The following is a 51,378-nucleotide window of genomic DNA, read 5'->3' on the forward strand; positions in this document are numbered from 1 at the left end:
TGATCGTGATTGCTCTCTCACTTGATCTCGCCCATGGAGCGTTATTCAATATTGGGAAATGGTTCGGCAAGATCTCCTATAGTCTGTATCTGACCCACACGCCCATCCTGCATGCCTGCCTTATTCTCTTGTTTCCTCGAATCGGTGGCATTGCAACTGCTCTGATCGCGATTGTGTTGGCAATCGGTTTCGCGGCACTATTCAATCGCTATATCGAGCAGCCATCCATTCGTCTCGCTAGAGCAGTTGCAAGGCGAAATAGGGCTGCGCACCCGGCGAACTATCCGGCCTGAACGGAAATCACTGGCTGCGTTGGCCAGGATGGGTTCGCTGTCGTCAGATCGACTTTCGACAGCGCCAGCTTGTATGCCGCCCATGCTTTGAAGGTCTGGCTGTCCGAAGTATCGAGAAGGCCTGCGGCGTAGGCATCAGCGATGCCAAATGTTGCATTGTTCGCCACCTGCATCAGGCTGTCGCGCATTGCGGTGTTGGTGGCCGCGATCTGCTCTGCGGAAGGCGGCGCTGCCACTGGCGCCGCGAATGATTTGCCGCCGTCGGCCGTCACCCATCCCTGTTGCGGCTGGGGGCTGATTGCGGTCACATCGATCAGATTCGCGACGAATGCGGCCGTGAAACGCTGCGCTACTGGAATCTCGTCGCCTTTCTTGAAATTTCCGCTCGGATCGTCGGCGTCCCAATAAGCCGATGCGATAAGTGGCTCAATCACTGAGCCGCCGACGACATGTGCGTATAGCTTCATGGGTTATTTGCTCCCGAATTCAAAGATCAGCCCCCAACCGGCGCCGCCGTTCCCGCCGCCTACAAGCGGGCTCGATGGCCCTTGTGCAGCGCCGCGGCCACCGCCGCCGAGGATGCCCGCGATGCCTCCTGTCCCAGGGGGACCCTGCGTAGCTGCAATGCTGTTACCGAGTGGCGAAGGGCCGCCACCACCGGCGACCAGGCCGGCAGTTCCAGCGCTAACCTGTATCGCCATGCCGAACGATCCAGGCCATCCCTGCGAGTTGCAGATGTTGCCGCCGGTTGCCACTGGCGCGAGCGTTGTCCCGGTAGTCCATGGGATGCTCGTGCTTTGCAAGCCACTCGTCGATCCGCCCACGCCGCCGGGGCAGGTAATCAAAGACCCGATGGAAGTGGTACCACCGTTGCCGCCAGCAGCGCCGGCAGCAGTAACGCCTCCCGCACCAATCGTGATGGGGATGGGGGCGGCGCTCGTCAGTTGATAGATACCTTCCGCATACGCGCCGGTCGAGCCTCCGCTGGCGATCGCATATTGACCGGCACCTGTTGCAGGCGTGCTGCCACCGGCTGCGCCACCGCCCATTGCTCGCGTATAGATCAATGAATTTGGCGTGGAAGGCGTGAAAATCACGGACCCCTGCGTCGCGTACATATTGACGCTCAGAAGATCGCCGTACCCCTTCAGCGCCCGAATTGCCGTCAGCACCTGGTTGTATGCCGTCTTGCTCGGAGTAAGCCCTGCGGCTTCGACGATGTTGATGAGCTCCATCATCAACATGTTCATGAAATCGGCATCGAGGATTGTTGCCGGGATGCCGCTCACCGGATTGCCATTCGTGAAGAATCCTTGCGTGCCTGCGACAGCTGGGGCCGGAAGCGAACTCGCGGCAGAGGGTTGGTCAGTCTGGAACATTCACGCTCCACATAAATAGGAAGGCCCGCATCTGCGGGCCCAAAAAAGCAAAGCCGCCCCGCGGGCGGCCTCGTTACCGTGAAAATCCGCCTTGCGGATATGAGATACTTCTTGCCTTCCTTGGCATATTCTTACAATTTCCTTTTATATGGCAGACGAAACCAGTTCGCATAAGCTGGCCAACGGCCTGATGCGCTTCGCAGCGGCACTATCTGCGCTTACGATTGCCGCGTCGAGGGTCGGATTCCCAATGCCAGATCGAAACATCACTGTCGCATGGATATTTCTCGCCATATGGGGAGTCAGCGAGTTGGCAATGTGGATCAAGCGCACAAAGCAATAAGAAACGTCCTGATAGACCATGCAGAATAAAAATACGACACATAACGCATCACTTGATGGCCTTCGCGGTCTAGCCTGTATCTGGGTGATCCTGTCACACATGGATGCATTCGTCGGCACGGCGACTTCATCCACAGGGGCGTATAGCCAAGCATCCCTGATGTGGCGCTTTTACCGGCGCCTGATTGACGGAAATTTCCCGGTATCGGTTTTCTTCGTGCTGAGCGGATACGTGCTCTTGCTCGGATTCAATCGATCGAACGACATCGACCAGCTATCGAAGGCAGCAGTGAAGCGCTATTTCAGGCTTATGCCGATGGCGCTATTCTCTGTTCTATTGGCATGGGCAGTATCGAATTCAATTGGCTTCCATAACGTCGAAGCGGCTAAAGCCATTGGCGGACATTCCTGGCTCGCACAGTACTATCCTGATCGGCTTCTGCTCTCGCATTCCATCCGGGTCGGTCTGATCGGCGCTTTCACCGGCGACGATCTGTATAACTTCCCGCTCTGGACGATGCGCGTCGAACTCTTCGGTTCGCTTCTGCTGTTTGCGGTCGCTGCGCTCTTCTACAGCAACCGCAACTTCTGGATGGTGTGCGTCGCGGCTACTTTCGGCCTCTGCTACCTGTGCGGAAACTTTGGCGTGTACTACGCCCTGTTTCTCGCAGGAGCAGTCCTGCTGCGCTACCCATCCCTGAGGATTCCGGCATGGGGCATCTTTGTCGCTCTCATTCTCGGTTCTGAGAATATTTGGACACCCGAGGCTTTGTGGGCCGCACCTTATCTGCACTTCACCGGGATTGACTTCGATGTGATATGCCACGCAGTCGCATCGGTGCTGCTGGTGTCGTCGGTCCTGGCGTCGCCCAATGCATCACGCGTTCTTTCGTCCCGTCCAATCGCTTATCTGGGAAAGCTTTCTTTCGCGATGTATGCGCTCCATGCTGTGGTGATGCTAAGCGTAGGCTCGCATATTCTGAGTCTGGGACCGGAGTACGGACATCCCCGCCAGTTCGCCGCCATCGGCTTTGTGGTGACTTTCGCAGTCACGATCCTGATCTCGCATCTTGCATACAGCGCAATTGATGGCGGGGCACAAAGATGGTCGAGCAGGATCGCGGACGCCTTCTTGAGTGCAAGGCGCCCGCGCGCAAGTCATCAATTACCCGAGATGGAATAGGAATAGGTGTGGCCAGCAGTTGCGGTGCTGATCGTGATGCTGGTCTTGCTGACCGTGTATGGAGGTGTACTGCCTCCTGCGTTGTCCACAACAACACCGCGAGCCTGATTGGAAAAGCCGGCTCCCGCGAATGTCAGGGTGCAGGCCGTTCCGCTCGTGCCGACAGTGACCGATCCGGAATAGATCGTTGAGCCGGCTGCCACGGTCGGGCTAGTCCCGCAACTCGACGCCACGGGAGGATAGTTGAATCCGGATGGCGTTGGGATGATCAGCAGCATCGAGTGAGGGTCATTCGGCGCGCTCGAATAAACCGAACTGTCGCTCTGGTACGACTGCCACACATACGCACCTATGCGAACCACATAGGGGCCAACTGCTGACGTCTCGCGATCGAGTATGTAGAAGTTGCTAACGCCAGAGAGACCATTACCGGACGTAACCTGCGGACCATCGTTGAGGCCGTGCAGATTGAGCACCCCAATGTCCAGCATTGCTTGGTTATTGAGGCTCGAAACGCTACCGGTGAGGTTGGCGGAGTCCCATAGCCGCGCAACATACCATCCGGCTGCCTTGATCGGCGCGTAATAGACGCTCAGGGAACCGATCCGGCCGCTCGAGTTTCGCCAATCAATCAAACCAGAAAAGCCGGTTCGAAGGGTGATCTCTTCTAGGTGAACAGTTCCGGCAGATACCCCTGTCACGCCGCAGAAACGCACCGCGTTAGCAACCGTCGACCATTCGATGTTGAGCTGGTCGAGCGACAGTTCTGAGATGTCCGCACCGGAAACCGTACCCGTGCTTGAACATTGCCCGAATACCGCACCAGCATCTGCGCTCGACGTGAACAGATACGAACCGTTGTAATTCGTGACATAGAGGTTCGAGAACACCGAGCCGGTCTGCGTAGCCCCTTCGATGTCAAGCCCACGGTACGAATATCCATTCACCTCGAGGTTCATCACGTGCGCCGAAAACATGCTATCGGCAGACGCGGTAGGGTTGTACAGGCCCGTACCAACATAGCTGATGAGCACATTCTCGATACGGCCGCCGCGCTGCAATGCTAGCGACGATACTGGCGAATAGGTTTGAATACCGTTGCGCTGTCCCTGCGTTTCGGAGCCAGTGATGATCGAGGAATTAAAGCCGATGCCAAGATCGCGGATCACTGCAGCGCCACCAGCAGTGATTACGCTATCTGCCGCAGTCGAATCATAGCTAGTGATGAAGGACTGGTGAGCGCCTGCCCCCACCATCACACCAGCAGTGTTATCGATTGGCCCGCTCGTGCGATAGCAGCCTTTCGGCAGAAAGATCGCACCGTAAGTATTCAGTGCAGTCTGGATGACCGACTTGACGTCCTGAGTATAGCCGCACGTCAGCACGTCGACTACCTGCGTCGGCGTCATCGAATTGAAGACGTTGTAATAGCTGGTCGGGTAGCCCCAGACCGGATCGGCGCTCGCCCCTTGTGACTGGAAGAATTGACCCGACGTGCCCGCTCCAGGTGAAGACGACACGGCGCCCGTACCCTCTCCGATGAGCGGCGCATGCGCAGTCTGTGACGTTGCGCCCATGCCGCCCTGCGCCACGGACAGAGCCGTCGTCAGGCCGGTCAGAGACGTGATATTGCCATTCGCGCCGGCCGAGGCGACCGTGCCGCAGGTGAAGCCACTACCAGCCGTCCACTGTAGGGCGCTCGAGGACGAACTGCAGCTCGGCATCGTGAATGCTGCTGGTGATGCGGAGGATGACGTCGCATTCGCGAGCACAGTATTGGCAGCTTGCGCGGCAAGGTCCGCTGTCGTCACGAGACCGGTCGCGGTCAATCCGCCAGTAACCGTCAGGCCCGGCACGGTCAGCGAGCCGGTAAGTGTTCCACCGGCGAGCCGCACATAAAGTGCAAACTGGTTATTCAGTTGCGCGGCCGTCAGTACCACCCCCGGTGTGAACTGGGCGAAAGCCGGAAATGCAACGAGCGCGAGTGCAAAAAAGATCACACGCAGGAGTGATTTCATCGTCATTTCCTAAGCAGTACTTCAGGAGAGTGAAGATTCGCCAAGCACGAAGGTGCTATCCAGCGCCCCCGGTGTGCCATATGCGAAAGTCAAAACGGTGTTAGCAGGAATCAGTCTGCGGAGCTCACATTCGAGAACGTCAGAGCCCCAGACCGCCAGCGGCTCGCCGACGGCAGACTGTCCCAATGAGAAGTAGGTGATCGTGTTGGCCGGCGCGTCCACGCGCCACGCGAAAGCCCAGTCCTGCGTTCCAAGCGGACAGCCCATCCTTTGCTGCCCCATCCGGAACGGCGTGAACTGAGTGATCGTGACCTCGAAGCCCAGCGACTGCGCATACGCGATGAAGTACGCCGCCGACTGGCCGCCAGAATTCGTCAGGCGCGCAACGACCTGTTGCCTGCGAGCCTGCAAGGTCGGTGATTCCCCGGCGCACGGGTCCGGAAGCCCGAGTGTCGCCTCCCACTGCGGTAGCAATTCGTCCGCAGTCGCCGGAAATGCGTCGACAAGCAGATAGTTCGCGCGATCGTTATGCTGCTGGAACGGCGTCGCGAGCCCCAGCAGCACCTGCGTCTGCACCGCGTCGGCATCTTTCGGCCAGATCTTTCCCCGCGGCATGCACGCCAGCAGCGCCGCGAGGAAATCTGGCGCTTGCAAAACAAGCACATCGTTCATGGCAGCTACGAATAATTGATCGTGCCGATTGTGGGGATCTGGCCCACGATGTTCGGGATATTTGCCGCGGGCGACGTCATGACAAAGCCCTGTGTGCCAGAGATCGCGGCGATTTCCGATTCAATGAGAGAGAGATCGACTAGCGGGATCTCATTGATAACCGGAGCGCCGTACTGAAGAAAGACGCTCGCGATCGCGCTTTGAACAGCGGCCTTTGTGGCTGCGCTCCAGCCTCCCGTCCCCGTGAAGACGAAGTTGATCGGGTTCGCTATCGGCGCGCACGACCAGACGAGGGCCGTTACAGGCTGCGCGGAGAAAATTGCGTTGGCCACGGTCAACTGGTCGCCGGTTGCCGTGTCCGGACTGCGCGTCTCGCCACTGGCGACACCATTGGTTCCCTGTGGGAAACCACCATGTGCGGCTTCGGAGACATCGAACATCGTGAACACGACCACGGTGCCCACACCGAAGCCGTTCGGATTGCACCAGGCGCGCGTGACGCCAGGCACTTCCAGTGCCCAGGTCACGTAGTCCTGCGTATCGCCGCCCTGAGGCGGATTCTGGTAGGCCTGAAGCATGCGTGTCATCAGGCTGTCCGGTGATTCGATATCGGCGCCCCCGGTAAAAGCCGTAGCCGCGGTCCCGTTGGACTGGATGCCATCGATTGCGGTGGCAAGCGTGAACGTCGTGCCAGCCGCACAATTTCCAAATGCGCCTGTTTGCCCAGTCGGATCCGCGTTGCAGATTGCGGGAGCCGTCACCGCACCACCGCTTACCGTCGCGTCGGCTGTGGTCGTATAGCCCACACCATCACCTCGCGTCAGCGGCGTGCCGTCCGGCAGATCGACTCCGTTCGCGCCCGGAAAAGAGACCGTGCCAATTGCCTGCTCTGCCGGCTTCTGGAACACATTCTTCAACGCGGCCCACATGGCCGTATGTTCGCCGGTCGATGTGATTGGCACGGCCTGCTGGGAGATCCAGTCAAGGTAGCCATAGACGAGATTGAGAAGGTTCGCCAGCGCGACGCCCGTGATATTCAGGTTCGCGAAGCGCAATAGCGGATCCGAGCCCTGCAGGGCGGCCGCCATGTCCTGCAGGGCCTGCGTCTGCAGTTGTGAGAGTGTCGGTCGTGCGAAAGGCATTATTGGAACTCGCCCCAAACCCAGTTGAACTGCGGAAACTTCGTCCCGTCAGGCCGGTAGGCCTGAATCCAGATGCCAATACCCCAGGTACCCGGCGCGCCCTGCACCCATGCGAGAGTGATGTCGTGCTTCGCCACGACGCCATCGTCGAGCAACCATTGCACTGCTTCATTCACATATGTGCGGGCCCGGTTCATCGTCTGCTGGGTCTTCGTCGAGCGCTCGAGTAGCCAGAGCCGGGAGCCGATCGGATATTGCGCGCCGGCGTCGCCAATCCAGCCGCGCGCGTCGTTCGTACCGTCGGGAATCACGTCTCCAGGCTGCGCGACACGATCGGTGAAGATGCTGATCAGGTAGGCTGTCTGCAGGTCACTGCCGGTGAGCAGCGAGACGCCGGAAAGCGCCCAATCGCCGCGAGCATTGGCGACATCCCAAACTGTCGTTGTATCGGTCATACAGTGAGATTCGGCGGGGTTGTCGTGATCGTGCTGCCACCCGTTTGCACATCCACCACCTCGTGATCGTGGCCATCATGTGCGGCGCGCAGCTGCTTCAGCGTGCTCGAGTTGGTCTCATAGTTATCGACGATATCGCCCGTGCATTTAAGGACCGGCGTATCGAAGATCACTTCCGTCGACGCGCTGATCATCACGATCGTCGCGCCATTTACATTGACAGGCTGTCCGTTCGCATTGAGCACGACCTGCCCGTTCGCGAGATAGAGGCTCGTGCCGGCGGGTCCGTTATAGAGCATCGTCTCTCCGGATTTCAGGCCGGTCGGGCGCGTCTCCTGATGGTTCGTGCCCACCACTGCGCCATTAGATGTATCGCCACCGACATTGATGATCATCGCGTCGCTGCCCGCCGGGGGATTTGATGCGAGGCCGTACTCCGCCATGCGAGGAATGTTGTCGCGCGTCTCGAGACCGCTTGGCGCAAGCTGCAGCTTCTGGATCGACCCACTGTCGTTGACGAGCGAGATGCGGCCCCTGCGCACCGTCAACATCGTGCGCAGATAGTGACGTTCGGAATAGTCGTCGGTCATTGGACTGCCCCCGCCGGCACATCGGCCGGGAAAGGCTGCAACAGGATCGGCTCCGGATAGAAGGCGGTCGGCGGCATGATCATCATCGTCGCGCGCGTGCCATTCTCATCGCGCGTATAGGTCACATCGCTGATCACCCAGGTCTTGCCAGTCACCTTCAGCGTTGGCAGCGCGAGCGGCACGAGCGTATTCGGCGTATAGAGCGTGCCGCTCGAATCGCGCCAGCTATCGGTCGTCAGTGCCACCGTGAAACTGCGGCCGTAGCGGCGCGCGCACTCCCAGTTCGCGCGCTGAATCGCGACGTCCTGGCCACCGCCCCCGGCCTCCGCGATGATCACGCGGCGCCGGTGGCGCAGCACCGTCGGATCCTTGACCGTGGCAAATAGATTGCCGCCATTGCCGACATCCGTGAAAACGTCGACCGACTGCAGGAATGCGAGGTATTCCGAATAGCGCTGGTCAATCGAGAAAATCGCCCTCGCCTTCTCGACGTTCACGCCTTCAGTAAAGCCGTTCGTGGCCTGGCTCGTGCCGATCGAACCGAGGATGAGGTTGCCGTCGGTATCCTCGTATGGGAGCAGCGCGCGGTACCGGCAGATACGCTCAATCACGTCATATGCGGTCTCGCCGAGCATCAGGTTGAACTGCGGAATCGACGCGCCGGGCTCGCCCGCGCAGCTGACCGTGATGCCGTAGTAGCTGGCGAGCTTCGAGGCGATATCGAGTACCGACGATCCGAGGATCTGTCCGCCCGGCCATTCTGCCGCGCAGTCGACGAGGTCCTGACACTTTCCCCGACCGGAGACGGTGATCGAATGCGTGATCGGATCGTAGGCTGGTGACACGCGATCGACATAGCCGGTGATGACTTGGTCGTTGCCGATCCAGACGGTGCATTCGTCGCCCGGCTGGACCGTGAGATCGAAAGGCTGGCCGGGATACCTTTCCGTCATCTCGATCTGGAAATCGGATGGGCACCGCTCCACGCCCCTGCTCACACGCACGCGTGTCCACCCCGATAGCCGGCTGCCGCCGACTACCAGCGTGAGGTCATCGGAAGCGGTCATGAGGACAGTGCAGTAAAGCCCGGAGGCAGAAAAGCAGGGTGCGGCGCGCCGGATTCTGTGACGAGCTCGGCGGCACGCGTCGGATCGCGATACAGGCGTTGCGCGAGCACAGGCGCCGGCAGTGCCGCGGGCACGTTCACGACGATTGTGCCCGGCAGCCCGGCCGCGCGCGCCTGCAGATCCTGCACGACGGCAGCGCGCAGCGCGCGCAACGCGGTGAACGTGTTGTCCTCTCCCTGATTGCCAGCGACGAGGATCTCGACGTCGAGCAGCTGCGTGACAGTTGCCTGCAGGTTCGCCGCATCTGTCGTCGATGCTGGCTGATAGTTCGCGGCCGCGCGACACAGGGCAACGACGGCGGCCCGTCGAAATAGATCTCCGCACGCATCCTGCATCGCGGCCATCGACATACCGACGACAGATGCGGAAGTGATCGCGTTCGGCTCAAAGTTCGCGAGATTCGACAGCAATCGCACGCCGTCTGCCGGATCAATCGCCGAGGCGAGCAGCGCGGCCGCAAGCGCCTGAGCGGCGTTCGCGAGGTCGGATGCCTGACTCATATTCCCAGCTCGCCAGCGATGGTGTTGAGGGTATTGCCTGCATTCGCGACGGTCGCACGCAGCATAGTGCCCTGTGCGAGCAGCGAGTTGACCGTCACGTTCGCCTGCTGCACCGACTGCAGCGCCGCGCTCGGATTAAAGCCATTCAGACGCCCACCGAAGAAGCGCCCATAGTTGCCTTGGAGCGCATAGACGGTTTTGTAGACGTTGCGTGCATCATTCGAGAGCCCCTGCGCCTGCGCCGCCCACAGCGATGCCGTCGAGGCTGCCATCTTGACCACCGCGGCGCCCTGCTGCAGCGCGCTCTCAGCTCGCGTGACGAAATCCGCTGATGCTCCGCTATCGGCTGAAGATGCGGCTGCCATGACGGCATCGAGCGTGGACGTCGCCACGTCTGGAAACTGCTGCAGGCCGCTTTCGACGAACTCGAAATGGACCTCGAAAACGAGGCCTTCTTCCTTGCGCGCAATGAACTCGCAATCGGCGCACGCAACGGTCAGCGTACCCAGCGTCGGATGCACGAGCTGCCCAAGCCCCGGCGTCTCGACCGCCTGGATCATCTGCAGCTTTTGCTGGACGACTGGGCCGCCGTTATAGACCTGATCGTTCTCGAGCAGGAACCCGGTGATGCGATGCTCGCGACTGCGCCGCCCCGTGTCTTCCATCCACGGTGTATCCCGGAAAGCATATTCGTGGCGCGCCCAGCGACGGCCGAACTTTCCACCTTCCACGTAGACGCCGAAGGGCACGCCGTTGAAGCTCGCCTGCAGCAGATCTGTCCAGTAGCTCATGATTACCCCGTCGGCATCGAATAAGCGACGCGCGTGGGCCCGAGTGAATCGTTGCGCGGCGAAACCGTGACCGCTGCGCCGGCGGGCAAACCGTGCACGTGCAAATCCAGCGCAATGGGCGCCTGCTGCTGCCCCTGACCGCCGGGCTGCGCAGCGGGCGGAGCCTGGCGTTGCCCGGGTGCCACGCCGGCCTGCTGCATCCCGGCCACCGTCGCCTGCCCCATTTGAGCCGGCGTATAGGGCATCTGGCCGTTCTCCGCACGGATCATCCCTACCATCAGGGCCGATACGATCTTCGGGTCCGTCAGATCCGGCACCGCACCGGCCTGCAGGCCGGTCGCCGATGTCATGAGCCTGGTGTAGTTTGCGATCTGCTGAGGAGTATTGCCCGTGCGCGCGCCGCCCGTCCACTTGTCCTGAATCTGCGCGATCGAAAGGCGCCGGTAATTGCGCTCGAGGTTGGACACAGCCGCGGCGATACCCTGCGTGGGATCCGCATATACACGCTCTGTGCCATTCGCGAGGATATTGAGCGGATTGTTGCTGCGGATGCCGAGCGGCGCGCTCCCGGCCGGCGCCGACGTCGATCCGTTGATACCCAGCCAGTCCCCCAGCTTTCCCCATCGTCCGACGGGCTTCTGCCCGTTCGTGCCGTCCCCAAGCGCCGGGGGCGTCGCATTCGCCATCGACGCGCCGATGTCGTTCCAGTGCTTGTAGATCTCGTACGACAGGAAGCCGATCGTGCCTAGCGCGGCAAGAATGGGATTCGCCCATACCACCGCGCCGAGCTGCACGAGCGCGGTACCGAGTTGCGCGATCGCGCCGAGCAGCGGTGCGCCCATCATCGCAATCACGCCCGCCAGCGCCACCTGCCAGCCACCGATCGCATCGACGAACGATAGGACGCCTTTCACGGTATCCGTGACGTCCTGCCAGACCTTCTTGAAATCGATCTTCTTGACCCAGTCCGCGATCTGCTTCGCGTACTCGGCGACCTTCGTCGCGATGAGCTCGCGATTCGCAGCGATCCAGCCCGTCAGTTGATCGACGAGCGGCTGGAGCACAGGAATCAGCGCACTGCCGATCGAATTCTTCAGGCCGCCCACGGCGGTCTGGAGTAATAGCAGGTGCGTCTCGAATTGCGTAGCCGCCTCGAGCGCCGGACCACTCATCTCGCCGCCCAGAGCGCGCACCTGCTGCTGATATGCGGCGATTGCCTTCGGCCCCTGTCGCAAAAGCGGAAGCAGGCCGCTTACGCCGAAGGTGCTGGCGATCAGGCTCTGCACCTGCGCATTGCCTTTGATGCCCGGGCGTTGCATGACGGCCGCGAGATCCATCATCGCGCGTTGCGTGTCTACCGAGCCGTTCTTCAGCCGGTGCAGTCCGATGCCGAGACGGTTCATCAGCATCATCGCGCCCTGGTTGCGGCCAAAGCGGGCATCCTCGAGCGTATTGCCGAGCGACGTCAGGCTCGAAGCGAGCTCCTCGGAGCTCACGCCTGCGAGGCGCGCGGTGGACTGCAGGCCCATCAGTTGACTCGCCGACATGCCAATATTCGCGGCCGCATTGGTCACGTTCAACGCGAGCTTGCCCCACTCGGTGGCGAGCGCCGCAACGCCGGCGATCGATCCGACGCCAATGACGGCCGCCAGGGGCGCGAAGATCTTCCCGATCTTCTCGGCAACATTTGCCGCGGCTTTCCCGACGCCAACGAAGCCCTTGGCCAGTTTCGGCACACCGGTCGCGCGCACGAGGCCCGAGATCGAACGGTTCAGGCGCGTCACAGGCATCAGGGCATTCGCGAACGAGCGGTTGACCTTGTTGATGGTCTTCGTTGCGTTGTCGATCGCCGAAATGACGATATTGAGTTTATTTGCCATTGCCCTGCGCCTTGGTCGCTTCTCTCACCATCCGATCACTATCGACGATCCATTCCGACAGCTTTGTCCATGTCATTGACCACGCTTCTCGCGGCCCCCAGCGATAGAACCGTGTGGTCACTCGGGCGATGTATCGCCAGTCGTCTGGGAGCCCCTGAAAAAAGCAAGCAGGTATTCCTGCGCGAGCATCATGTCCCGACCGCCCATCAGGCCAATGATCGGATATGGCGTGTCAGACACTTCCGCAATGAAATGCTTCAACGCCGTGATCTCGCCCTTCTTGCGGGCCATCTGGCTGAACTCGTCGAACTGATCAAGGGTTGGCTCGTGAAGCTCGATCCGTGTGTGGATTTCGGAGTTGTCGCCCTTACCGAATTTGATCGGCTTCAGAAGCGTCAGCGTGAAATCGAGCGGCAGTTCTTCCCGCTTCATCTTCGTGAAGTTGGGTGCGTCTGACACGTTTGCATCACTCATTGAACTGCTCTCCTTAGTCTTCGACGACGGAACCCTGCAGCCCTTCGAAGCGAAGTTCGAAAGTGCCCTCGGTGGTGTCCACCTTGATCTCTTCTCCGACCTGCCACATGTTTCGGCCGATCACGTTGATGCCGTTCGCGAGCGCGCAGGACACCGTGCTGTTCGTGATGCCGTTCAGCGCCTGCGTATTGACGTTGCTGGCCGCGCGAAACGTGCCGGCGATATACGGCGCGACGGGCGTTTCTGCGTAGCCATGCACCGTGTCCTGACCGGATTTCGTCTCCCGCTTCACGAGTGCGGTGCTGTACTCGAGCTTCCCCTCGAGCATGTATTGCACGCCGTCCACCTTGAATTTCGCAGTCCCGGCGATGCGATTGGTCGTATCGGCCATTTCGGTTCCTCAAAAGAAAATGGGCGGCCATCGCCGCCCGTGTCCATCTATCCGCCGGGGTTCAGAGCATGAACTGGAACAGCAGCGCGAGGATGTTCAGCTGGTTGACGAGCGTCGGGTCATAGCCGATATCGACGCGGTTCGGATTGCTCGCATTCTGCTGAACGATGAGACCTTCCGCGAACGCCTGCGAATCCTGAACGAGGCCCTGGTACTCGAGCGTCCCATAGTTCGCGATCAGATCGGTCCGGATATCGTTCGGCGTCACGATCGGGGAGCCGGGCGCGAAGAGCGTGCCGTTTGCCACCAGAATCATGCGCGAATACTTGGAGGTCACCATCGTCTGCAGCGCGCGGATCACGGCTGTGATCAGGAACATCGTGTTCAGCTGCAGATAGCTGTTGTCGGGCTGCCCCTCTGCGTTGAGCTGATACGTCGTGATCGTGGCCTGCAGATGCACCTGGTTCGCCGTATCGACCGTGAACGTCGAAATCCCGTCGAAAAGCAGCGAATTCTGCTCGGACAGCGCGAACTGCGACTGGATCGGCGGCGGCAGAATGCCCTGCAGCACGACGCCTTGCAGCGGCACGCCCGGGTTTGCGCGAATGCTGACGGCGGCCTGCGCGGCATATGCGGCGGCCCACTCCCATGACGTCGTCGGCGAATCGTAGAAACCCATCACCGATGCATTCGGATCATTGAGCGTGGGCCCGAACGACGTGATCGCGCCATACGTGCCGCGATAGGCGTAGAACGTGTGCCCGTAAATCATCGACTGCCAGCTCCAGCGGCCAGTCGTGAAATTCAGGAACGCGGTGAGCGCGGCCATGGACGTCGAGTCGGTGAACGCGCACGCGATGAAATCGAACGGCATGCTCGACAGGTTCGCGAGCGCCGTCGTCATCGTCGGATTGACCGCGCCGCCCGACATGGCGGTGATGGTGTATGTGAGGCCTGCAGGCGTCGATTCGCCGGCGCGCACGCCGCCATAGTTCATCCGGACGTCGATGTCGTTGGCGGCGAGACATTTGTTCTTCGACGTCACTGTGACGACGCCCAGCGCGGCGGCCGCGGTCACAGGCAGCGTGTTGAGCGCGTTAATCGCCGCCGCGACGGCCGACGCGATCTGCGTCGTCGTCATCGCGGAGGTGACCGTTACCGTGACGCGCTGACCGGCGACATACAGATAGATCACGCCGGTGGCGGTCGGAGCAGCCGTGAACGAGATCGAACCTGTAGCGGCGACGGCGCTCGGGTCATCCGCGAGCGGCAGATACCAGAGCTCACCGAACGAGTCGTTGTTCCGATAGGCCTGCGTCATGATCGAGATGATCGAGCCGGCGCCGCACTTCGCGTTGGCGTCGGCCGGACCCTGCGAGATCAGCGGCACGGCCGGCGTTGCCGTACCAGCTCCGCCGCCCGTCGAGATCATGTTGCCGATCAGCAGCGCGCGCTGGTTTTGCGACGCCGTGTTCGCGTTTTGGTTATTGACCTCGGCGAAGAAGAACGGTACGCGCAGATTGCCCGGAATCTGCTGGAAGGGAATTGTGCTCACGACTGTTCACCCCCTGCATGCGTTGCGCTCGCGGATTCCTGTTCAGCCGCCGGCGCGGTGGGCGCCTCGTCCGTCTTCGGCACCGTGAGAGTGACGTCTTCATCACGCAACCGACGCGCCCAGAACAGATCTGTTTCGGGAACATCCAGACCACTTGCCGTGAGAAATTGCTTCGTCACCGGGTCACGCACTCGGCGCCCCGGTACCGGATAAACCTTCATGGGTCTTACTCCTGAGGCAGGCTGATATTCAGCCCGGGTTGAGGCGTGCCGGCGGGAACCGTCCACGTAAGTTCGACCTGCTCGAGCGGAACTCCGAGTGGCGGCAGGGCAGCTGGGCGATCCGAATAGGGATCGATATCGACGGGAAACTCGAGGCCGAAATTCATCCGCACCTCGCCGGCGTGATACTGGCCTTTCGCACTGATCTCCTGATCGGTGTCGACCCAGGCAAAGCGCTGAATGGCCGAAATCAGCGGCTGGCAGGTCGTGACCGCATACAGGATCTGATCCTCGAACTGGTCGAGGAGGGCCTGCACAGCAGGGCCGCCAGATGCCGCGCCCGTGCCCTTGACGCGGCCTGTTATCGCGAGCACCGCCGTCGCGATGAACTGCGGGATCTGGCTGCCCTTCGCGCGCGACTCCTTCTTCTCGCGATAGCACTGCACGAGAATCGCGGGATAGTCGGGATCGACAGTCGGCCAGTCGGCCGACGCGAAGACGTTCTGTCCAGCGAGCGTCGCGGAGCCCTGGAGAGCGGCGACCGCATAGCCGCGGAGCGTGGATCGGTATGGCATGTGGCTATCCGATGTTCAGATTCAGATAGGCCCAGCCGAGGCCGTCGTCATCGACATTGCCGACGGCATACGTCACGCCGCTGATCGTCGCCGAATCGCCCTGCGCAGGAGGCTTTGCGAGCTGCGAAACCTGCAGCCCGAGCGTCGCGACCGTGATGTTCTCGTTGGGCGTGCCGTCGGCGTCGAACTGCTCGTCGGTGATCAGCGTGAAGATGCCGAGGATCGTCACAGGCGTGCTCGCGCCCTGCGGCAGATAGGCGATCGCAACCTGATCGCCGAGCGTCGAGCTGATCGCGGCATTCAGCGTGCCGTCGAAGTCGATCATGCTCAGGCCGCGCCCTTCTGCAGCACTTCCGGACGCGTACAAATATGGAGTGGGTAGCTGTAGGCCTCCATCTTCCACCAGCTGTTGCGATCGCGATCGAAGATCGGGATCACATACGTCGGCTTGCCCGGGGTATTCACCCACTCGAACGATTCACCTGGCGCGTATGCGACGCGGAAAATGCCGGGCGCCCCAACGGGGAAGAAATGCACCTCGTTGTTCGGCACCTTGATCGTCACGTTGTCATCCGAGCCGCGGTAGTTCATCCAAGTGACGCCGGCGAACGGGAACGCGTCGAACGCTCCACCCTGCTTGTCATCGCGCAGGTCCGCGGCCGCCGACCAGTTCACGAACGTGCGGATCACGTCCTGGTGATTCACGAACTCGTCGTAAAACGAGTCGCCGCACAGCGCATAGATGCGCGTGTTGGGCGTGAACGAGCCCTGCGCCTTGCGCGCCATCGTCCGGCGGATGCCGTTGATGATCGGACGCAACGAGTACTCGATGTTCGCCGCAAGGTCGAACGGGACGGGCGTGGGCGGCGCAATGCCGAATTCGTCGAACCAGTCGTACAGCACGTCACCGTCGGCGTCGATCAGCTTGCCCTGCACGGCCGCGAGACGATGGAATTCCCACGTGTATTCGATATTGCGCAGGATGCCGGTCGGGCCATTCATGCGACGCGCGACTTCCACCTGAACCTGCATGAGCTCCGATTCCGTGCCGAACTGGCGGATGCTCTGGATCTCGTTCGCGTAGATCGTGTCGCTATGCATCAGGCGCGGTACATCGAAGTAACGGGCCTGGCGCTTTTCCGTCGTACGCTGGACGCCTTCGGCGCCACGCGGCGTCGTCGGCACAATGATGAGCTTGCCCTGGCGCTGCTCGACGGCCAGCGCCGTGGTCCGGATCGGATCCGGCTCGAAGATATCGAGGTCGCCGAGCCCCGTCGGCTGAAATGGATACTTGTCGACCGCAGCGGTGAGCTGGATGGTCGTGAAGGGATCCTGATGGAATACGTCCAAGCTGGCCATTATTTGGCTCCAGAAAAAATAATGGCCGCTTGCGCGGCCATAAGGACTTTTACTGCGGGTAGTACTGCAGGTGGTGACGTCTCGATCAGCGCGTAATGATGCCCAGCGCGGTGAGCTGCGACGTCGCCGCGGCGATCTGAGCTGCCGTCGCGCCGCTCGGCCAAATGAGCTCGAAGCCGTTGATCTCGCATTCACGCGTGACGACGGTGCCCGGCACGTCGTTATTGGTCGCATCGGTGAAACCGAACGCGATGCCTGCAGCGTTCTGCGAACCGTCGCTTGCAGACGGATTCAGCGGCACGAAGGCGCCGTTGATAGCCTCGACCTCGATCGAGAACTCATCGCCGGCGACGAATGGAGTCGAACCGATCGTGATCGAAAACGAGATCTGATTGCTGAATACGGGAGGCGAGCTCGATGCCGCGGTTGCATTGCCGATCAAGTTTCCATACGGGTCATTGACCGCGAAGTTCGTCGGGGACGTAGCGACCGCCGTGTAAATGCCGAGCTGCGCGCCTGCCACGAGTGGCGTCCCGGCCATGGCGATCGTGCCGTTGCCGGTGTTGTTGTTTTCCTGCGCCGGGTTGCCCGGCCACGCGGCGGCGACCCCGCCGGTCTGCAGGCCGAGCACGGTGCCTGGATAGACCTTCGTGGCGCCGCCAATGGTGCCGACGTCACGTGAACGGTGGCCGCGGGCCTCGGAAACGAGGAACCCGCCAGCGTGCCAGTTCTCGATCAGCGGCGTCTGGGTAAGGACGGGGGGATTGGTCATGATTCAATCCTTGAGGGAAAAGAGGACGGTGCCTGCGCGTGCGCGGGCGTCTGGTTTAGCTGGCGCGACGCGGCTTCGACCCAGCCTTCTGGAACGCGGCATCCCAGCTCGCAGCGACCGCCTGTTCCTGCGACATACGCGGAGCGTCGCCGGATCCGAGGCTGGGATTGCGGCGCACCTGAGCACCGCCAGTCGAGCCTCGCGTCTTGTCGAGGACGGCGATTGCCTCGCTGCGCGTCATCGTCGACTCGAAGGCGAGATTGGCCGCCAGCTCCGTATTGCGGCCGGCGCCCTTGCACGCGAAGATCGCAGCGCAGCGCGCACGCTCGCGGCGACGGGCTCGAGCAGCTGCGCTGTTGCCGCGCATCTCCTCTTCGTCGTCGTCATCCTCTTCAGCGCGCTCGTCGTCCTCGTCATCGGCGGCGCGCTTGCCCTTCTTGCCGCGCTTTCCTTTGCCGTTGTCGTTGTCATCCTTCGGCGGATCCTTGTCGTCGTCGATGTCATCGTCTTCGTCGTCGTCATCGTCGTCGTCCTGCTCGCCGCCCTCCGCGCGCTTGCCCTTCTTGCTGTCGCCGTTCTCGCGGTCCTGCTGCTCGTCCGGGCCCTCGTCATCGGCGGCGCGCTTGCCCTTCTTGCCCTTGCCGCTGTCGTCGTCATCGCTCGGACGGTCGTCTTCGGAGCGGGCGCCGCGGCCGAGATGGGCGAAGCTCAACCCACCCCGCGCAGCGAGATTTCGAAACAGATTGCTCATTGGATTTACCCTGATGGTGGGATGAATCAGCCCAGCTCTTCGAGCAGGGAAGCGAAGGCCTCGTCGGGTGCCATGACGGCATCGGCGAAGCCGATCTCGACGCCGGCGGCGCCGAGAAAAGTGCCGGCCTCGGTATCGCGCACGGCGGCCATTTTGAGATCGCGGTTGCGCGCGACGGTCCGGACGAAGATTTCGCCCATCGCGTCGACATCCGCCTGGAAGCACGCGAGCGCATCTTTCGCCAACGGGTTGAACTCGTTGCCGTCGGCCTTGCGCGCGCCGTAGTGAATGAGCGTAACGTCGATGCCCGCCTTCGAGAGCGCCTGGGACATGTCGACGTGCATGCAGATCACGCCGACGCTGCCCACGCCGCCCGTGCGCGGCACGATGATCCGATCGGTCGCACTCGCGATCGCATAGGCTGCCGAGTAGGCGCTTTCGGTCAGCACCGACCAGATTGGCTTCTGACCGCGGGCCGCATAGATCGCATCGCAGAGGTCGAAGCATCCAGCGACCTCGCCGCCAGGCGAATCGATGTCCAGCATGATCGCCCGCACCTCCTCGTCGCCCAGCGCCATGCTCAGCAACGCGCGGATGCCGTCATAGCCCGTCATGCCTGAGAACGGGTGAAGCATGCCGAGCTTGTGCACGAGCGTGCCTTCGACCGGGATCCGCGCGACGCCCTCAGCGATGTCATAAGGTCGATACTGCGCCGGCTCGCTGTCATCGAACTCCTCGAGGAACGCGCGCGCGCCACCGTCCGCGAGCGCGAGCGCCGTGCCGTCTTCGCGGAAGAGCTGCGCGATACCAAAGCGGTCGGCGAGCGCCGCCATCACGATCTCGGCCTTGTGCGGCAGGATCGCGATCGGCACATTGAAAAGGCGCGTCGCGAGGTGTGGAAAGTTGATCATGCTGCCTTGGGCTCTTCGGGAGGTTCGTCGGTGCGCGTCGCTATCTCGGCGCCGCCCCACTCGGGAAGCGGGATGTTGCGCCGCTTGAACTCGGCGATCTCGATCTGGCGCTGGTCGAGCAACTCTTCCCAGTCGGAGCCCTGTTCAGCGGCTTCCTGCTTGAGCGTCGTCAGCGCAGCATCCATCTTCAGGATGGAGCCCTGCGGTTCCTTGACCGGGTCAACCCAGCCGCGCGCGGGACCGAGCCACGAGCAACCGGCATAGGCCGTCGCTGCCTCGATGAAGTCGGGCGCACCGTCTGGGAGCGGCAGCTCGTCGTTCTCCATGGCTTCGCGCAGCCAGACCGCGTACATCGGCGTCGCGGTGCCGGCCGAGAATTCGAGACGACGGCGTACCAGCGTTTTCCAGCTCTCCAGCAAGCCCGAGCGTGCGCTCGAATACGTCGTGCGCGTCCAGTCCTGCGTGACTTGCTCGATCGACACGCCGAGCGCCGATGCCACGCACCCCTGCATCTCATGCACGAACTCTGTGAAACCGTTATGCGGATGGTCGGAGGTTACAGACTTGATGTCCTCACCCGGCGCGAGCGCCGGAACGCGCGCGCCGCTGAACATCGCCGGCCGTTCGTCGTTCCATTCCTTGCGCAGGCTCTGATAGAACTTGAGCTCGTGATTTTCACCAATCGCGTCCTGCACCTCGGCCGGGTCATATGGGCTCGTGATGTACGTCCCGATCGAGGCTGCAAGGGCTGCGGCCTGCAGTTCGATGCCGTAGTAGCGAGCGAGCATCTTCGCGTGGGCGAGCACCGGCGTGAATACGCCGATGCCGCGGTTCTGTCCCGCGCGATCGCGCTCGAAGTCATGAATCACACGCCGCCAGCCGTCATCGTCTTCGGCGATCACGCGCTCCCATTCCATCGACTCGACGGCGTTGTACCAGTCGTTCTGGTGAGCCTTCCGGATGTGATATGCCATCGGCACGCCGTCGTCGTCGATCTCGACACCGCCGCGTAGATGCCTCGTGTCAACCATCTGCATCGGATTGGACAAACGGTCCGGATCCACGACCAGATAGCAGGTCGCGTATTGCGCGGCGCCGCGCCCGATGCGTTCCGGCTTCCAGTGATTGACGATCAGGTCCTCGCCGTCGATCAGCTTGTGCCGCAGCGCAAGCCGAAGCTGCTGTGAGACGGTCAACTGGCGCGACACGTCGTTGTAACGGTTCAGGTCATTCGAATACAGGCGCCAGCGCGCCTCGACCGCGCTCGCGAACTCCTTCGCCCAGTTGATATCGAATGCAGCTCCGCTGATCAGGCGCAACGCACGATAGTCCGGTGACGCGGACAAACGCAGCGACGCGCCGCAAGTGTTATCGAGGATGCGGGTGATCGCACCGCTCGAGCGGCCATCGTTGCGTACCTGGTCGCGGGCGCGCGCGACCATGCGGTCGCGAAACTGCGTGATCTCTGCGTCTGGCGAGCGGATCCAGGGCAACCAGTTGCCCATCTCCTGCGACTGCCAGTCGGCGGCCTGATAGGGGAAGAACCAGCGGCCCACGCCGCTCGTCAGTGGCATGCCGTTCGGATACTCGGCGCGCTGACGCGGGAATGGGTTGCCCTGGGCGTCGACGATCGAAAGTTCGTTGCCCATATCAGAAGTACGGCGTAATCGGTCGACGGCGCCTGATGCGCACGCCGGGGTTGAGAGCCTGCTGCAGCTCCGCAATGAGCAGCCTCAGGTTCGCCATGTCAGTCTGCTGGAACGTCGCGCTGCGCGAACCACCGCCCTGCGCATACGCCACCGTTACCACCTTCTTGCCCGTGCGCAGCTCGATATGGGCCGCCTGAGCATTGTTGATTGCGACCATCAGCTGCGCGTCGGTCATGCCGTAGTACGGCGAGCTGATATCGGATGTGGCCATAGGGTTAGCGGAAACGGTGGACTGCAGATTTCGGATTCTTCGGCGTGGTGCCGTCATGCATCGGCGCCGGCGCGGTCTCAGGCGCACTCGCGGCCGCCTGTTTCGGTGCCGCACCGATGAGCGAAGAATTGATATCCCAAGGCGCCGCCCACGACGGCGGTTTGGTCCAGTCGATGGTCGACAGGCCGTGCAGGTGCGCCATAACGTGTGTGCCGACCAGCTGGTCGAGCGCTTCATTGCGGCGACTGGTCACGATCTTTTCCCAGCGGCCGTTCTTAGCTCGCGCTTCCGCCGTCAGCTGCTCGAACCAAACGTGAGGTTCTTCGGGAGAGCGAAGCGCGTGCGGAAAGTGCACGTACCAGTTGCCGGGCAACGCGCCCTGCAGCTGGCCCATCAAGTCATCCTTGAAGCTATTCGGATTGAACTGCGCAACCGGCACAGCGCCGCGCGCCGCCGCCTTGTTAGCCTGACGCCCGGTATCCGGATAATTCACGATTAGCTTCGGCGCATCGAGGGACTTCGCGCCTTTCGTCGGCAGCACTGTCCACGCATCGCGCCCCGCGATCTTCCCGATGAGGCGAATGCATTTTTCTTTCTTCCGCCAGCGCATCCATGCCGCGTATGCCTGTTGCGTCACGCCTGGCGAGCCGCCGCTGTCGAATCCCAGCGCGCGTATCGGCATGTGTCGGCCGCTCCCGTCGTCGAGCGGGTAAGTCTTCGCAATCAGCTTGAGCAGCTGGTCCCAGTCCTCGGCCGACGTTGCCGGGTCGGCCGGCGTACGGCCGCGATCGATGATCCAGTTTTCGCCGCCAACGCCCCACCCGCGCATGAGCCAGTCGAAGTGAGCGATCTGGACGTCGACGAACGCAGTAATGAAGCGAACGCCCTGCGGGACGATCTCGAGCTTGAGGTCCGGCTCGGCGCGCTCCGCGAGCACGTTCGCATCAACAGAGCCGACCCCACGCTTCGGCGCGTAGGGGAAGCCGAATTGCTTGACCGTTACCTGACGAAGGCCACGATCGTCGCCGCTTACCTCGAGCTCGCGCTCGGCCTTCACCTTCGCACGTGCGAGGCCCCCGATACCGCCGAGAATGAACGGTGACATCGCGCCGACGATCCAGAAACCAGCGCTCTTGCGTGCGACGAGCTCGCCGGTGACCGTGCCTTCCTGCGAGATCTCCTGACCATCACCGATCCAGCCACCGAATGGCGATCGATACGCTGCGAGATTCATCGCGCGACGGTGCCGGTCCTCAATCAGGCAACCGTTAACCGGGCACAGCAGCCGCGTCTCTTGCTCGATCTCGTCGAGCGTCCCATCCTCCGGATAGTGAAGCGTCATATGCCGCGCTGCGATCGGCACCGGGCTCGACCACACGCCGCAATGCGGGCATGGCCAGTACCAAACGCGACGATCGCTGTCGCCATACATCGCCATGATGCCGGCGCTCCAGTCGCGCTCTGGAATCAGGCCTCGCGCGCGGTCCGGGTGGCTCATCGCGAGCAGCATCGACTGGCGTCCAAACGTCTGCCGTCGCACATCGAGCAGCGCCTTGATATCGCCCATCGATTCGGGATACGCGTCGACCTCGTCCGCGACGATCCGCGGCGCCGACTTGTTGATCACGTTGTTCGGCGATGCTGAGAGGAATTCCACCCGCATGCCGTCAAAGCGCTTGAAATGCAGCGAATCGTCGACCGGGCGCGAGCCGAGGCTCATTGCCATCTCTGGGTGGCCATCGATCTGCGTGTTGATCCGGCTCTTGACGAAGGCTTCGAGACCCGGATCGGTCTGCATGTACCAGAGCATGTCGCCCGGATCGTTGGCCACCGACTTCAACATCCAGTTTTGTGCGACCTCCGTTTTGCCCGACTGGCCCGGCCCGACGATGACCGTCGTCAGGTAATCAAGCCGTGTGAGCGTCTCCATCGGCGCCACAAGGTACGGAGCCTTCTCGTGATGCCACCGGCCGACATATCCGCCGCCCTGGTTCGTCAGGCGCCTGTTCAGCGCTGCGTACTGCGCGACGGTCTCGCGCGCCGGCGGCACCAACGCTGCCAGCGCCTCGCGCACGATCTGATATGGATCGGCGTAGGCGTTCTCAAGCATCTGGGCCCATCAGCACTTTCAGTTCGTCGACCATCGTCGTGCGCAGATCGTCGATCAGCTCGCGGATCGCATCGGCACTCTCTTCCGGGAGGCCCAGCTTCTCGACCACCTGGTCCGCCAGCCGGTCCATGCCCTTCCCTAGGTGCACGAGCATCTGCGTTATCACCTGGCGCATTACCTCGGCCTGAACGAGGTCACCCCGATCCCGCCGCAGCTTGTCCTCGAGGATCTCGGCCTGGACCATGTCGCGGCGCTGCCGCGCGGTCTGCTCGCCGCTGTGCACCACAGGCTCGACGCCAGCCGGCGGAACGACGGTGTATTTGGCGCCGGGGTACGGGTTGCTGCTCTCAGGCGCTGCGGCTGATGTCGTCGAGACGCTCTTCGACGCCCTGTGCGGCGCGCCATCGAGATACGCGCGCACCGCCGAGAGATCGAACTCCCATCCGCCGGCGCGCGTGCCGCGGTGCGCGATCGGAAAGTTCTCGTCGCCCTCGAGCCGACGGTCGAGCTTCGGGCGCGTCCAGCCGAGCGCCTCGCAAAGCGCGGCCTTCCCGATCAAGCCGTCCGATCCGGCCGGTGTAACGCGCTCCTGTGTAACGTTCTTCGCTTTTTCCTGCGCCTGCGCGCCACGCTGCGTTACACGCGCTTCACCAGACGCGGCGCGCCTTTGAGCCGCATTGGATCCCGCCATAGCGTGTAACGTGTAACGTGTTTTTTTTGGTCAAAGGAACGGGAAAAACGGGCGCGGGCAATGCCCGCGTTTTCGCCCTTCCCCGGAAGGACCCTGTAAGGTTGGGGCGGCCGGCCCGCTGCTCACCCTCCACCGGGCCACCTTCAGTTCGCCGTGGCTATCGCCTTCGCGAGCGCTCGACCGAACTCCTTCTCGAAGTTGCGGTTCACGATCTGCTGCGCGCGTTTGAAGTAGTCGAGGTGCTGAGTGACGGGCAATGCGTCGCCAAAGCGAATGAGCAGCTTCAGCGCGCCGAGATTCTTGTCGTGCAGGCTGCCGCGTCCAGCACGCTTCTTTCGCTGTCCACCTGACTTCGAAACATCCAACCGTTGCCACACACCACTGATGCGTCCGTGACTCGTCTGGATGGCGCCGATGAAGATGTCCTTTCGACCGCGCAGGCGCGCCATGATGCCGCGGGGCAGCTGCCCATACGCGTTGACATCGATGTCCTTCGGATTGAACAGCGCGGGCCCGGGAAGCTTGTGCACCCCCCCGAACTCGTATGGCACGAGGTACTGCTCGGCCTTGTCCATGACGAACACGGTCGCCTCGGGCGCGCTCTTGCGCGCCGGCGTCACGCGCACCGATCGAAGCGTGAACGGCGACGGATTGCGAAACATGCTGCGCAGGTTTTCGACCTCGGCCGCCTGCACGTCGCGCGCGATCGCCGTTAGCGCAGTCGCAGTTGCGAAGGGGATCTGGGCGCGAACGAAGGTATCGAGGCTGCGCTCGATCTCCCGAAGGTTCGATCGAACCGAGATCTCGACTACGCCGGCCACGCCGCCGACCGGACACCGGCGTCCGGCTCCGAATCGAAGAATGGAATAGCCGGAATCTGCAACGAATCACGGCCGAGCGGGAACGCCTGCACCCCAATGTCGTCAGTGTCGTCCCCATACATCGCGATCACGAGAGCGACGGTTGGCTTCGCGAAAAACGGCGCGCGCACGATGACGCTCTCGCCGAGGCGCGGACGCGGGGCGCCCTTGGACTTCGGTTTGTTCATCGTGCACCTGAGAGAAGCCGGGAGCTGGGTCCAGGGTTTACGACAGCTTGAGGGTTGCACAACGAGCGTCATTTATGGAGAGATGTCCGGCGGGGCATCGCCAATCATTTTCAAAAAGGACTTGAAATGACGCGCTACATGACACGTATTGAGTTGCACGAAAACGCTAGCAAACCCACGTCGAAGGATTACGACAAACTGCACGCCGCAATGGAGGCGAAGGGCTTCGCTCGCACCATCAAGGCCGGGAATGGGACCGTCTACAAGCTCCCGACTGCGATGTACTACGCTGAATCCAGCTTGACGCCCGCAGAGGTGCTGAGGCACGCGGACGATGCAGCCAAATCCGTGTGGAAGAAGTATTCGGTCCTCACGAGCGAAGCGCCTACCAGCACGTGGGAGGGCCTCGACAAGGCGTAATCCGACGATGCGAAACAAAAAAGCCCCGGTCGGTTAGGACTCGGGGCTCTGGGGACACTTATTCACAGTGTCAGATTGGGCGCTATATTGGGAGGAAAAATCCCAACCGTCAAGCGATTTATTCTGGCTCGCCCACGAAACCGACGGTCGAAAGCAGATTGTCGATCTTTTTACGCGCCGCCGATTCAATGCCGTCAATCGCCGGCTGCGCCTCGCGCGTGCCCTTCGCGGGCTGAGCCTTTTGCCCGGAAAGCCACAGTTTGATGAGTTTCCGATGTGCGGTGACGGTGTTCTTGCTCACTGATGCCTTCTCGGCCAGCTGCTCGAGCTTTACCTTCACGCCGAATACCTCTTCGACGAGCTTGCGGCGCACCAGATAGTGCGAGAGGTGACCGCTGAGCGGCGTCAATGCCGCATGCGTGAGGTCTCGAATGGCGTCCTGCCATTCCGGATTCGGCGTATAGCCCGAGCAGCACGCATGCCGGCAATGGCACTGGAACGATTTCGGCGCGAAGCGCGCGACGACGACGGCACGCTCGACAATCGTCAGCTGCGCCAGCTCGACGTAGATTGAACTGCAGCGCCGCTGCTCTTCGAGGAAGATCAGCCCATTCTGCCCGGCCTCTTCGAGCTGCGCGATCTCCGCTAGAGTGTAGTTGGCGCGCGCCCATTCCCAGAGGCCGCGAAGATATTCGACGCTGTCTGATCCGTCGATGAATCGACGCACCATCCCAGCCTGTCCAGCGCCGTCGTTCCCCGACAGTCCCTTACCCGTACGCGGCGAAGGCGCCGCGAGACGGTCCATGAGCGGGCGCCCTTGGCCGTGCATCGAATAGTTGAATGCGAACACGAGAGCGTCTTGCGGCGTGCGGAATAGTTTTTCAGTGGTCTCGCTCATCGGCTGGCCTTTTTGAGTTGCATGTTTTTCAGTTGCTCGATTCGTTCGCTTTGCGCGTGCAGAGTCTCGTTGAGCAGCCAGAGCGCGGATGCCGAGATCGTCACCGGGTCCTCGGGACGCCCCGCACGCACGGCGCGCGAGGCCTCACGCAGTGCGCTTTCGAGATCCGTGCGCTGGCCGCGCGCCGGCTGGCGGTTCAAACGCGGAGCTCCATCACGCCTGACTCGAAGAAGTCGCGCAGCGTCTTGCGGTTCTTGCTCAGCCGCGCGATGCAGCGCAAGTACTCCTCGTCGACCCATGCCGACTTCGGCGCTTCGATGCCGGCCCGTCGATCCTCGGGCACATAAACCTCGACCTCGGCACGCTCCGGGTCCAGCGTGCCGTCCGCCAGCTGCATCCGCCTCACGACGCGCACGCGCGCGATGTATTCGGCGAAGCCGGGTACATAAGCAAGCCGACTGCGGCCGCGCCCATATGTGGTGGGCACGATTGTGGGAACGTCCGTCGTCAGCACCATCGTCATCGCGCTTCCCCGTAAAGGCGCTCGATCGTCGCGTTGAGCAGATCGATCTGTGTCATCTTCAAAATGCGTAGGTAGGTCTGGTCGCCATGCACGCCATTCCTGCCTTGATGGCAGTCGTCGTGGCAAAGAGGGATCGTGCAGAAGTCGCCGGCGCGCTGCGCACCGCCGTGGCCGATGCGGACGTGGTGCACGTCGGTCTTCGATTCTTGGGTGCGCCCGAGCAGCGTGCAGCAGATGCAAGCCATCTTCGAGACGCGACCCATGTGTGCGCTCTCGCGCTTGTTCGGACGGTGCTTCACGCTGCGATTTGCTGGCGGAGGGTTGCGAACGGATCGAAGCGGCCGCTGCGCACGCGCGCGCGGGCCCGCGTATGCCGTGAGACGACGGCCGGCGCCTTGGGCGCGGGGCGCGCGACGTCCGGAGCGCTGCCGAGCGTCCAGAGCGCCTCCAGGCCACCGCTGGCCGTGTGTCCATAGTCGCCGATGCGCGTGCGCTTTCCGTGCTGCTTGAGCAGCGCTCGCTTCGTGGCGGAGATCGACGCGTTGAGCTCAGCGGCCAGTTCACGAATGCTGGCCATCCGTCCGCCAGCCAATGCGCGCTCGGCGCGATAGAAAATCAGCGAGCGGCCGTAGACGCGATCCACGTCCTGATTCACGATTCCGAGGCGCGCCGCTTCCTGCTTCGCCGCGCTGTATGTGCGATGCGGAAGAAGTCGCCCGACGCCGTGCTTTACCGCCTCGTCCGAACTGTAGATACGGCGCAGAATCGCATGTTCGCGAGCCGTCCACGCGTCCTCGCGCAGTCTGAGTTTGAGAGCGCGCCACGCGTGCTGGCGGGCAGCCGCATGTGTGCGCCCGGGCAGGCGATGCATCTCATCGATGAGCGATACGCCGCGTCGCGCTAAGTCACGCAGCACGTCGTCTTCCTCGCGCGTCCAGAACTGCCTCACGATGCCTCCCGACGCGCGAGGCGTTCGATATCGAGATCGTCCTGCGTCATGCCGCTGACGGCCACCACGCCGCCTCCAGGCACGAGGCGTACGGCTTCGAGTTTCGCCGCCAGCGTGTCGCGGCCCCACGCCAACGCCTTCGCGACCTGCTGGCGGCCGGTCGTCACGTCTTCGAACTTGAAGCCGTCGACAGTGATGTAGATGTCGAAGCCATCGCGCTCGATCGTGATGCGCCCGAACTCGGTGAGATCGCGATAATCGGTCTCCGAGTCTTTCAGGACCATGCCGTGCGTGCGGCACCGCGGCTTACCGGACGGCGGCGCGTCGGGGGCGCCGGCGCCAGTTTCGCCCGGCACGTCTCTTTTGCTGATGTGCATCGCCAATCCTCGTTCGTGAGCTTTTGAGTACTCGCCGGCGCGCGGCCGGCGACGCTGGTTCGGCGGTCAGGCCTTCGTGAAGTCGACGTAGTACTTGTCGCCCGGGGTGAACTTGCCGTGCAGCTCGGGATTCGCCACGTAGATCGAGAGGTCTGCCTGCGGCGAAAACTTCGCGTAGGTGTTGTCCTCGTCGCCGCCGTCGTCCGGATAGGCCGTGTTCTTCGGTACCGCGCGGAACTTCAGCGTCTCGCCGCCTTGGTGCTGCGTCACGGACTCCACAACCATCTTTGCTCGCATCGTCGTCATCTGTTGCTCCTGGGGTGGTTGATCACCAGCGACGGCTGGTGAGGTCTTCTGTGCGCCAGCCGCGAGGGCTGACACGCTGAATCGATAATTGGCGTCGTGCCATTGAGAGGCGACGAGCTGCGCGGGCAGCGCCATTGCGCCGGCAACTGCGCGCGCCGCGATCTCGACCTCTTTGGCGCGCACCGCGTCGACGCGTGAGCAATGGCCGGCCGGCGCGCCCAACGCGCCCCATGCTTCTTCACGAGACATCAGGCCAGCTGCGCGCGATGCAAGCATGGAAGCGGAAAGCAGCGTCTGTATTGGCTTTCCGATCTCCGCGGGGCCCGAATCCGCCAGCGCGCGCGCCGCGTCCGCGATCTGTTTGCGGATGCGCTCGAGCCCAGCGCGGCGCGCGGTCATCGCGCTCAGGTACACGCGTGTGGTTCCCTTAGACACGGCGGTAATCCGTCCGCGTATCGAAACGCGCGTTGTCGGCATAACCCGAGCAATCGACGAACATCCTCGGGAAACCGTCGCGCGAAGGGTCGCCGGACGGAAAACTCTTGAAGCCCCACTGCTTCAAGGCATATGCCTCGAGCTCGGTCTCGGGCCGAATCTCAAGCGTGCCGTCTGAGCTGATAGTGGCTTTCATCGGAGCTGCTCCTTGATTCGCGCGAGCGTCTCGGGACCCATCACCAGCGTGTGATCGCCGATCTTGTAGATCTCGCGCTTCGTGCCGAAGAACTCGACCATCCAAGCGTTCAGGTCGTCGACGAACGCCTGCGGCATCAGCGCCGCGAACGAGGGCGAAACGTGCATGCGCGGCACGCGGTCGTATTGCTCGTTCACGATGACCTGCATGCCGTTGAGGGTGCTACGCAAGCCGGCGCCGGGAATCATGCCGTTACCTCGTCGCGTTGCTCGTCGTGCACCGGCAAGCCGCCGATCGGGCGCAGCATCGATTCGGGGATCGGCAGAGCGTCGAAGCCCGATTCCCGCATGCGCGCATTCGTGCAGTTCCAAGCCGCGCCGAACTCGGCGAACGGTGCGGCCGGCGAAACGAGCTCGACGACCTGGTCGTTGCAGCCCGCAACAGGGCAACCTTTTACGACTGCGAGAATTCCCGGTCTGAAGTTCATATGCCTCCCTTCTTCGCCGCGCGGCGGCGGTCGTCGATCGTGCGATTGATCATGGTTCCCCCGAGACCGTCAGTGGCGCGGATGCCTTCGCCGCAGTGCGGGCAACACGGCACCATCGTCCGGCTGCGCCAGGCGCGCTCGACGCGTTGTGCAGCGGTCAGATGCAGATCTCGCTCGCGCGCCTCGGCATGCTGGCGCTCGCGCGCGTTGATCTTCGCGAGCGCGCGCTCGTATTGCTCGATGAAAAGCGTCAGCGTCCAGTACGCATCGAGCTGCAGGCCGCAATCAGCGCAGCGCACGATCGAACCCACGTCGTCGAGGTCGAGGCGCATGTGCCTGCAGCTGGCCGCCGGACGGGGCGCATGGCGCGACTGGCGCTGCACGCGGAGCTCGTCGATGTCGATGACATTGCTCATACGCCGAAATCCGCGGGAAGAAGATCGTCGAAGAACTCGACGATCTGCCGGTACCGGCCGCCGCCCTGCTCGCGCTTGAGGACATATTCGATCCACGGTCCGCGGCCCGAGGCCTGCGCCACGCGCACGAGGTAATCCGGCGTCGTCTCATTCGGGCGGCGCTCGACGCAGACGCGCTTGCCCTGCGCGCCGATCCCCGAATCGCTCATGTACCAGGGTGCCGACGTGCTGGCGGACGATGCCTCGGCCACACTGGCGGTTTTGCCCTCCGCCAGCACTTCGCCGACGAATCGGTCGAGGAACTTCGGATAGATGCGGCGCGTGTCACTCGTTCGATCGCGGGCAGCCAATGCGCGCTGACAAGCGACGGCCAGCTGCTCGGGCGTCACGCCCTTCCCGACCCACGTCAGCACATGGACGCGGTCCGCCAGCGGATCGATCTCGAGTTTCGGATCGGCCTGAAGCACGGCGAGCAATTTCGCCTCTGCGTCCGGCGGCGCGACATCGCCTTCCGGGTTTTCCGGGTTGCCTATTTTTTGAGCAGCAGCAGCGGCGGTTCCATCGCGCACTTCTGCTGCTGCATTTAATGCAGGGTTAACTGCAGTATTAGACTGAACCTCGTTCAGTGCCTTTCTGTCGTCAGGTTCAGTGCCTTCTGGAACGACGTTCAGTGCCTTTTCTGAAGGTACTGAACCTCCTTCAGTGCCTTTATCCACAGGGCACTGAACGTCCTTCAGTGCCTTTTTCCCACGCCCCTTTTTCGAAGGCACTGAACCAGATTCAGTGCCTTTCGGAACGCGCTCGCGGATCTCGAAACCTTCCGGCACGCGCGGGTAGTACTGGTTCCTCGCCCACTTTTGGCCACCGTAGCCGTGCTTCGTGACCGTCAGCCAGCCGAGCGCCGCAGCGTCGCGCAGGTGCGTGACGACGGCACGCTCGGACAGGCCTGTTTCGTCCGCCAGCAATGCGGTCGACGGATACGCGGGCTCGCCGGCGTCATTGATGTGGCATGAGAGGGTGAGAAGCACGAACCGCGTCGTCGGCGGCAGCGTCGAATTGATGATGGCCTGACGCCATGTCCATGGTTTCATGAGGCGGCGCCTTCACGGATGTGGCGCGGGATGCGGCGCTGGGCGTCCATGCGCTGCTCCCAGTAGCGGTAGTAGAGGTTTTTGTGCCACTTGCCGAGCACGGCCGCCGGCAGCTTCTCGCGCCCGAGCACGTGCGGTGCGCGTGCGACGACGATCTCGAAGCTGTCAGGCCGGGTCGGCCCAGACCACGATGCGTAGTCCGGCCGACGCGCTCGCACGTGCCAGACGCCGGCCGCCGCGGGCACCCATTCGGGAATGCCGAGGTGCTCGGGAACAACGTAGACGAAGCGCGTGATCCACGCGGGCATGCCCACCCACTTCGGCTTCGAGAGATCCTTGCGCCAGTCCGCCAGCGAGATCTTTACCTCGAGCTCAGTGGCATAGCCTGCGCGAGTGACCATCACGAAGTCGGCGCGATATTCGCCGAGCCCGCGGCCGCCCGCGCCGAGCGAATAGCGGACTGAGGCCTCAGGAATGAGCGTGTTCGCGCGGTGGTCGACATGGCGCTGAATCGCCGCCTCGATGAGGCCGGCGTTGAACTGCGCAGCGCGAGCGCGCGCAGCAGCGCTATCAGGCTTCGCCATCGGTTGCTCGCGCGACGCCAACGTTGACGCGGTAATGCACGAGACGGCCGTCGCGCAGCTCCTCGACAAGGCCGAGCCCGACGAGCGTCGCCAGTTGCTGCCGCACGCCGCTGGTCGAGAGGCCGCAGAGATACGCGAGGCGCGCGATCGACGGACTGCACTCGCGCGTGGTCTGCACGCTCAGATGCGACAGACAAAGCAAAACGAGCTTCTGCATGCCGCGAAGCTCGATATCCCAGGCTTGATTGGTCAGGTGGTGAGACATCCAGTCCCCATGGCTTGTTAACCGCTTCGGCGATCGGACTTCGCTGGGTGGGCGGCGCGGGCAGCGAAAGGTCGCGCCTGTCGATGGCATCGCGGTCGGTTTCCACGCGACGCAGGTTGACGTCCGGAATCACGCCCTCTTCCTGGACGGTCTTCGGGATCTTCCCGGCGAAGCCGAGCATCTTCACGCCGCGAACGACCCAGACCGGCTTGTGCATGATCTCGGTCCACTGGCTGTCGAGCTCGACAACGCTGACGACTGCACCGTCGTTCGCGGTGCCAGTGTTCACGACACGCGCGATGTCTCCCGCTTCAACGTTCATTGGCATCCCCGAAGCCGTGAACGGCGCGTTACGCGGCCGCGCCGCATGCACCCATGTTCATCCGCGCGCAACGGCAGTTGCTGCCGATGACGTTGCCCTCAGCGAGGTAGTCCATGTAGCCCACGGTCGTCACCACGAGCCCGATCGCACGAAAAAGCGTGTCGAGGTGCTCGAGCGTGATGCCCGCAGTGTTCGAGAGGATCTTCGATGGCATCGACGTGTCCCAGCCCGTCGCATCGAGGATCGCCTGCTTTCTCTTCGGGTCGGAAATCGCCTCCCGAAGCAGCTTTTCGACGATCGGCATGCGCGCTGGCATGAGCGGGACCGTCTGAGCATTGGCATTCATCTTGTTAACTCCGTGTTCAAAAATTCAGGAATGCGCATGAACGCACTGCCAGATACAGTCGCCTCATGTTCCTCACGTGTACGCGAGTCCTTATGTCCAACAACTACATCTGCCGCCGGCAATACCATCTCCGGCATAACGCCGCGGCTAACCGCGTGCGCGAACTGCAACAGCCATTCACTCGGCCAGACCTTCGCGACGAGCGTGACCTGCGCGCCGCCGCGCGCCGGGCGCGAAACTGCGTCGCACTCGACGCGAAACAAGCCGTCGCGCACCTCGCCGCCATCGAACAGGCAATGGAAGACATGCGCATACAGTGCCGGGTAGCGACGGCAAGCATCGACGATCTCGGCGAGGACTTTGTGCAGCGTGCGTTCGCTCATTCACGCCCCCGCCGCCTTTTTTTCGCCGTCAGCAACGATCGCGAGCGTGAGCTTCGAGAAAAGCCAGCCGGTCATCGACAGGACCGCCAGCGAGGTGCACCCAATTGCGACCTGCGCGACCACGCGCGCGAAGAAAAGCGTGCGCAGCCAGTATCGAAGCGCGCGGGGCGTCGGCGCGCTTTCCGGAAATGCGCAAGCCGCCATGCGAGCAACGATAGCGAGCAGCGAGAACCCGAGCAGCGCAGCGACGATCAGCCACCAGTAGAAAGTCAGAAGGCGACCGGCCCAGTCCTGGCCGCCCGCCAGCCAGCAATAGCCGATGACGAGCTCGGCAACGGGGCCGACGACGCCGAAATACAGGCTCGATTTCATTCACGCGCTCCCGCTGAAATGGTGGGGATTCGCACCCCGTTTAGAATCGGAGGTTCCTACGCCAACCGCTTCCAAACGAGAGGAATCCCCGTGGACGTTAGCTCGATCAGCGCCGCAGTCAGCAGCGCCAAAGCCGCATTCGAAATTGCGAAGCTCGCAATCGCCACACGTGATGATGTCAAGCTCACCGAGGCCAAACAGATACTCAACGACCGGATCGTCGATATACAGTCGGCCGCGCTTCAACTGCAGGAGAAGATGTCGGCGATGCGCGACGAGGTTGAGATGCTCAAAGACGAGAAGCGACAACTCAGCGCACGTATCGCTGAATTGGAACAGCGGAGTGCGGAAAGGGCGCAGTACGAACTTGAAGCAATTCAGCCAGGCGTCTTCGTCCTCGCGCATCGAGAGCGCGGTCAAGGTAGCGTTCCAATGCACTACCTTTGCCAGTCCTGCATGGACAACTCGGCGAAGAAGGTAGTACTGCAGGAAAAGGCCAAGGGAATGGTTGGCGCAATCTCCCTCTGCTGCCACGAGTGCGAAGCGACCTTCTTCACCGGGCGTTACTCGGAGCGCCAACGGCCGTCTCCGCTCCAATATCGCTGACATGATGCGAAGCATCTCAGACGCCCTCCTCGGAAGCAGACGCAACATCCCCTGCCGCCGAAGCTTCGCGGCCGCGATGAAGCAATTGAGAGCGCGTTACCGCCCCGGCCGTTAGATCCTCGATCGCAGCCGAATAGCTCGTTTCACCGGTCCAATCGGTTCGAGGAAGCTGCCCACGCTCAGCCCACTTTCGAACTGCTTGGTACGTGACAGGCCGGTCGATACGAGCATTGAGAGCCTTCGTGAAGGCCGTAATGCCACCAGCGTGAGCAATAGCGGTTGCGATCGGGTTCATGCGGGGCATTTTAGAACCCACGGTTACCTTTTTGCAAGAACTGATTTCCTGGCCGGTGACGGGGACAATAGAACCTATGGTTATTGACGACACACGGCAGGCCTTTGCGGCCCGGTTGAACGAGGCCCTCGACGACATCGCCTTCCCTCCTAAAGGAAAAGGAAGGCAGCAGGCGCTCGGGGATAGGATGGGTGTTTCGCAGAAAGGCGCCCGAAAATGGCTCGAAGGAGAGTCGAAGCCTGAACAGTCCAAGGTACTTAAGCTGTCAAGCTGGCTCCAAGTCAATTTCGAGTGGCTCGCCACCGGAAATGGTGAGAAGCGCACAGTGCTTTACGACTCCCAATCCGGGGAAAGAGTCGAAACATACAAAGTGACAGAGCAACTTGAGGAGGTCATTCCGGAAAATGAATTCACCTCCCCAAAAGACGTCGCAATTCAACGCATCATTAGTGCAATTGATATCCAACTGCGCGCCGCACGAATTTCCCAGACCGACGCCACGTTATTGAAAGCTGCTGCGGAAGCCGTTCGCAACTCAATAGATCCAACCGTTCAGGCTGCGGTACTCCTCATGCTTAGCACTCAAAGCCCGAGAGAAAAGCCAAAAGCTCCCTCTAATCCGGAAAGTGTTAAGTCAACGCCGGATACAAACTCGGATTCTGGTCAAAAATCACGGTCGCCACAGGCCGAATTCGCCAGGAGCGCGCGATCCGACACTCGATCGGCGGCGCAGACCGAGGGTAGCAACCAAAATGAAAAAGGTAAGAACGGGACCTGACGTTGTTTCGCTTGATGCTTACCGTGCGACACGAAAACAGAGCCCAAAGAGATCTCGGGACGATATTGTGACCGACGTGCGCTTCTCAGTAACTCGCGGCGGAAGGATCGTTCCAACAGCACCCGTTGTAGCTGAACTTCATCTGCTCGCAGTACTCGGTTGGTGTCTCGAAATCTCATCAAATATGCTGAATGCATATATCAACAGTTAGCTGACAAAGCGCTCCCTTCCTTCCTAGCCCGCTCCAAGCGGGCTTTTTTGCGTTAAGCCGTAACCACGGTTACGAAAAAAGTAACCTTTGGTGCTTGATAAAAGTAACCGGCGGTTCTATTATCGCTCCATCAGATCGCAACTTGGAGCGAACGATGTCCCAGCAACAGCAAGCCAACCCCACCGCCAGCGCCCAGCGCACCGGCGCGCGCGGCGTCCGCGTGCTGGTCCGGACGCTCCGCATCCTGCGTAACGTGCTCGCCGTCTTGGGCGTCCTGTTCGCCTACCTCCTCTATACGGGCTGGCAGCAGTATCAGGACCGCGTCGACGCGGGCGACACGTCGTGCTCCTTCACCCGTTGCCTGTGAGACGGCGATGGTCTGCTACCACCTCTACTGCTGGATTTGGATCGATCTCGCATACGCGATCGACGATTTCGGTTCGGAAGTCCAGCTTTCCGATTCGCAGTTCGAGCGCGCCGTCTCGTTCAAGCTTTCGGAGGTGCACTGATATGCGCCCCACGCCAACCCGCCTCCCCGACGAGCTCCTCGCTCGCGCGTGCCCCACGCTCGGCGTCGAAGGCACGCCAGACGAAGCGCTGCTCAATCCAGCCGTCCGCGCTGTCGTGCAGGCAGCGGTGCGCGCGCAGATCGTCGGCCGTCCGCAACGCCATGTCGGCCGCCACGTGGTGCCGCGCGACGCTCACCTCACACAGACGTGTTTCGCGTTCGACGACAACGTCGTCGACCTGAAGAAGCGCGCCGCCAACGACGGTGACGAGGAATGAACATGGACACTGTCGGATTCCTCAGCACCGCGACGCTCGCATTTGGCTGCGCCGCCTGGTCGGCCGTCGCCGTCGCTAAACGCTTCGAACGTCACTTTCCCGCCCCCGCGAACGATTCATCGGGCATTCACGGAGGCGCGGCCGCGGCGCGTCTTCCGCGTGGGGTCTCCATGACTTCGACCGCTCTCCGGCAAGGTCTGCCGGAGCTCCCGCAGCGCATGCGCGCGCTGCCCGTCGACTCGCGCGGCTACCCGGTGCCTTATTTCGTCGACTGGATCGACGGAAAGCCCGACTTTCGCGTGATGGATAGCCGCAAGCTCGCCGCGTGCGTCTACTACAAACGCTGCTGGATCTGCGGCGAGCCGCTCGGCCAGTACAAGGCATTCGTCATCGGCCCGATGTGCGCCGTCAATCGCGTGTCAGCCGAGCCGCCCTCGCATACCGACTGCGCGAAATTCGCGGCGCAGGCCTGTCCCTTCCTCGCGCTTCCGAAAGCGGCGCGCCGAGAATCGAATATGCCGGTCGACCTGCAGGTCAGCGGGATCATGCTCAAGCGCAACCCTGGCGTCGCGCTTGTCTGGGTGACGCGGAGTTATCACGCAGTGGCCGTCGACAACGGAGTGCTCTTCGATATCGGCGAGCCGGAACAGACATTCTGGTACGCAGAGGGCCGTCTCGCGAGCCGCGAAGAGGTTATGGCGTCTGTCCAGTCTGGCTTGCCCGCACTGTATGACCTCGCGCACGCCGATGGCGAAGCCGCAGTGCTCGAGCTCGACACGATGGTGGCGCGCGCCACGCGCTACTTCCCACCGCACGCGGCCGGCGCAATGGTTGGGCGGCCAGCATGAGCGGCGTCGCGCACCCGAACATGTTCCCGGTCGCCGGCGAGAGCGTTGCGATCGAGGCCAGTGCCGACGCTGAGCCAGATCAAACCGCCGAGCAGCCCGCTGAGCCACCGCGCCCCGCCGACCCATGGGCGAACCCCGTGGGGCGCCTCCAGCGCGCGGCAGCGCCGAAGGCTGAGGAACCCAAAGCAAAGCGCCAGACGCGCGCTGATCAGGTTGTCGAGTTTCTCAGCGCCAACGGGCCGACTGGCAGCAAGCAGCTCTGCATGGCCCTGGGCCTTTCGACGAGCGCGGGGATTACGCCGCTCATTGACGCCGCGCTGAAGACCGGACGCATCGTGCGCGTGAACCACCTTTACATGCTCCCAGACCAGCGTCCAAAGAACGAAATCCAGAAAGAGCCCGAACCGGCATCGCTCGAGCTAAAGGCGGAGGCGCCGGCGTCGCCAGCGATGGCGCGCGGGATCACAACGCAAGTTACGGAGACCGCTCCGCCAGCGGCTGAGACTGCGCGCGCAACGCCAAAGGCGCGCACGCCCGAGTTCACGATCTCGGCCGGCGACGCCCTGCTTATCGCGTGGCCGGACGGCGGCGTGACGGTCCAGCGCGGAGGCACTTTTGTCGAGCTCACGCCGATTGCGGTGCGGCTATTACGAGCTTTCATCGAGCTGCGGACATAACCAGGCTCTCAGGCGCGCGGCATTGACCCCGACCGCGCGTTTTCGGTGGGCGGCTTTCAAAGCGCCCCATTTTTTAAGGATTCGAGATGGACGAGCAGAAATTCGAGCAGTGGGCCTTAGTTGAATTGTTCGGACACCAACGCATTGCGGGCCGAGTTTCCGAGCTCACGATCGGCGGCCAATCGCTCGTGCGCGTCGACGTTCCGGAATGCGAGGCGACCGAGGACGAGCCCAAGCTGCAGGCATTCACGAAGGCATTCGGAAACGGCGCGATCTACGCGATCACATTCCTCGACGAAGCCGCGGCACGCATGTACGTCCGCCAGCTGCGCATCCAGCCGATCAGCACATGGGATCTGAAGCGTGCGCTCCAGTCCCTGCCGGCGGGCAGCGCGTCGCGCCAGCTGGAGTTCGCGGATGAAGACCCGCGGTACTAAAAGGCCAGAACCGCGCCCCACCCTCTTCCAGCTCTTCGCTGACGTCGACAGCGGAAACATGGATTTCAGGGACGCATATCGAATCGCACGCGCGCAGCTGCGCGCCGCCAAGCGCCGGCGCACGACGCACCACACGAAAAGGCCGAAACCATGAAAACGATCTTCATCTTTAACGATTCCCGGCCCACCGATCGCAGGCCGTGCATTGCCGCACTAGGCGAAGACGCTTGCCTTTTCGCACGCGTCGAATTCGACGGCCGCACGCGAGAGCACATCGATTACGCCTTCGGCTGCGCACATTCGCTTCCCGCGGCTCTCGAAGCGAGCGTCGCCGACCCGCTCAACGCCACACGCACCCGCATGTTCGCGGCATATGACCGGATCTATGGCAGCGGCAACTGGATGCCTCTGTGGCTCGACGCGCCAGCGAAGAACGATGCGTGGCTGAAGGCGATCTCGATCTTCCATAGGCACCCCTCGAAGCCGTGCCTCTCCGACGTGAATTTCAGCGACGCGGCGCTCGCGAAGATCCTCGACGCGATCGCCGGCGCGCCGGTCGCGCCCATCGCACGCATGGTGCATTGAACGCTGCTGAATGCGCTTGAACGCACCCAATAGACAAGGAGATTTTCCCGTGCAGAACGAACAGGCATCCATCGAGTTCAAGCGTCTCGGCGATATCCGTCCGTCGCCCACGAATCCGCGCAAGCGCTTTCCCGAGACCGAGCAGGCGGAGCTCGTCGAGAGCGTGCGCAAGCACGGCGTTCTGCAGCCGCTCCTCGTGCGCCCCTGGCCAGATGACGATACCTTTCTTTTCGAGATCGTCGCCGGCGAGCGCCGGTTCCGCGCGGCCAATACTGCAGGCCTGTCCGAGGTACCGGTGCTCGTGCGCAATCTGACCGACGACGAGGTCCTCCACATCCAGATCGTCGAGAACCTCCAGCGCAAGGATCTCCATCCGCTCGAGGAAGCCGATGGCTATAAAGTGCTCTCCGATCGCGGACACACGCTCGAGCAGATTGCGGCTGAGGTCAGCCAGACGAAAACCTACGTCGCGCAGCGACTGAAGCTGTGCGGGCTAAATAGCGCGACGCGCAAGCTGTTTTACGACGAAAAGCTCAATGCGAAGACCGCCCTAATGATCGCGCGCTTGCCGACGAATCTGCAGGATAAAGCAGCGAAGGAGCTCACGGCGGCGTACATCAATGGAGAGCCGCGATCGGTCAAGGCTGCATCCGAGCATATTGAGCGCACTTACATGCTGCGTCTCGACCAGGCGCCGTTCAAGACCGCCGACGCTGCCCTTGTCCCGGCCGCCGGCGCCTGCGGGCCGTGCCCGAAGCGCACAGGCAACCAGCCCGAGCTCTTCGACGACGTGCGCAGCAAGGATGTCTGCACGGACCCAGCTTGCTATGGAAAGAAGCGCGACGCAGCTGCAGTGCAGAAGCGCGCTGAGGCCGAAGCTGCCGGGCGCACGGTGATCACGGGCAAGGAAGCCAAGGCAGCATTGCCCAACCAATATAGCCAGCTGCAGGGCGGCCTCGTGCGGCTTGATGACACGTGTTACGACGATCCGAAGCACCGATCGTATCGGCAGGTGCTCGGCGCCAAGGGCGTCAAAAGTGCCGCGCTACTCGAGAGCCCACACGACGGCAAGCTGATCGACGTCATGCCGAAGGCAGATCTGAAGAAGGCGCTCGCCGACAAGGGCATTCAGGTGCGCAGCACCGGCACGTCGAATCCTTCGCAGTCCACAGAGCTCGCGAAAAAGAAGGCGGCCGATGCGTACCGCGGGGAGCTCTTCACGCAGGTACGCGACAAGCATGAAGGCACCGGCCTGAGTGACTTCGATCTGAAGATCGTCGCTGTGACGTTCTATCGGCGCCTCTGGAACGAGAACCAGAAGCGCATTTGCAAGCTGTACGGCTGGGGCAACAAGGCGATCACCGAGGCGGAATTCGCGAAGAAGGTCGATGCGATCGAGGGCGCGTCGCGCGAGGACCCCGAAGGCCTCGGGCGCCTGGTGGTGGATATCGCGTTGATCGACGAGTCGGTCGCGGCCACCTACTCGACCGGCAAGCCCGAGCTGCTTGAGGCGACTGCGCGCGATCGCGGCATCGACCTAGGCGCTGTGCGCAAGCAGGTTGAGACCGACATGCGCCCTAAGCCGAAAGAAAAGCCGGTGCCGGCGAAGAAAGCGCCCGCGCCTTCGCCAAAGCCGACTGCGAAAGCCGCGAACGTCAAGCGCGTAGCCGCCAAGAAGGCACCGGCGAAGAAGGCGCCCGCGAAAAAAGCAGCGCCGAAGCCTTCCTCGAAGGCGAGTTCGGGCGCCGCGTCCACGCAGCCGGACAACGCCAAACCCTCCCTGAAGCGCGATCCGAAAGAGCCGTGGCCGTTCCCGAACACGAGCCGGCCATGAACGAATACCTCATCGCGCTGGCGCGCGCCGCGGGCCTGACGATAAAGCTCGACGGCGTGATCGGCAACCAGCAATACATGAGCGTCACGGGGACGCTCGACGCCCTGCGACGCTTCGGCGACGCATACAGCGCTCGTCTGCAGGTCGAGCGCGTCGAGGCGCAGAGCACGGAAAGCAAGATTTGAAGGACCGGGCGCGGCCGGACCACCGCGCAAACCAACCTACGGAGATCTACATGAAGAACATCACCATCGCAATCGCTGCAGCTCTCGCACTCGCCGCCGCGCCCGCCGCATTCGCCGGCAACGGCAATAGCAACTCGTTCTCGGTGAGCGGCGGCTTCGGCTCGTCGGTCAGCACGTCTGGCGGCTCGCAGGCCGAGGCCGGCCAGAACGGCAACGGCTATTCGTCGCAATGGAGCAATTCGAGCGGCGGCGGCTATGCCATCGGCGGCACGGCGCTCGGCGCGGGCGTTGGCGGCTTCGGGGTTGGCGCATTCGGCGCCGGCGTGTCTGGCTCGCTCGGCTATACGGGCAGCACGTCGAGCGCGAATGCCGGCGGCTATACGAATGGCAGCGGCTATGGCGACAGCAAGTCGGGGGTGGGCACTGACGTCTCGTCGTACGGCTATTCGAACGTCTACGGCAGCTACTCCTACAGCTACTGATGAGGAGGGCCTTCGGTACGGCTAATACCGAAGGCCCCATACAACCACCGTTGGGGGTGACAACAATGAAACAGCTTCTCATCGTCGCGGCATCGATTCTACTCCTGGGAAATGCCGCCAGTGCGATCGCGCAGACATCGACGTCCGCGAGCGCAACGCAGAACTCTGCGGCCACGTCGACAGCGCAAGGGACGATCCAGTTCAGTCAGGAACCCGAGCATACGACCCAGACCGTGCGCAACGTCTCGGCGCCCGTGCTCGGCGCATACGCCGCGAGCTTCTCGCAGATGAACTGTGGCCAGACGGTCCAGTTCGGCGGCGCGATCGCCGGCGTGTCAGTCGTCGGGGGTGCCTCGCACAGCCTGCTGGACTGCAAGCTCGAGGTGGCTGCAGCCGAGACCGTACGGCAGGCAACCGTTACTGAAGATGCGACCACAAAGGCCAACCTACAAAAGGCCGCGATTCTCATCCGCTGTCAGGTTAGCGCAGAAGTCTATGACGCCTACCGTGCCGCGGGCTTCGACTGCTCTCTCAAGCCGGCCGAACTTCAATCGCGCACCGACACGCAGCCGCCGTCGACTCGCATCGCATCTGGAAATTGAGCATGAACGCGCGCACTCGCTTCCGCGAGGCATTCCTTCAGGACTCGCGACGCTACCTGTTCGCGAAGGAGCCCACTACCGAGCAGCTGCACGCGTTCGTTCAGTCATTCGCTGACATGGTTTCCAGCGACCGCGGCGAGCCCGTGACGGTCCTGATCGGCAAGGTTCCGATCAGCCGCGCGAGCGGCTCTCTCTAACTTTCAAGGACGGGTTCATGAACACGCGAAGCGAAGGTAACCACGCCACCATAAGCGGTGACCTCGGTACGCATTTGACGGCGTCGCCGACCGACGTCATCGCCACGATCGCTGGTGTCACGATCTTCGGGGCGTCCGACGCTGTCGCCGCGGCTCGCGCCGCGCTCGAGGCCGGTCCCCTTCCCGCCTATCCCGACGAGCTCACGCCCGAGCTGCGCGAGGTGCTCGGCTGGATGTGCTTCGAATGCGCACCGATCGCTCATGCAATGCGTGCGGCAGGCATCGACATCAAACCGAAGGCCGAAGACGAACAGGCGCATGTGCTGCATTGGCTCGTCAAGCTCGTGCTACGCCACGGCGCCAGCTGGCGAAAGGCTGGAACTGAGGACCTCGACGCGTGGCGCGCGCGCCTGCGCGAGCTCGCCAACAAGTCCGAGGGAGTATCGACATGATCACTTCCGAGCGCAGGTCGTTCCATATGTGCCTCGACGTGCGCGGCGCACTGATGAACTGGCACAAGAAGGATTTCCGCAACATGTTCAAGCACGACGACGGCCGCACGATGACACCGGACGAAGCGAGGGCCGAGCTGCTCGAGCAGCTGTCGACGGGCCACAACTTCATCCCGTTCGGCAAGTGCGACAACTTCGACCACAAAGAGCACGGCTGCATGGGTCATTCCGTCGAAAAGACCGAGGGCGGCGCTTCATGAGCGCGAACAGCAAAATCGAATGGACCGACCACACGTTCAACCCATGGGAGGGCTGCACGAAGGTCGGTCCCGGCTGCGATCACTGCTACGCGGAGGCGCGCAATGCACGCTTCGCGGGCGGAAAGCCGGTCAACTGGGGCCCGGGAGCACCCCGGCGGCGCACCTCGGCTGCGAACTGGCGCAAGCCGCTCCAGTGGAATCGCGAGGCTGGCGTCTTCTACGCGAAGCACCGTCGGCGCCAGCGCGTGTTCTGCGCGTCGCTCGCGGACGTGTTCGATAACGAGGTCGACCCGGCATGGCGGCGTGATCTGTTCGACGTGATCGAGCTCACACCGAATCTCGTCTGGATGCTGCTCACTAAGCGCATCGGCAACGCATTTCGCGAGATCTCTCGCGCGCGCACGCACGACTGGCTGATGGGCCGCGACAACGTCTGGCTCGGCGCGACTGTCGCGAACCAGGCAGAAGCGGAGCGCGATATTCCGAAGCTGCTGCAAGTGCCCGCACGCGTCCGTTTCCTGAGCATGGAGCCCCTGCTCGGGCCGGTGCACCTCGACCGACTTGTGGTGGGCGACAAACGTGAGCTCGATGTGCTTCGTGGCGAGATCGGCTCAACCGCCCAACACTTCGCGGCCAGGCCCTCGAAGACAGGTGATCGAGTCGATTGGGTGATCTGCGGCGGTGAGAGTGGACCGGACGCACGGCCGATGCATCCGACATGGCCGCGCTCGCTCCGCGACCAGTGCCGAGCTGCAGGTGTTCCGTTTTTCTACAAGCAATGGGGAGAGTGGACGGACGAGGATTGGGGCGAGCGGGCAGGTCTGCGAGATACGGCAGGCGTATTGCCGTCCGGTGAATTCCTACTCGCCACAGAAGGCTATGTGCCGCCGTTCGACGACGGCAAGCGGCTCGCCGCAGCCGGCAACGTTCGGCTCGACGGCCGGATGCTGATGGACCGAGTCGGCAAGAAGAACGCCGGGCGCCTATTAGACGGTCGCACACATGATGATTTTCCGACCTCTGGGAGGCCATGAAATGGTGACGAGATCGAAGAGCCCACGAAGCCGCGATATCGCATGCATCCGCATCGGCTTTGAACATTACCTGCTGGACGCCGATAAGGCGATGCAGGTCCTCAAGCTCATGCGCGAATCGGTCTCGTGTCATCGCGACTACAACGGTCGGCGCATGCGCTATGTCGCCGGCGCAGCGCCAGAGCTTGAGCTGTCCATGATTCAAGCATCCGAAGTTGTCATGCCGGGCGCCCAGTTGGCGCTCGAGGACATGCGTTAGTCGAATCGAGGAAACGATGGATACGAAACCGTTCACTTACCAGCACCAGCCTGACAATGTTGGCGCGTGGCGCATGGGCGAAGCTTGTCGAAAGGCTGCCGATGCGCCCGCAGGCGATTATATTGATCGCGGACTCGTTCTTCTGAACGAACTGCAAGCCAAGGGATACGGCATTGTGGCGCTCGCCGCTCTCCCTACCGATGCAGCGCAAGCGCGGACTGGGCGATTGCCCTGGCAGTCGGTCATTGACGCCATTTACGCCGTTGATACTGAGTCGTCTCGACGAGGGGAAATGTTTCCTCAGACGGGCGACGAGCAGCGTGACGACCGTCATGCAGTGAAGCGCGTTTGCGAAATGATCCGCTGGTACGCGACAAAAAGCGCCGCAGGAATCGAATCGTTCATAGGTTGGCCCACTATCGCCGCTCCCGTCGCCCCTGCTGCGACCATCCAGCGCCACTCGTGGACCGTGTCCGGTATGAAGCGCGATCCGGAAGGGTCGTGGGTGCTTGCTTCTGATGCCGGTGCCGGAGTCCCTGCTGCGGCAGCGCCGATGACAACGGAGCAGCGCAAGGCCCTCGCCGACGCCGAGCGCGTGCTTGGCGAGAACTGGGAACACGAGACGGCCGATCGCTTGCACGATGCATTCGCTGCTTCGACCGCTGCGGCACCGATACCCGCAGAGCAGCAGGCGGACTGGCGCGGGGATTTCGAACGGCAAGCTCGTGTCGGTGGCTTCGATTTGTCCCGAGAAGAGTTGGGCGGCAACTATAGCAACGATCGCTCGTCGAGCGCTTGGCTTTGGTACTACTCGGGACGCCTCGATGGCGAATGCGGCGCCGCCCCTACACATACCGTCGCCGCAGATGCAGCGCAGGCCGACGAGCGCGCGGCGTTCGACGCAGTCAAGCCTCTCGTCGATGAATGGATTCGCTCGCGCGGCACCTGCATGGATGGCGGTGCGTATGCGGCCGCCCTCCAACTCGCGGCTCATGTGAAGGCCCGCGTCACCGCACCTCAAGCCGGGGCGACGCTGACGGATGAGCAGATTCTGCGCTTGTGGCGATTCGATCACGAACTGCCGCGTGATGCTGCGATCTTGGCATTCGCCCACACTCTCCTCGCTTCCCAGTTATCCACAGAAACAGTGGATAAGCCTGTGCAAAGCATGAGCGGCGCCGCGTGCGATGTGCTCGCCGAGCGTGCGCGGCAAGTGAACGAGGAAGGCTGGACGCCCGAGCACGACGATCAGCACGAAGACTTCGATATGGCGCTCGCGGCCATCGTCTATGCCGAGAGCGCAGTGGGTTACCACACGAGCTGTCCCGATACCTGGCCGTGGTCTCCGGCATGGTTCAAGCCCACGGCGCCGCGCCGCGACTTCGTGAAGGCCGGTGCATTGATCCTCGCGGAGATCGAGCGCCTCGACCGAGCCGCGCAAGAGGAGCCAAAGACATGACCGTCTATGTCGACGACATGCGCGCGAGCTACGGCCGCATGGTGATGTGCCACATGATCGCTGACACCGAAGACGAGCTCCACGCTATGGGCGAAGCGATCGGCGTTGCACGGCGCTGGCACCAGAAGCCCGGCACGCCGCGCAGTCACTATGACATCGCGTTGAGCAAACGCGCTCGCGCCGTCCTACTCGGCGCCCTCGAAATCACGTGGCGCCAGACTGGCGCCATGACGGCGCGCCGCGGCGTGGTCGGTGATCTCGGGTCACCCGACGAAGCGATCGCGTGGCAGCGAGCGTTCGTAGCCGAACGCCGCGCGACCGCCAGCGTTGGAGGCCACGATGCAGATTGATCTCTTCGGCGATTTCGAGCCCGCGGCGGCGCCGGCGACCGTCGACGAGCGTACGCAGGTAATCGAGCGGCACGCTGCCGCCGTCGAAGCACTTCCCGAAAAGCTGCGCCCGACCTGCGTGGTGGCCTCGCCGGTTCCCGTGACGAAGCCAGAGCTCGACGCCTGGACACGCACCACCCAGCGCGTCTACCTGCTCTATCTCGTCGGCGCGACCCACTCCATGACCTATCGCGACTCGAGCATCGCGAACGTGCGCTACGTGCTTCTGAAACTCAACGGCCTAGGAGGAGAATGGTGAGCCACTCACATATTAATCAAGTGCTGCAGTTGCTCTTCAGTCTCGCCTCCATCGACGATGCGGTAGCAGCAGAACCGCTCGCGGTCGATGGGCGAAAGCCCCTCTTGATCCGCAAAAGGTTTCCACAAGCGATCGTCGACGGATTGTGCGTTTCCGCGCGCGCGCGCGAATTGCGCAAGCTCGTCGCTAACGCCGTACGTCAAAACCTCCCGATCGGCATTCAACGAGTACGACTGATGCTCGCTGAGCAGGACAACGTAATGCGGGACATCTCTACGATCGACTGGCATTGTCGCCTCCCGTTAGATCGAGGAATCCTAGCATGAAGGCGATCTCCATCCGCCAGCCTTGGGCGTGGCTAATCGTTCGACCCGATTTAATAGGCGTCGCGCGCGCGGCCGCGATCGAGGCCCGCGATCTGAAGGATATCGAGAACCGGACCTGGCCGACGAGGCTGCGCGGGCGCTTTCTGATCCATGCGAGCAAGGGCATGACGCGCGCGGAGTACGACGACGTCGAGGCCTTCCTCGACTATTTCGCAATCGACATCGCGCTGCCTGGGCACGGAAAGCTGGACCGCGGCGGCATCATCGGCGCCGCGACCATCACCGATTGCATTCCGTCTGCGAGACGGACCTCCAGATGGCACATGGACGGCCAATGGGGCTTCCAGCTCGAAGATGTGAAGCCGGTGCCCTTCGTCGAATGCAAGGGCGCGCTGCTGTTCTTCGACGTCCCCGAAGACGTCGCGACGAAGCTGCGCCAGATGCATGAGCTCGGAGCCATCGCATGACGATCGCATACCCGCTTCAATGGCCAGCTGACCGCAAACGTACCGGCCACTTCTCGCGAGAGCATGCCAAATTCGATGTGACGCTCGCGCGGGCGCGCGACAACGTCGTCGCTGAGATCACGCTTTTGTGCGGCGGCCGATACGCCCGCGACCCGAACATCGTCATCAGCTCGAACCTCGCGCTGCGTCGCGATGGGCTGCCTCTTGCGAACCAGCGGCAGCCCGACGATCCGGGTGTCGCCGTCTACTTCACCTACAAGGGCAAGCAGATGTCGTTCGCCTGCGACCGGTGGCTGAAGATCGAGCACAACATGCAGGCGATCGCGAAGACGATCGAGGCGTTGCGCGGCGTCGCGCGCTGGGGGACCGGCGACATGCTCGAGGCGGCGTTCACCGGCTTCATGGCGATCGCAGCTCCAAACGCTTCACGCACATGGCGAGAAATACTCGGCGTGCATCCGCAAGAGCGAGATATCGAGCTCGTGAAGCAGGTATATCGGCGCCTCGCGTCTGCAGCGCATCCAGACAAGGGCGGCACACATGAGGCGATGAGCGAACTGAACGCTGCGCTAGCTGCGGCCGAAAAGGAGCTGGGCGCTATCGCGCGATGACCTTGAACTAGAGCGCACAGCCGGGCCGAAAAGGAAAAGCAATGGTTCGCTTCGTAACGATCAAGAAGTTCTGTGAGCTGACCGGCATGACGCCGGCAGCCGTCTACACAAAAAAATGCAAGGGCATTTGGCCTGAAGGCACCGTGTGGCGCTACGCACCGAACTCAACAACAATTCTCATAGACCTCGAGGCTTACGAAAGATGGGTAGAAAAGGGACTGGAGTCAAACCAATCTCGGACTCCAGCTATGAAATCACCTTCCCCTACAAGGGAATCAGGTGCCGCGAGCGGGTCAAAGCGAAGCCCAGTGCTGCCAACACTCGTGCGTTGATCAAGTTCCGGCAACGGATCTTGTTTGCGATCGAGGACGGCAGCTTTGACTATGCGCAGAGCTTCCCGAACTCGAAAAACATCGAGCAATTCGCAAAGGCAGGCGGTGACGTGCTAACGGTCGCGACATACCTCGAGAACTGGCTGGAGGTGAAGCAGACGCAGATTGCGGCCAGCACCGCACGCGATTATCGCGGAATCATCTTTGGCCTCTTCATTCCAGAGTTCGGGGGGGTGCCTCTGCACGAACTCACTCGCGCCGAATTGAAATTGTGGCTGGCGAAAATCGACGAAGGCCGCGAGAAGAAGATCACGAACAAGCGGCTTTCGAATATTCAAAGCTGCGTGCGCTCGGCGTTCGAGGATGCGGTCGAAGATGAAATACTCGAGGCGAATCCGCTCGCCGGTTTCACATTCGCACGCAACGAGCCCCCCCGCGACATCGACCACGCCGATCCGCTCGACGCAGACGAGCAAGCGGCTGTGATCACAGCTGCGCGCGATCCGCAAATCGCCAACCTTTGGCAGTTCATGTTCTGGACAGGTATGCGAACGAGCGAGGTCATCGCGCTCGATTGGGGTGATGTCGACTGGCAGCGCGAGACTATACGCGTGCGCAAAGCGATTACGCGGGCCGCCAAAGGCGTCGTAGAGGACACGAAGACGGTTGCGGGACGCCGCGATGTGAAGCTGCTCGCACCGGCCATGGCCGCGCTGCTCGCCCAAAAGGCGCACACGTTTCTCGAAGGCAACGCGATTTTCCATAGCCCTGGGTGGCGCGGCCGCGGTGCTGGCCGTTGGAAAGACGACCATCAGATCTGGGATGCGTGGAAATCGACGCTCAAGAAAGCGAAGGTGCGCTACCGCAATCCGTACCAGACGAGACACACGTACGCGTCGATGATGCTATCGGCGGGCGAGCGGGAGATATGGGTTGCGAAGCAGATGGGACACTCGGACACGACATCGATCAGGCGTAACTACGGTCGCTGGATTCCGAGCTCGGACCCGAATGCTGGAGGGAAGGCCGTGGCTTTGTTTGCCTCAGAAAATGCTGGCAAAAAAGCTGGCAAATCGACTCGTAAACTGGCAAAAAACAGCTAGATTTTTGCCATCGTCGATTGTGAGGGGCTTTGATTTTAAAGCCTTTTTTGGTGCTCAGAGCGGGACTCGAACCCGCATGCCTTTCGGCGCTACCCCCTCAAGATAGTGCGTCTACCAATTTCGCCACCTGAGCAAGAGGAACGGGATTGTAGCGACTCGTTGCGGATTTTTGAAGACCTTCATCGAAAAAAATTTCAGCCTCGTGAAGGACCTTCGCGCCGACTGATCCGGCACCTCGATCTCGCCGGCGCATCGGGCACGCATGCACGTCCGCAATTACACACACGCAAACAAACGCCCCGCACGCGTCCTCAGCCATCGACCCCGCGCAGAAATTCCGCCACCATCTCCGCCACCTGCGCTTCCTGCTCGCGGTGCGGAACGTGGCGCACGCCTTCCATGATCGCCGCGCGCGCCGGGCCGCTCACGCGCGCCGCGATCGTCTCGGGATGCACGCGCGTGCCGTACTCATCCAGGCTGCCGTGGATCGCAAGCGTGGCGCACTGCACGCGCGGCAGCACTGCATCGAGCGACCAGTCGGCGAACTCGGGCGAGAGCCACGTCTCGATCCACGCGTCGAGCACCCATTGCGTCTTCTCGCCGTGGTAGCGGGCGAGGCGCGCGAACTGCGCGGGATCGCGAAACTGCTCGCGCGCCACACGTATGCCCGCCAGCGTGCGGTCTTCCGCGAAGGTCTGCGCCGCCTCGGTCACGAGCGCCACGCAACGCTGCGCGTGCTGCGCGGCACACTCGATCGCCATGCCGCCGCCCACGCTATGACCGAACGCGACGAAGCGGTCGATCCCCATCTGCTCGCACAGCGCCGGAAAAAAACGCTGCGCCTCGTCCCGCACGAACCCGGGGCCCACATGGTCCGTGCGCGCGTCAGAAGCGCCAAAGCCGGCGCGGTCATAGGCAATCACGCGCCGTTTGGTTGCGCGCGCAAGCGTCTGCGCAAATGTGCCCCACAGCGTGACACAGCCCAGCGAGTCGTGCAGCAGCACGATCGGCGCACGGCGCGCGAGCGCCTCATGAGCCGCATCTCGCGGCGCATCCGGCTCCCAGCTGCGTGCAAACAGCCGGCCCGTTGCGGTCTCGATCCAATGGTCCTGCGGGTCCTGGGTTGTGGCTTGCGTCTCGCTCATGCTCGTTCAGTTGTCGATGGTTTATCCGATCAGGTGCCGCAGGATGCCCGCTGACGCAACGCCGACGATCACCGTCGGCAGCAGCGAGAACCGCGTCGCAGCAAACAGTGTAATCGCAAGCGCCAGCAGGTCCGCGGGATGGCGCGACACGAAAGCCGGCGCGATCACCGAGATCAGCACGCAGCCCGGCACGTTTTCCATCACCGCGCGCATGCGCGGACTCAGCGTCCGATCGCGCAGCGCCACGTAGCCGAGAATGCGCGTGAGGTAGGTCGTGGCGGCCATCAGCACGATGATCGCCACTGTGCTGGAGTCAAGCATCGCGCGGCTCCATCAGCACGGCGGCCGCCAGCCCGGCGCAGGCGCCCGCCGCCACGTACCAGGCGCCCGGCACGAACAGGTAAGTCACGGCCGCTACCGCGAGGCTCACGAGCCACGGCAGGCTCGCGCGCGCGCCCTTCCACATGCCTTTGAGCAGCACCAGGAAAACGGCCGTGAACGCCATGTCGAAGCCGTACTGCTGCACGTCGCCCAGCACGGGCCCAAGCACCGCGCCCAGCGCCGTAAACGAGACCCACGTGAGCCACAGATTGATCGCGACGCCCAGGTAATACGCCATGCTGATGCGATCGGCGCCGCGCGCCTTCGCGTCGGCCATCGCCATCGCCCAGCTTTCGTCGCACATCAGAAAGAGCGACGCCAGCGCGCGCCGCAACGGCACGTGCCGGAGGTACGGCGCAAACGCCGCGCCCATCAGGATATGGCGGGCATTCACGAGAAACGACATCGCCACGATCAGCGCGATATGCGGCGGCGATGTCCACAGGCGGATCGCCGCGAATTCCGATCCGCCGCCGAAGTTCATGCCCGTCATCATCGGCACTTCGAGCGTGGTCATGCCCTTTTGGGTGGCCTGTGCGCCCAGCACCAGCGCAAACGGGACGAAGCCCATCATGACGGGCAGCGCCGCGCGCATGCCGCGCGCGACTTCCGACGATTCATACGATTGCCGCGCTCCGGCGGCCTGTCCAGGGATACTGCTCATTGACTTTCCGACTCCTGCAAAGGACGGATATTTTCTGCCGAACGCGTTCGAATCGGGTTGCGTTGTCGCCATTTGGGAAAGAGAATTTGGCATTCAATGCCAACGATTCGCCAGATATCGACATGGAACACCAGGTTAAGCTCGACGCCATCGATCGGCGCATCCTCAACGCCCTGCAACGCGACGGGCGGTTG

At 62.5% G+C, this 51,378-nt stretch carries 75 protein-coding genes, 1 tRNA gene and 1 pseudogene (1 of these 77 cut by a window edge); 28 read left to right on the plus strand and 49 right to left on the minus strand.

Features of this window, described 5'->3' with window-relative positions:
- A pseudogene (locus EYW47_RS41355) lies at nt 1–293 on the plus strand (hypothetical protein); the annotation flags it as partial.
- On the opposite strand, the gene EYW47_RS14835 reads toward EYW47_RS41355, so the two are convergent.
- Entirely contained in the window at nt 281–760 is a 480-nt protein-coding gene (locus EYW47_RS14835; RefSeq protein ID WP_133195578.1) for a tail fiber assembly protein, read from the minus strand. The pseudogene EYW47_RS41355 and the gene EYW47_RS14835 overlap by 13 nt on opposite strands.
- A gap of 3 nt (nt 761–763) precedes the next feature.
- Nucleotides 764–1,672: a hypothetical protein gene (locus EYW47_RS14840; protein WP_133195579.1), complete on the minus strand. Its 909-nt coding sequence runs from the start codon at nt 1,670–1,672 to the stop codon at nt 764–766.
- Nucleotides 1,673–2,033: 361 nt separating this feature from the next.
- On the opposite strand from EYW47_RS14840, the gene EYW47_RS14845 reads away from it, so the two are divergent.
- Nucleotides 2,034–3,197: an acyltransferase family protein gene (locus EYW47_RS14845; protein ID WP_133195580.1), complete on the plus strand. Its 1,164-nt coding sequence runs from the start codon at nt 2,034–2,036 to the stop codon at nt 3,195–3,197.
- Here the strand turns inward: EYW47_RS14845 and EYW47_RS14850 are convergent.
- The 25 genes from EYW47_RS14850 to EYW47_RS14970 form a co-directional block, all read right to left on the minus strand.
- Nucleotides 3,176–5,215: a hypothetical protein gene (locus EYW47_RS14850; protein WP_133195581.1), complete on the minus strand. Its 2,040-nt coding sequence runs from the start codon at nt 5,213–5,215 to the stop codon at nt 3,176–3,178. The genes EYW47_RS14845 and EYW47_RS14850 overlap by 22 nt on opposite strands.
- A 21-nt stretch (nt 5,216–5,236) precedes the next feature.
- Nucleotides 5,237–5,887: a YmfQ family protein gene (locus EYW47_RS14855; RefSeq protein WP_133195582.1), complete on the minus strand. Its 651-nt coding sequence runs from the start codon at nt 5,885–5,887 to the stop codon at nt 5,237–5,239.
- Nucleotides 5,888–5,892: 5 nt separating this feature from the next.
- The gene (locus tag EYW47_RS14860) at nt 5,893–7,029 is read right to left on the minus strand and encodes a baseplate J/gp47 family protein (RefSeq protein WP_133195583.1); all 1,137 of its coding nucleotides are present in this window, start codon (nt 7,027–7,029) and stop codon (nt 5,893–5,895) included.
- The gene (locus EYW47_RS14865; protein ID WP_133195584.1) at nt 7,029–7,484 is read right to left on the minus strand and encodes a phage GP46 family protein; all 456 of its coding nucleotides are present in this window, start codon (nt 7,482–7,484) and stop codon (nt 7,029–7,031) included. The genes EYW47_RS14860 and EYW47_RS14865 overlap by 1 nt, the downstream gene beginning before the upstream one ends.
- A complete protein-coding gene (locus EYW47_RS14870; protein ID WP_133195585.1) occupies nt 7,481–8,074 on the minus strand; it encodes a phage baseplate assembly protein V in 594 nt (197 codons plus the stop codon). Before EYW47_RS14870 ends, EYW47_RS14865 begins: the two co-directional genes overlap by 4 nt.
- Complete coding sequence (locus EYW47_RS14875; protein WP_133195586.1) at nt 8,071–9,141, minus strand: phage baseplate assembly protein; 1,071 nt, start codon at nt 9,139–9,141, stop codon at nt 8,071–8,073. Before EYW47_RS14875 ends, EYW47_RS14870 begins: the two co-directional genes overlap by 4 nt.
- Nucleotides 9,138–9,701 (minus strand): hypothetical protein, encoded by a 564-nt coding sequence (locus EYW47_RS14880; RefSeq protein WP_133195587.1) that lies wholly within the window; start codon nt 9,699–9,701, stop codon nt 9,138–9,140. The genes EYW47_RS14875 and EYW47_RS14880 overlap by 4 nt, the downstream gene beginning before the upstream one ends.
- On the minus strand, nt 9,698–10,492 hold the full coding sequence (locus EYW47_RS40885; protein ID WP_165976567.1) for a DNA circularization N-terminal domain-containing protein: 795 nt from the start codon (nt 10,490–10,492) through the stop codon (nt 9,698–9,700). Before EYW47_RS40885 ends, EYW47_RS14880 begins: the two co-directional genes overlap by 4 nt.
- Before the next feature lie 2 nt (nt 10,493–10,494).
- Nucleotides 10,495–12,372, minus strand: coding sequence for a phage tail tape measure protein (locus tag EYW47_RS40890; protein ID WP_165976568.1), 1,878 nt, complete (start codon nt 12,370–12,372; stop codon nt 10,495–10,497).
- A 117-nt stretch (nt 12,373–12,489) separates the two neighbouring features.
- Nucleotides 12,490–12,846, minus strand: a complete 357-nt coding sequence (locus EYW47_RS14890; protein WP_133195588.1) for a phage tail assembly protein — start codon at nt 12,844–12,846, stop codon at nt 12,490–12,492.
- Between the two features lie 13 nt (nt 12,847–12,859).
- Nucleotides 12,860–13,237, minus strand: coding sequence for a phage tail tube protein (locus EYW47_RS14895; RefSeq protein ID WP_133195589.1), 378 nt, complete (start codon nt 13,235–13,237; stop codon nt 12,860–12,862).
- 61 nt (nt 13,238–13,298) lie between these two features.
- Complete coding sequence (locus EYW47_RS14900) at nt 13,299–14,792, minus strand: phage tail sheath subtilisin-like domain-containing protein (RefSeq protein WP_205710074.1); 1,494 nt, start codon at nt 14,790–14,792, stop codon at nt 13,299–13,301.
- The gene (locus EYW47_RS14905) at nt 14,789–15,013 is read right to left on the minus strand and encodes a DUF2635 domain-containing protein (protein ID WP_133195590.1); all 225 of its coding nucleotides are present in this window, start codon (nt 15,011–15,013) and stop codon (nt 14,789–14,791) included. The genes EYW47_RS14900 and EYW47_RS14905 overlap by 4 nt, the downstream gene beginning before the upstream one ends.
- A 5-nt stretch (nt 15,014–15,018) precedes the next feature.
- Nucleotides 15,019–15,588, minus strand: a complete 570-nt coding sequence (locus tag EYW47_RS14910; protein WP_133195591.1) for a hypothetical protein — start codon at nt 15,586–15,588, stop codon at nt 15,019–15,021.
- Nucleotides 15,589–15,592: 4 nt separating this feature from the next.
- Nucleotides 15,593–15,913: a head-tail joining protein gene (locus tag EYW47_RS14915; RefSeq protein ID WP_133195592.1), complete on the minus strand. Its 321-nt coding sequence runs from the start codon at nt 15,911–15,913 to the stop codon at nt 15,593–15,595.
- Nucleotides 15,914–15,915: 2 nt separating this feature from the next.
- Complete coding sequence (locus EYW47_RS14920) at nt 15,916–16,947, minus strand: major capsid protein (protein WP_133195593.1); 1,032 nt, start codon at nt 16,945–16,947, stop codon at nt 15,916–15,918.
- Between the two features lie 85 nt (nt 16,948–17,032).
- Entirely contained in the window at nt 17,033–17,719 is a 687-nt protein-coding gene (locus EYW47_RS14925) for a head decoration protein (RefSeq protein WP_133195594.1), read from the minus strand.
- Nucleotides 17,720–17,774: 55 nt separating this feature from the next.
- Nucleotides 17,775–18,470, minus strand: a complete 696-nt coding sequence (locus EYW47_RS40895; protein WP_165976557.1) for a hypothetical protein — start codon at nt 18,468–18,470, stop codon at nt 17,775–17,777.
- 26 nt (nt 18,471–18,496) lie between these two features.
- On the minus strand, nt 18,497–19,381 hold the full coding sequence (locus tag EYW47_RS14940) for a S49 family peptidase (protein WP_133195597.1): 885 nt from the start codon (nt 19,379–19,381) through the stop codon (nt 18,497–18,499).
- Nucleotides 19,378–21,030, minus strand: a complete 1,653-nt coding sequence (locus EYW47_RS14945) for a phage portal protein (protein WP_133195598.1) — start codon at nt 21,028–21,030, stop codon at nt 19,378–19,380. The genes EYW47_RS14940 and EYW47_RS14945 overlap by 4 nt, the downstream gene beginning before the upstream one ends.
- Before the next feature lies 1 nt (nt 21,031).
- Complete coding sequence (gene gpW / locus EYW47_RS14950) at nt 21,032–21,301, minus strand: gpW family head-tail joining protein (protein ID WP_133195599.1); 270 nt, start codon at nt 21,299–21,301, stop codon at nt 21,032–21,034.
- Nucleotides 21,302–21,305: 4 nt separating this feature from the next.
- Nucleotides 21,306–23,375: a terminase gpA endonuclease subunit gene (locus EYW47_RS14955; protein WP_240763702.1), complete on the minus strand. Its 2,070-nt coding sequence runs from the start codon at nt 23,373–23,375 to the stop codon at nt 21,306–21,308.
- Nucleotides 23,376–23,403: 28 nt separating this feature from the next.
- Nucleotides 23,404–23,970 carry a hypothetical protein gene (locus EYW47_RS14960; protein ID WP_133195601.1) on the minus strand — a complete coding sequence of 189 codons (567 nt, stop codon included), beginning with the start codon at nt 23,968–23,970 and terminating at the stop codon, nt 23,404–23,406.
- Between the two features lie 275 nt (nt 23,971–24,245).
- A complete protein-coding gene (locus EYW47_RS14965; RefSeq protein WP_133195602.1) occupies nt 24,246–24,923 on the minus strand; it encodes a hypothetical protein in 678 nt (225 codons plus the stop codon).
- Nucleotides 24,911–25,150: a hypothetical protein gene (locus tag EYW47_RS14970; RefSeq protein WP_133195603.1), complete on the minus strand. Its 240-nt coding sequence runs from the start codon at nt 25,148–25,150 to the stop codon at nt 24,911–24,913. The genes EYW47_RS14965 and EYW47_RS14970 overlap by 13 nt, the downstream gene beginning before the upstream one ends.
- Before the next feature lie 126 nt (nt 25,151–25,276).
- Here EYW47_RS14970 and EYW47_RS14975 point away from each other — a divergent pair, with 126 nt between their 5' ends.
- On the plus strand, nt 25,277–25,570 hold the full coding sequence (locus tag EYW47_RS14975; RefSeq protein ID WP_133195604.1) for a hypothetical protein: 294 nt from the start codon (nt 25,277–25,279) through the stop codon (nt 25,568–25,570).
- 118 nt (nt 25,571–25,688) lie between these two features.
- Here EYW47_RS14975 and EYW47_RS14980 read toward each other — a convergent pair whose 3' ends face one another.
- From EYW47_RS14980 to EYW47_RS15060, 17 genes are all read right to left on the minus strand, one after another.
- Nucleotides 25,689–26,375, minus strand: a complete 687-nt coding sequence (locus EYW47_RS14980) for a hypothetical protein (protein WP_133195605.1) — start codon at nt 26,373–26,375, stop codon at nt 25,689–25,691.
- Between the two features lie 89 nt (nt 26,376–26,464).
- Nucleotides 26,465–26,668, minus strand: a complete 204-nt coding sequence (locus EYW47_RS14985) for a hypothetical protein (RefSeq protein WP_133195606.1) — start codon at nt 26,666–26,668, stop codon at nt 26,465–26,467.
- On the minus strand, nt 26,665–26,991 hold the full coding sequence (locus tag EYW47_RS14990; RefSeq protein ID WP_133195607.1) for a hypothetical protein: 327 nt from the start codon (nt 26,989–26,991) through the stop codon (nt 26,665–26,667). The genes EYW47_RS14985 and EYW47_RS14990 overlap by 4 nt, the downstream gene beginning before the upstream one ends.
- Nucleotides 26,988–27,290, minus strand: a complete 303-nt coding sequence (locus EYW47_RS14995) for a hypothetical protein (protein ID WP_133195608.1) — start codon at nt 27,288–27,290, stop codon at nt 26,988–26,990. The genes EYW47_RS14990 and EYW47_RS14995 overlap by 4 nt, the downstream gene beginning before the upstream one ends.
- On the minus strand, nt 27,287–27,940 hold the full coding sequence (locus EYW47_RS15000; protein WP_133195609.1) for a hypothetical protein: 654 nt from the start codon (nt 27,938–27,940) through the stop codon (nt 27,287–27,289). The genes EYW47_RS14995 and EYW47_RS15000 overlap by 4 nt, the downstream gene beginning before the upstream one ends.
- Entirely contained in the window at nt 27,937–28,317 is a 381-nt protein-coding gene (locus EYW47_RS15005) for a phage capsid protein (RefSeq protein WP_133195610.1), read from the minus strand. The genes EYW47_RS15000 and EYW47_RS15005 overlap by 4 nt, the downstream gene beginning before the upstream one ends.
- A 66-nt stretch (nt 28,318–28,383) precedes the next feature.
- Entirely contained in the window at nt 28,384–29,022 is a 639-nt protein-coding gene (locus tag EYW47_RS41815; protein WP_240763703.1) for a hypothetical protein, read from the minus strand.
- Nucleotides 29,023–29,050: 28 nt separating this feature from the next.
- Nucleotides 29,051–29,254 (minus strand): hypothetical protein, encoded by a 204-nt coding sequence (locus EYW47_RS15015; protein WP_133195611.1) that lies wholly within the window; start codon nt 29,252–29,254, stop codon nt 29,051–29,053.
- Nucleotides 29,251–29,502 carry a hypothetical protein gene (locus EYW47_RS15020; RefSeq protein WP_133195612.1) on the minus strand — a complete coding sequence of 84 codons (252 nt, stop codon included), beginning with the start codon at nt 29,500–29,502 and terminating at the stop codon, nt 29,251–29,253. The genes EYW47_RS15015 and EYW47_RS15020 overlap by 4 nt, the downstream gene beginning before the upstream one ends.
- Nucleotides 29,499–29,741: a hypothetical protein gene (locus EYW47_RS15025; protein ID WP_133195613.1), complete on the minus strand. Its 243-nt coding sequence runs from the start codon at nt 29,739–29,741 to the stop codon at nt 29,499–29,501. The genes EYW47_RS15020 and EYW47_RS15025 overlap by 4 nt, the downstream gene beginning before the upstream one ends.
- Nucleotides 29,738–30,157 (minus strand): hypothetical protein, encoded by a 420-nt coding sequence (locus EYW47_RS15030; RefSeq protein WP_133195614.1) that lies wholly within the window; start codon nt 30,155–30,157, stop codon nt 29,738–29,740. Before EYW47_RS15030 ends, EYW47_RS15025 begins: the two co-directional genes overlap by 4 nt.
- Entirely contained in the window at nt 30,154–31,248 is a 1,095-nt protein-coding gene (locus EYW47_RS15035) for a helix-turn-helix domain-containing protein (RefSeq protein ID WP_133195615.1), read from the minus strand. The genes EYW47_RS15030 and EYW47_RS15035 overlap by 4 nt, the downstream gene beginning before the upstream one ends.
- A complete protein-coding gene (locus EYW47_RS15040; RefSeq protein WP_133195616.1) occupies nt 31,245–31,832 on the minus strand; it encodes a hypothetical protein in 588 nt (195 codons plus the stop codon). The genes EYW47_RS15035 and EYW47_RS15040 overlap by 4 nt, the downstream gene beginning before the upstream one ends.
- Complete coding sequence (locus EYW47_RS15045; RefSeq protein WP_165976570.1) at nt 31,819–32,097, minus strand: helix-turn-helix domain-containing protein; 279 nt, start codon at nt 32,095–32,097, stop codon at nt 31,819–31,821. Before EYW47_RS15045 ends, EYW47_RS15040 begins: the two co-directional genes overlap by 14 nt.
- 350 nt (nt 32,098–32,447) lie before the next feature.
- A complete protein-coding gene (locus EYW47_RS15050) occupies nt 32,448–32,765 on the minus strand; it encodes a DNA-binding protein (RefSeq protein WP_133195618.1) in 318 nt (105 codons plus the stop codon).
- Nucleotides 32,762–33,148, minus strand: a complete 387-nt coding sequence (locus EYW47_RS15055) for a hypothetical protein (protein WP_133195619.1) — start codon at nt 33,146–33,148, stop codon at nt 32,762–32,764. The genes EYW47_RS15050 and EYW47_RS15055 overlap by 4 nt, the downstream gene beginning before the upstream one ends.
- Nucleotides 33,149–33,520 (minus strand): hypothetical protein, encoded by a 372-nt coding sequence (locus EYW47_RS15060; RefSeq protein ID WP_133195620.1) that lies wholly within the window; start codon nt 33,518–33,520, stop codon nt 33,149–33,151.
- 90 nt (nt 33,521–33,610) lie between these two features.
- Here EYW47_RS15060 and EYW47_RS15065 point away from each other — a divergent pair, with 90 nt between their 5' ends.
- The 21 genes from EYW47_RS15065 (at nt 33,611) to EYW47_RS15160 (ending at nt 46,155) form a co-directional block, all read left to right on the plus strand.
- Nucleotides 33,611–34,126, plus strand: coding sequence for a coiled-coil domain-containing protein (locus tag EYW47_RS15065; protein WP_133195621.1), 516 nt, complete (start codon nt 33,611–33,613; stop codon nt 34,124–34,126).
- Nucleotides 34,127–34,452: 326 nt separating this feature from the next.
- Nucleotides 34,453–35,199: a helix-turn-helix domain-containing protein gene (locus EYW47_RS15070; protein WP_165976571.1), complete on the plus strand. Its 747-nt coding sequence runs from the start codon at nt 34,453–34,455 to the stop codon at nt 35,197–35,199.
- A 365-nt stretch (nt 35,200–35,564) separates the two neighbouring features.
- Nucleotides 35,565–35,777, plus strand: a complete 213-nt coding sequence (locus EYW47_RS15075) for a hypothetical protein (RefSeq protein WP_133195623.1) — start codon at nt 35,565–35,567, stop codon at nt 35,775–35,777.
- A 7-nt stretch (nt 35,778–35,784) separates the two neighbouring features.
- The gene (locus EYW47_RS42425; RefSeq protein ID WP_276322946.1) at nt 35,785–35,919 is read left to right on the plus strand and encodes a hypothetical protein; all 135 of its coding nucleotides are present in this window, start codon (nt 35,785–35,787) and stop codon (nt 35,917–35,919) included.
- A 1-nt stretch (nt 35,920) separates the two neighbouring features.
- Entirely contained in the window at nt 35,921–36,196 is a 276-nt protein-coding gene (locus EYW47_RS15080; RefSeq protein WP_133195624.1) for a hypothetical protein, read from the plus strand.
- Nucleotides 36,197–36,366: 170 nt separating this feature from the next.
- A complete protein-coding gene (locus EYW47_RS15085; RefSeq protein WP_133195802.1) occupies nt 36,367–37,044 on the plus strand; it encodes a hypothetical protein in 678 nt (225 codons plus the stop codon).
- Nucleotides 37,041–37,721, plus strand: coding sequence for a hypothetical protein (locus EYW47_RS15090; protein ID WP_133195625.1), 681 nt, complete (start codon nt 37,041–37,043; stop codon nt 37,719–37,721). Before EYW47_RS15085 ends, EYW47_RS15090 begins: the two co-directional genes overlap by 4 nt.
- An 86-nt stretch (nt 37,722–37,807) precedes the next feature.
- Nucleotides 37,808–38,158, plus strand: a complete 351-nt coding sequence (locus EYW47_RS15095) for a hypothetical protein (RefSeq protein WP_133195626.1) — start codon at nt 37,808–37,810, stop codon at nt 38,156–38,158.
- 150 nt (nt 38,159–38,308) lie between these two features.
- Complete coding sequence (locus EYW47_RS15100; RefSeq protein WP_133195627.1) at nt 38,309–38,743, plus strand: hypothetical protein; 435 nt, start codon at nt 38,309–38,311, stop codon at nt 38,741–38,743.
- A gap of 49 nt (nt 38,744–38,792) precedes the next feature.
- Nucleotides 38,793–40,577, plus strand: coding sequence for a ParB/RepB/Spo0J family partition protein (locus tag EYW47_RS15105; RefSeq protein ID WP_165976572.1), 1,785 nt, complete (start codon nt 38,793–38,795; stop codon nt 40,575–40,577).
- Entirely contained in the window at nt 40,574–40,762 is a 189-nt protein-coding gene (locus EYW47_RS15110) for a hypothetical protein (protein ID WP_133195629.1), read from the plus strand. The genes EYW47_RS15105 and EYW47_RS15110 overlap by 4 nt, the downstream gene beginning before the upstream one ends.
- 50 nt (nt 40,763–40,812) lie before the next feature.
- Nucleotides 40,813–41,244 (plus strand): hypothetical protein, encoded by a 432-nt coding sequence (locus EYW47_RS15115; protein ID WP_133195630.1) that lies wholly within the window; start codon nt 40,813–40,815, stop codon nt 41,242–41,244.
- A 65-nt stretch (nt 41,245–41,309) separates the two neighbouring features.
- Nucleotides 41,310–41,846: a hypothetical protein gene (locus tag EYW47_RS15120; RefSeq protein ID WP_133195631.1), complete on the plus strand. Its 537-nt coding sequence runs from the start codon at nt 41,310–41,312 to the stop codon at nt 41,844–41,846.
- Nucleotides 41,847–41,848: 2 nt separating this feature from the next.
- Complete coding sequence (locus EYW47_RS15125) at nt 41,849–42,043, plus strand: hypothetical protein (protein ID WP_133195632.1); 195 nt, start codon at nt 41,849–41,851, stop codon at nt 42,041–42,043.
- 17 nt (nt 42,044–42,060) lie between these two features.
- A complete protein-coding gene (locus EYW47_RS15130; RefSeq protein WP_133195633.1) occupies nt 42,061–42,495 on the plus strand; it encodes a hypothetical protein in 435 nt (144 codons plus the stop codon).
- Nucleotides 42,492–42,755, plus strand: coding sequence for a hypothetical protein (locus EYW47_RS15135; protein WP_133195634.1), 264 nt, complete (start codon nt 42,492–42,494; stop codon nt 42,753–42,755). Before EYW47_RS15130 ends, EYW47_RS15135 begins: the two co-directional genes overlap by 4 nt.
- Nucleotides 42,752–43,789 carry a phage Gp37/Gp68 family protein gene (locus tag EYW47_RS15140; RefSeq protein ID WP_133195635.1) on the plus strand — a complete coding sequence of 346 codons (1,038 nt, stop codon included), beginning with the start codon at nt 42,752–42,754 and terminating at the stop codon, nt 43,787–43,789. The genes EYW47_RS15135 and EYW47_RS15140 overlap by 4 nt, the downstream gene beginning before the upstream one ends.
- Before the next feature lies 1 nt (nt 43,790).
- Nucleotides 43,791–44,048, plus strand: a complete 258-nt coding sequence (locus EYW47_RS15145; RefSeq protein WP_133195636.1) for a hypothetical protein — start codon at nt 43,791–43,793, stop codon at nt 44,046–44,048.
- 16 nt (nt 44,049–44,064) lie between these two features.
- Nucleotides 44,065–45,507, plus strand: a complete 1,443-nt coding sequence (locus EYW47_RS15150; protein ID WP_133195637.1) for a hypothetical protein — start codon at nt 44,065–44,067, stop codon at nt 45,505–45,507.
- Nucleotides 45,504–45,857, plus strand: a complete 354-nt coding sequence (locus EYW47_RS15155; protein ID WP_133195638.1) for a DUF4031 domain-containing protein — start codon at nt 45,504–45,506, stop codon at nt 45,855–45,857. Before EYW47_RS15150 ends, EYW47_RS15155 begins: the two co-directional genes overlap by 4 nt.
- Nucleotides 45,847–46,155 (plus strand): hypothetical protein, encoded by a 309-nt coding sequence (locus EYW47_RS15160; RefSeq protein WP_133195639.1) that lies wholly within the window; start codon nt 45,847–45,849, stop codon nt 46,153–46,155. The genes EYW47_RS15155 and EYW47_RS15160 overlap by 11 nt, the downstream gene beginning before the upstream one ends.
- A gap of 5 nt (nt 46,156–46,160) precedes the next feature.
- On the opposite strand, the gene EYW47_RS15165 is transcribed toward EYW47_RS15160, so the two are convergent.
- A complete protein-coding gene (locus tag EYW47_RS15165; RefSeq protein WP_133195640.1) occupies nt 46,161–46,445 on the minus strand; it encodes a hypothetical protein in 285 nt (94 codons plus the stop codon).
- A 32-nt stretch (nt 46,446–46,477) separates the two neighbouring features.
- Between EYW47_RS15165 and EYW47_RS15170 the strand changes: the two genes are divergently transcribed.
- The 3 genes from EYW47_RS15170 to EYW47_RS15180 all read left to right on the plus strand — a co-directional run bounded on the left by EYW47_RS15170 (nt 46,478) and on the right by EYW47_RS15180 (nt 48,994).
- Nucleotides 46,478–46,948 carry an ASCH domain-containing protein gene (locus EYW47_RS15170; RefSeq protein ID WP_133195641.1) on the plus strand — a complete coding sequence of 157 codons (471 nt, stop codon included), beginning with the start codon at nt 46,478–46,480 and terminating at the stop codon, nt 46,946–46,948.
- Nucleotides 46,945–47,559: a J domain-containing protein gene (locus EYW47_RS15175; RefSeq protein WP_133195642.1), complete on the plus strand. Its 615-nt coding sequence runs from the start codon at nt 46,945–46,947 to the stop codon at nt 47,557–47,559. The genes EYW47_RS15170 and EYW47_RS15175 overlap by 4 nt, the downstream gene beginning before the upstream one ends.
- A 202-nt stretch (nt 47,560–47,761) precedes the next feature.
- Nucleotides 47,762–48,994: a site-specific integrase gene (locus tag EYW47_RS15180; protein ID WP_133195643.1), complete on the plus strand. Its 1,233-nt coding sequence runs from the start codon at nt 47,762–47,764 to the stop codon at nt 48,992–48,994.
- 48 nt (nt 48,995–49,042) lie between these two features.
- Here EYW47_RS15180 and EYW47_RS15185 read toward each other — a convergent pair.
- The 4 genes from EYW47_RS15185 to EYW47_RS15200 all read right to left on the minus strand — a co-directional run bounded on the left by EYW47_RS15185 (nt 49,043) and on the right by EYW47_RS15200 (nt 51,184).
- Nucleotides 49,043–49,127 (minus strand) — tRNA-Leu (locus EYW47_RS15185).
- 178 nt (nt 49,128–49,305) lie between these two features.
- Nucleotides 49,306–50,139, minus strand: coding sequence for an alpha/beta fold hydrolase (locus tag EYW47_RS15190; protein WP_133195644.1), 834 nt, complete (start codon nt 50,137–50,139; stop codon nt 49,306–49,308).
- 21 nt (nt 50,140–50,160) lie between these two features.
- A complete protein-coding gene (locus EYW47_RS15195) occupies nt 50,161–50,460 on the minus strand; it encodes an AzlD family protein (RefSeq protein ID WP_133195645.1) in 300 nt (99 codons plus the stop codon).
- Nucleotides 50,453–51,184, minus strand: a complete 732-nt coding sequence (locus EYW47_RS15200) for an AzlC family ABC transporter permease (RefSeq protein WP_133195646.1) — start codon at nt 51,182–51,184, stop codon at nt 50,453–50,455. The genes EYW47_RS15195 and EYW47_RS15200 overlap by 8 nt, the downstream gene beginning before the upstream one ends.
- A gap of 122 nt (nt 51,185–51,306) precedes the next feature.
- Between EYW47_RS15200 and EYW47_RS15205 the strand changes: the two genes are divergently transcribed.
- Nucleotides 51,307–51,378 carry the beginning of an Lrp/AsnC family transcriptional regulator gene (locus tag EYW47_RS15205; protein ID WP_133195647.1) on the plus strand. 399 nt of this gene lie beyond the right edge of the window, so only the first 72 of its 471 coding nucleotides appear in the window; its start codon is at nt 51,307–51,309; its stop codon lies off the right edge, out of view.

This window comes from Paraburkholderia silviterrae (genome assembly GCF_004353915.1).
Taxonomy (GTDB): domain Bacteria; phylum Pseudomonadota; class Gammaproteobacteria; order Burkholderiales; family Burkholderiaceae; genus Paraburkholderia; species Paraburkholderia silviterrae.

Excerpts from the sequence above, each read along its gene's own strand:
- EYW47_RS14835 (WP_133195578.1), bottom strand. The coding sequence starts at position 760 with ATGAAGCTATACGCACATGTCGTCGGCGGCTCAGTGATTGAGCCACTT.
- EYW47_RS14840 (WP_133195579.1), bottom strand. The coding sequence starts at position 1,672 with ATGTTCCAGACTGACCAACCCTCTGCCGCGAGTTCGCTTCCGGCCCCA.
- EYW47_RS14845 (WP_133195580.1), top strand. The coding sequence starts at position 2,034 with ATGCAGAATAAAAATACGACACATAACGCATCACTTGATGGCCTTCGC.
- EYW47_RS14850 (WP_133195581.1), bottom strand. The coding sequence starts at position 5,215 with ATGAAATCACTCCTGCGTGTGATCTTTTTTGCACTCGCGCTCGTTGCA.
- EYW47_RS14855 (WP_133195582.1), bottom strand. The coding sequence starts at position 5,887 with ATGAACGATGTGCTTGTTTTGCAAGCGCCAGATTTCCTCGCGGCGCTG.
- EYW47_RS14860 (WP_133195583.1), bottom strand. The coding sequence starts at position 7,029 with ATGCCTTTCGCACGACCGACACTCTCACAACTGCAGACGCAGGCCCTG.
- EYW47_RS14865 (WP_133195584.1), bottom strand. The coding sequence starts at position 7,484 with ATGACCGATACAACGACAGTTTGGGATGTCGCCAATGCTCGCGGCGAT.
- EYW47_RS14870 (WP_133195585.1), bottom strand. The coding sequence starts at position 8,074 with ATGACCGACGACTATTCCGAACGTCACTATCTGCGCACGATGTTGACG.
- EYW47_RS14875 (WP_133195586.1), bottom strand. The coding sequence starts at position 9,141 with ATGACCGCTTCCGATGACCTCACGCTGGTAGTCGGCGGCAGCCGGCTA.
- EYW47_RS14880 (WP_133195587.1), bottom strand. The coding sequence starts at position 9,701 with ATGAGTCAGGCATCCGACCTCGCGAACGCCGCTCAGGCGCTTGCGGCC.
- EYW47_RS40885 (WP_165976567.1), bottom strand. The coding sequence starts at position 10,492 with ATGAGCTACTGGACAGATCTGCTGCAGGCGAGCTTCAACGGCGTGCCC.
- EYW47_RS40890 (WP_165976568.1), bottom strand. The coding sequence starts at position 12,372 with ATGGCAAATAAACTCAATATCGTCATTTCGGCGATCGACAACGCAACG.
- EYW47_RS14890 (WP_133195588.1), bottom strand. The coding sequence starts at position 12,846 with ATGAGTGATGCAAACGTGTCAGACGCACCCAACTTCACGAAGATGAAG.
- EYW47_RS14895 (WP_133195589.1), bottom strand. The coding sequence starts at position 13,237 with ATGGCCGATACGACCAATCGCATCGCCGGGACTGCGAAATTCAAGGTG.
- EYW47_RS14905 (WP_133195590.1), bottom strand. The coding sequence starts at position 15,013 with ATGAAGGTTTATCCGGTACCGGGGCGCCGAGTGCGTGACCCGGTGACG.
- EYW47_RS14910 (WP_133195591.1), bottom strand. The coding sequence starts at position 15,588 with ATGCCATACCGATCCACGCTCCGCGGCTATGCGGTCGCCGCTCTCCAG.
- EYW47_RS14915 (WP_133195592.1), bottom strand. The coding sequence starts at position 15,913 with ATGATCGACTTCGACGGCACGCTGAATGCCGCGATCAGCTCGACGCTC.
- EYW47_RS14920 (WP_133195593.1), bottom strand. The coding sequence starts at position 16,947 with ATGGCCAGCTTGGACGTATTCCATCAGGATCCCTTCACGACCATCCAG.
- EYW47_RS14925 (WP_133195594.1), bottom strand. The coding sequence starts at position 17,719 with ATGACCAATCCCCCCGTCCTTACCCAGACGCCGCTGATCGAGAACTGG.
- EYW47_RS40895 (WP_165976557.1), bottom strand. The coding sequence starts at position 18,470 with ATGAGCAATCTGTTTCGAAATCTCGCTGCGCGGGGTGGGTTGAGCTTC.
- EYW47_RS14940 (WP_133195597.1), bottom strand. The coding sequence starts at position 19,381 with ATGATCAACTTTCCACACCTCGCGACGCGCCTTTTCAATGTGCCGATC.
- EYW47_RS14945 (WP_133195598.1), bottom strand. The coding sequence starts at position 21,030 with ATGGGCAACGAACTTTCGATCGTCGACGCCCAGGGCAACCCATTCCCG.
- gpW (WP_133195599.1), bottom strand. The coding sequence starts at position 21,301 with ATGGCCACATCCGATATCAGCTCGCCGTACTACGGCATGACCGACGCG.
- EYW47_RS14970 (WP_133195603.1), bottom strand. The coding sequence starts at position 25,150 with ATGAACAAACCGAAGTCCAAGGGCGCCCCGCGTCCGCGCCTCGGCGAG.
- EYW47_RS14975 (WP_133195604.1), top strand. The coding sequence starts at position 25,277 with ATGACGCGCTACATGACACGTATTGAGTTGCACGAAAACGCTAGCAAA.
- EYW47_RS14980 (WP_133195605.1), bottom strand. The coding sequence starts at position 26,375 with ATGGACCGTCTCGCGGCGCCTTCGCCGCGTACGGGTAAGGGACTGTCG.
- EYW47_RS14990 (WP_133195607.1), bottom strand. The coding sequence starts at position 26,991 with ATGACGATGGTGCTGACGACGGACGTTCCCACAATCGTGCCCACCACA.
- EYW47_RS15005 (WP_133195610.1), bottom strand. The coding sequence starts at position 28,317 with ATGCACATCAGCAAAAGAGACGTGCCGGGCGAAACTGGCGCCGGCGCC.
- EYW47_RS41815 (WP_240763703.1), bottom strand. The coding sequence starts at position 29,022 with ATGACCGCGCGCCGCGCTGGGCTCGAGCGCATCCGCAAACAGATCGCG.
- EYW47_RS15015 (WP_133195611.1), bottom strand. The coding sequence starts at position 29,254 with ATGAAAGCCACTATCAGCTCAGACGGCACGCTTGAGATTCGGCCCGAG.
- EYW47_RS15020 (WP_133195612.1), bottom strand. The coding sequence starts at position 29,502 with ATGATTCCCGGCGCCGGCTTGCGTAGCACCCTCAACGGCATGCAGGTC.
- EYW47_RS15025 (WP_133195613.1), bottom strand. The coding sequence starts at position 29,741 with ATGAACTTCAGACCGGGAATTCTCGCAGTCGTAAAAGGTTGCCCTGTT.
- EYW47_RS15030 (WP_133195614.1), bottom strand. The coding sequence starts at position 30,157 with ATGAGCAATGTCATCGACATCGACGAGCTCCGCGTGCAGCGCCAGTCG.
- EYW47_RS15035 (WP_133195615.1), bottom strand. The coding sequence starts at position 31,248 with ATGAAACCATGGACATGGCGTCAGGCCATCATCAATTCGACGCTGCCG.
- EYW47_RS15040 (WP_133195616.1), bottom strand. The coding sequence starts at position 31,832 with ATGGCGAAGCCTGATAGCGCTGCTGCGCGCGCTCGCGCTGCGCAGTTC.
- EYW47_RS15045 (WP_165976570.1), bottom strand. The coding sequence starts at position 32,097 with ATGTCTCACCACCTGACCAATCAAGCCTGGGATATCGAGCTTCGCGGC.
- EYW47_RS15050 (WP_133195618.1), bottom strand. The coding sequence starts at position 32,765 with ATGAATGCCAATGCTCAGACGGTCCCGCTCATGCCAGCGCGCATGCCG.
- EYW47_RS15055 (WP_133195619.1), bottom strand. The coding sequence starts at position 33,148 with ATGAGCGAACGCACGCTGCACAAAGTCCTCGCCGAGATCGTCGATGCT.
- EYW47_RS15060 (WP_133195620.1), bottom strand. The coding sequence starts at position 33,520 with ATGAAATCGAGCCTGTATTTCGGCGTCGTCGGCCCCGTTGCCGAGCTC.
- EYW47_RS15075 (WP_133195623.1), top strand. The coding sequence starts at position 35,565 with ATGTCCCAGCAACAGCAAGCCAACCCCACCGCCAGCGCCCAGCGCACC.
- EYW47_RS42425 (WP_276322946.1), top strand. The coding sequence starts at position 35,785 with ATGGTCTGCTACCACCTCTACTGCTGGATTTGGATCGATCTCGCATAC.
- EYW47_RS15080 (WP_133195624.1), top strand. The coding sequence starts at position 35,921 with ATGCGCCCCACGCCAACCCGCCTCCCCGACGAGCTCCTCGCTCGCGCG.
- EYW47_RS15085 (WP_133195802.1), top strand. The coding sequence starts at position 36,367 with ATGACTTCGACCGCTCTCCGGCAAGGTCTGCCGGAGCTCCCGCAGCGC.
- EYW47_RS15090 (WP_133195625.1), top strand. The coding sequence starts at position 37,041 with ATGAGCGGCGTCGCGCACCCGAACATGTTCCCGGTCGCCGGCGAGAGC.
- EYW47_RS15095 (WP_133195626.1), top strand. The coding sequence starts at position 37,808 with ATGGACGAGCAGAAATTCGAGCAGTGGGCCTTAGTTGAATTGTTCGGA.
- EYW47_RS15100 (WP_133195627.1), top strand. The coding sequence starts at position 38,309 with ATGAAAACGATCTTCATCTTTAACGATTCCCGGCCCACCGATCGCAGG.
- EYW47_RS15110 (WP_133195629.1), top strand. The coding sequence starts at position 40,574 with ATGAACGAATACCTCATCGCGCTGGCGCGCGCCGCGGGCCTGACGATA.
- EYW47_RS15115 (WP_133195630.1), top strand. The coding sequence starts at position 40,813 with ATGAAGAACATCACCATCGCAATCGCTGCAGCTCTCGCACTCGCCGCC.
- EYW47_RS15120 (WP_133195631.1), top strand. The coding sequence starts at position 41,310 with ATGAAACAGCTTCTCATCGTCGCGGCATCGATTCTACTCCTGGGAAAT.
- EYW47_RS15125 (WP_133195632.1), top strand. The coding sequence starts at position 41,849 with ATGAACGCGCGCACTCGCTTCCGCGAGGCATTCCTTCAGGACTCGCGA.
- EYW47_RS15130 (WP_133195633.1), top strand. The coding sequence starts at position 42,061 with ATGAACACGCGAAGCGAAGGTAACCACGCCACCATAAGCGGTGACCTC.
- EYW47_RS15135 (WP_133195634.1), top strand. The coding sequence starts at position 42,492 with ATGATCACTTCCGAGCGCAGGTCGTTCCATATGTGCCTCGACGTGCGC.
- EYW47_RS15140 (WP_133195635.1), top strand. The coding sequence starts at position 42,752 with ATGAGCGCGAACAGCAAAATCGAATGGACCGACCACACGTTCAACCCA.
- EYW47_RS15145 (WP_133195636.1), top strand. The coding sequence starts at position 43,791 with ATGGTGACGAGATCGAAGAGCCCACGAAGCCGCGATATCGCATGCATC.
- EYW47_RS15150 (WP_133195637.1), top strand. The coding sequence starts at position 44,065 with ATGGATACGAAACCGTTCACTTACCAGCACCAGCCTGACAATGTTGGC.
- EYW47_RS15155 (WP_133195638.1), top strand. The coding sequence starts at position 45,504 with ATGACCGTCTATGTCGACGACATGCGCGCGAGCTACGGCCGCATGGTG.
- EYW47_RS15160 (WP_133195639.1), top strand. The coding sequence starts at position 45,847 with ATGCAGATTGATCTCTTCGGCGATTTCGAGCCCGCGGCGGCGCCGGCG.
- EYW47_RS15165 (WP_133195640.1), bottom strand. The coding sequence starts at position 46,445 with ATGCCAGTCGATCGTAGAGATGTCCCGCATTACGTTGTCCTGCTCAGC.
- EYW47_RS15170 (WP_133195641.1), top strand. The coding sequence starts at position 46,478 with ATGAAGGCGATCTCCATCCGCCAGCCTTGGGCGTGGCTAATCGTTCGA.
- EYW47_RS15175 (WP_133195642.1), top strand. The coding sequence starts at position 46,945 with ATGACGATCGCATACCCGCTTCAATGGCCAGCTGACCGCAAACGTACC.
- EYW47_RS15180 (WP_133195643.1), top strand. The coding sequence starts at position 47,762 with ATGGGTAGAAAAGGGACTGGAGTCAAACCAATCTCGGACTCCAGCTAT.
- EYW47_RS15190 (WP_133195644.1), bottom strand. The coding sequence starts at position 50,139 with ATGAGCGAGACGCAAGCCACAACCCAGGACCCGCAGGACCATTGGATC.
- EYW47_RS15195 (WP_133195645.1), bottom strand. The coding sequence starts at position 50,460 with ATGCTTGACTCCAGCACAGTGGCGATCATCGTGCTGATGGCCGCCACG.
- EYW47_RS15200 (WP_133195646.1), bottom strand. The coding sequence starts at position 51,184 with ATGAGCAGTATCCCTGGACAGGCCGCCGGAGCGCGGCAATCGTATGAA.